Here is a 57,671-nt window from a genome sequence, read left to right as displayed (position 1 = left end):
GCGTGGCCATCATTTTCGCCTGCCTTACGACCAGCATCGGACTGGTGGTGGCCTGCGCCAGCTTTTTCCATAAGCTGCGCCCCTCTATTGCCTACAAACACTACGTACTCGGCCTGACGCTCGTGAGCGCCCTGATTTCCAACGTGGGCCTGACGCAGATCATCTCGTTCTCCATACCTGTGCTGGTGGCCATTTACCCGATGGTGATCATGTTGATCGTGCTGACGCTATTCGGTTCCCTGCTTCGCAACAGAAACGCCGTCTATACCTGGTCGGTGCTGCTGACGGGCATTGTGAGCGTGGTGGAAGGCCTGAGCGCTGCCGGGTTTGAACTGAGCATCAGCGACGTGTTCGCCCGCTACCTGCCGCTCTATAGCCTTGGTATGGGTTGGGTGCTTCCTGCCCTGGTGGGCTGCGTGATCGGCTTTGTGGTTTCGATGCGACAGGCTCCTTACGCCCTCGAAAAAGAATAACCTTCCCGCAGCTGCAGGGCTTGGGTTAATTCAGTTGATTTAAAGAAGTAGGTAAAGCTATATTTTCCCGTAATTTTGCTTCTTCTTACAGGATTGGCGTACATAAGCGTGACCAATATCCGGTGACGCAAACGCCCTGAACAACATGGAACCAAAAAGACTGAATAAATTCATCAGCGACTCGGGCTTTTGCTCCCGCCGCGATGCAGACGAGCTGATAGAACAGGGCCGCGTAACGGTGAACGGCAAAATACCGACCGACCCCGGCATCAAAGTGACACCGAAGGATAAGGTGCGCATCGACGATGAGATGCTGCGCGTGAAACAGGAGCAGCCCGTATACCTGATTTTCAACAAACCCGCCAACATGTCGGCCACCTCCGATATGGCGGTACGCGACAATGTGGTGCGAGCCATCAATTTCCCGGCTACCCTGGAGCCAACTGCAATGCTCGAGCGTGAGGCAGAAGGCATCATCTTCCTGAGCAACGACGGAGACTTTGTGCGCGGCGTGAAACGTGCCGACAATAAATTTGAAAAGGAGTACATCGTGACCGTGGACAAACTGATCACGGCCGATTTCCTGCAGAAGATAAGCGGTGGCAGCGCTCCTATACCTGGCGAAGAGCGGGTGAACAACGCTGTATCGAAAGAAACACAGACGCGCTTCCGCATCACACTGAAACCAGGCACCGACCATTACCTGAAGCGCATGTGCGAGAGCTTGGGCTACAAAGTAGTCCACCTGCAGCGGGTGCGTTTCGGAGACTTCTCCTTAGCCAAACTGCCATCCGGACACTGGCGCGTGCTCACACCGCAGGAAGTTAAAAGTCTGACCAGTCTGGTGCCCGGTGGAAAAGGTACCAGTAGCCGAAAAACTTCCGATAGCAACTACGACAGACCGGCACGTGGCGAGCGCCCCGGCGCAAAAGGTGGGGCTGGTACCTCCAGAGCTGGTGCTGGCAGACCCGGCACTGCTGCAGGGAAAGGAAGAGGCACTGGTAACCGTAGTGCCGCTCCTAAGTCAGAGGCAGGCAGTTCAGCTAGAAATTCCAGACCAGCTTCATCGAAACCTGCACCAAAATCGGCAACAAGTAGAGGCGCCGCTCCAAAAAACAACAACCGAAGAGGCGACACCCCAAAAGGTGGACCAAAGCGGGGAAGATAGTCTATACCTTCCCGAAATCTATACCTGTAAAAGAAAAGTGGAGCTTAAGACGGCTCCACTTTTCTTTTGTACTTGCTATACCTGCGGCCTTGCTCTTTCCTGAAACAACTTAAGGATTCTGCCTTCAAGAAAGGTTTTTGATTCTGATATAAACGCTTGCAGCAACTTCAAGCGCTTTCAAGATTTTCAAATCTGAGATAAATGGCTGGATAAGTTCCTACTATAGTTTGGTGAACGATTCGGCAGGTCGCGACCTGTCCCTACGAGCTTGCCTTTGTGCTGCGTTGTCCCACGACGTTAGGGTATAACATCGGTTCACACTTCCAAACTTTTTAACTTTCTACCTTTCTTAACCTTCCCAGGTTCCCATCTTACCCAACTGGTAATCGCGGAAGGCTTCTCTTATCTCCTGCTCGGTGTTCATCACAAACGGTCCGTGCGATACCACAGGCTCGTTGAAGGGCTGGGCGTGTCCGAAAAGGATGTAGGCATCTTCCGTTGCTTCAACCTTTACTTCCTTGCCTTCATTTTCGAACTCCACCAGGGTAAGTTTCTCCGCTGATTGTCCGTTCACCTGAACTGCGCCGCGCACCACGTAAAAAAAGATGTTGCGCTCCGAAGGAACGTTGTAAATGAACTCCCCGCCTTTCTGCAGCTCGATGCTCACCATGTGAATGTCGCTCAGGTTCTGGATAGGCGCCTGCACTTCGCCCCAGCTACCGGAGATCACGTTGACCCGCACCTTGCCGTTGTCCAGTTCCACCACCGGGATTTGGTCTTTCTGCAGACCAATATACTTTGGGACAGTCATCTTATACCGGGCGGGCAGGTTAAACCAAAGCTGCAGTATTTCCAGCGGCCCTCCCTCCTGCTTGAATTTTTCAGACGACACCTCGGCATGGATCAGCCCACTGCCGGCCGTCATCCACTGCACGCCACCCGCCTCGATGATATCCTCTCCGCCGCCCGTATCCTGGTGCATGATATCGCCGTCCAGAATGAAAGTCAGCGTTTCGAAGCCCCGGTGCGGGTGCGGACCAAAAGGAAGCCCCAGGTTGCCGGGCTTGTATACCTGCGGCCCGTGGTGGTTCAGGAAAAGGAAAGGGTCAATGTACTCAACCGAGTGAGTAGGTATAGCGCGGTAGGTCACCAGATCACCCATGGGCGCGTGCACCGCTTTATGTAGGTTCTTTATCTTTCGCATAGGGATAATTTCTTTTCCATCGCAAATTACTGTATATACATCAATAACCCTACCATGCGGTTGTTTGTTTCACCCAGGCTTGCGCTATACCTTCTGGAGGGTACAAGTAATCTGAGGATAACGTATGTGATTCCATTTTTACTTAACATAAAAATCCCACCGTTTCCAAATTCGGATTGGGTGGGATTTTCACGCTACACTGATAGTCAGGTATACGCTGTACAGAAAAATTAAGCCGCTTTCTCCTTTTTAAGCATTTTGAGCAGGGCTTCTGCCGCTGGTTCGGAAGAGGCTGGGTTCTGACCCGTGATCAGCAAGCCGTCTGTGACCACATAAGGTTGCCAGTCGTCAGCTTTGGAGTAGATACCGCCTAGCTCCTGCAGCCGGTCCTCTACCAGAAAGGGCACTACCTTAGTCAGTTGCACGGCCTCTTCCTCGGTATTGGTAAAGCCAGCCACCTTCTTTCCTTTCACCAGTGCCTCCCCGTTCGGGCCTTTGGCCTCCATCAGGGCAGCCGGCCCGTGGCAAACGGCGGCCACGGGTTTCTGTTGCTTGGCAAAATCCTCAATCAAGCGGATTGAGTCCCTATCGGTAGAGAGGTCCCAGAGCGGCCCGTGACCGCCCGGGAAGAAGATAGCGTCATAGTCATCGGCGCGTACCTCTTGCAATTTTTTGGTGCGGGAAAGCCTGTGCTGCAGGTCATCGTCTTCATAAAAACGCCTGGTGGCCTCCGTCTGAGCATCCTTCTCCGTGCTTTTCGGGTCGATCGGTGGCTGACCGCCCTTGGGAGAAGCCAGGTCCACTTTTACGCCGGCATCGGCCAAGGTATAGTATGGCGCAGCAAACTCCTCTACCCAGAAGCCGGTCTTCTTGCCGGTATCGCCCAATTGGTCGTGCGAAGTCAAAACAAATAGTACTTTCATAGCTTTTGATGGTTGAAGGTTAAATTGTTTAATTGTTGATGGTTAAATTGTTGATGGCTGTTTATGGGTAAACGATTGGAGTTCGTTGATTGTTGGTTGGCAGATTCGGTCAGATAGCCCCTTGCATGATTCTGATTGGATTGCCGGTGAACGATTGCCGATGAACGATTACCGATGCACGATTCGGACAGATCGAGACCTGTCCCTACAAAGCTGTCGCTTGCCAACTCTCAAACTCCTCAACTCCTAAACTTTCTACCTCCCAAACTTTTTTACTTTCTACCTTTGCACCATGCCTACCCGCAAGATCATTCACATCGATATGGACGCTTTTTTTGCGTCTGTGGAGCAGCGCGACAACCCGGAGCTGCGCGGAAAGCCTGTGGCGGTGGGTGGGTCTCGGGCCCGGGGTGTGGTGGCGGCAGCTAGCTACGAGGCGCGCAGGTATGGCGTGCACTCAGCGCTTGCTTCTAAGATTGCAGCACAGCGCTGTCCGCAGCTGATTTTCGTGAAACCCCGCTTTGAGGTATACAGTGCCGTTTCCCGGCAGATACGCGAGATTTTCTATTCCTATACCGACCTGGTAGAGCCACTTTCGCTGGACGAGGCGTACCTGGACGTGACCGAAAACAAGATCGGCATGCCTTCCGCCACTATCATTGCCAACGAGATCCGGGCTAAAATTCAGGCGGAAACCGGGCTCACCGCTTCGGCGGGCGTGTCTTTCAATAAATTTCTGGCCAAGATCGCTTCGGACATGAACAAGCCCAACGGTTTTACCTTGATCCCTCCCGACAAGGCAGAAGAGATTGTGGCGGCCCTGGCCATTGAGAAATTCTACGGCATCGGGAAAGTGACGGCGGCCAAAATGCAGAGCATGGGCATCCTGACCGGTGCTGACCTGCGCGCGAGATCGGAAGAGGAACTGGTGCGAAACTTCGGAAAAACGGGCCGCTACTACTTCCGCATCGCCCGCGCCCAGGATGACCGCGAGGTACAGCCGCACCGCATCCGCAAGTCCATCGGCTCGGAGCGCACTTTTGAAGTAGACCTCACAGAAGAGGAAGTGATGCTGCTCGAGCTGGAAAAATTGGCCAAAGAAGTGGCGCACGACATGGAGCGACTGCATGCCACCGCCAAAACCATCACGGTCAAGATCAAGTACTTCGACTTCAACCAAACCACCCGCAGCAAAACCTTTTTAGGCGAGATCAAATCAGCCGACGCCATCTTCACCATAGCCCGTGACCTGCTGCGCACACCGCAGTTGCCCGCCTACCCGGTGCGGCTCCTGGGTATAACGGCCTCCTCCCTCCTCTACCAACACGATAAGATGGAGGGCTACCAGCTGACCCTCGAGTTTTAGTCTGCCCTACTTCCTGCTTGCGAACTTTTTGGCCTGTGCCCAACTTTCCCGATCCCCATCGGCTTCCGGAGCGGTTTTCAGCAGCTCCATGTAATAAGCCCTGGCCTTTTCCTTGTCTTTTGCCTTTTCCGCGGCGAGGGCTGCCCCGTAGAGACTGTTATACCGTTTGGGCGATACCTTCAGGCTTGCTTCGTAAGCCAACAGCGCTTCTGCCGGTTTTTTACTCAGCAACAGCATATCGCCCAGCAATTCCCGGGCGGGCAGTACCGCTCCCGGCGTAACGGGGTGTTTGTCCAGCGCGTCTTCCTTATCTGCCGCCTCCCGCATCATGGCCAAGGCCTTGTTCTTGTCTCCGCGATGATACTCCAGCCAGGCCTGCACCGACAGTTGCTGCGCTTCTGCCTGCGCGGCCCAGTAGGTGTCGCCGGAGCTGCTCAGTTGCGTCTGTAGTTTGTGCAGCGCGGCAATCGCATCTTCCGCCACGGTCGTGTTGCCGGACCGGGCACCACCTATACCTTTGGCGAAATGTGTGATGGCCTCGGCTCCCGGATATTTGTACCAGGTAAAGTTTTCGGGATAACGGACAGGCAGGTTGGCGGCTTCGGCCCACTTGCCTCTTTCCAGGGCCTGACGGGCAGGTATAGCAGCCAGTGCGTAGGCCGTCGCGAAAGTGGGGGTATAGCCGGGCACGTTCTTCATTTTGTCCACTACCTCCTTCGCTTTTTTGTCGCGCCCCTGCTGCAGGTAGCCGTAGGCCATGTAATCGAGGGCGTGCGGGTAGTGCATGGACACCATGTCCTTTGACGACATCCGGAGGGCAGCGTCGGCTGAGCGAATGTTCCAGTCCACGGCATCCGTCCACTGTCCCAAACGCACGAAAATATGACTGGGCATGTGCAGGGCGTGCGGCACATCGGGGGCAATGCGCTCATATTCCCGCGACACCTTCACGGCTTTGGTAGCCAGCAAAGGATTATCGTAGGCATGGATGATGTAGTGAAACAAGCCCGGATGGTCGGGGTTCTTGGCGTGCAGCTGCTCGAGTAACGCGCCGGCCTCTTTTTGTGTGGCAAATGTTTTGTCTGTCTTCGGAGCCGTGCCGAGCTGGCCTAGCGCGTAAAATGCAGCCGCCTCCACTTCATCCGGATACGCTTCGTGCACCTTTTTATATCCTTCCTCAAAAGCCTTCAGTTGGTCGGCATAGCTGGTATTTTCCCAGTCTTCGTAAAAGCGGGCCACAGCCTCGATGTAAGCTTTCTCTTTTTCAGTCAGGTTACTGAGCTGCAGCGCATTTTCAACGGCTGCCTGTCCCTTTGCCAGGTTCTCGTCGGTAGGGCGCTCGCCCCACAGGGGGTGTATGTAGCTCATGGCAATGCCCCATTGCGCCATGCTGCAGTCAGGTGCAGCCTCGGCTACTGCGGTGAACTCTTGAGCGGCTTCCTCATACATCATGTGGTGCATGAGCGCCAGGCCTTCGTCAAAACGTTTCTGCGCCTGCTCGCCGCAGGATGTTTTCAGGTTTACGGTGCCGTGTTTGGTGCTATGTCCCTGTGCGGTCACCTCATGCCCAGGTATAGCAATAGCCATGCACCACACAATGGCCATAACAAGTAATATTCGCATGTTGTCAGTTCGTTTCGTTGGATAGAGTGAGCGTCAGAAGCAGGGACGGTGCACGTCAGGATTTAAGCGGCGAAGCACTTAATGGGAAGGGGTCAGACAGGTATAGCCCATCTTCATTTTTACTCATTTTGCTGTGATATGTTTAGCAATTATAGCACTGTTCTGACTTAATGTCTCAAAATCAGGATATACCTGCCTGCGCGATTAAACCATTCAAGGTTAGTGTAGTCTTGTATCTTATACCTGAAACAGGTATGTTGTGAGTAACTAACCTTAACCTAATCTTTCACCCTATTATGAGCAAAAATGTACGCTACGCCCGGCTGGCTACACTGCTTCTGGCTGGTGCGCTTGTAGCACCACCTGCCTTTGCCCAAAGCAAGGAAAAAAAGAAGAAGAAAAAAGCCAAGCAGGAGGCCACCACAACGCAGGCTGCCCCGGCCGTGAAAAAAGATGACAACGGTGTAAAACCCTACGCCAGCGTCATCACCCCGAACGCCGTAACCGACGAAGGTCTCTTTAAGGTGCACCGCATCGACGACAAATACTTCTACGAGATTCCGGACACGCTCCTGAACCGCGACATGCTCATGGTGAGCCGCATTGCCAAAACGGCCACGAACCTGGGCTACGGCGGCGAGGAGCTCAACCGCCAGATGCTTCGCTGGGAAAAGAAGGGGAACCGCATTTTGCTGCGCCTGATCTCTTACCAGAACGTAGCCAGCGACACGCTCGAGATTTTCCATTCCGTACAGAACTCCAACCTGGCCCCCGTTATTCAGGCTTTCGACATCAAAGCCCTGAACAACGGCGCTTCGGTGGTGGAAGTAACCGACTTCTTCTCCAAAGACGTGCAGGCCCTTGGTCTGAACAAGCGCCAGCGTGAGTCTTACAAAGTGAAGCGCCTGGATGACAAGCGCTCTTTTGTAGAAAGCATCAAGAGCTTCCCGATCAACATCGAGGCCCGCTCGCTGATGACCTATGAAGCCACTGATCCGCCTGCCAACTCCAATGCCGGCACGATCACGGTAGAACTTAACCACTCCATGCTCCTCCTGCCAAAAGTACCGATGCCTGCCCGTCGCTTCGACGAGCGCGTGGGTTACTTCACGCTTTCGCAGACCGACTACGGCACGGACGAGCAGCGTGCAGCCAAGCGCCGCTACATTGTGCGCTGGAGACTTGAGCCAAAAGATAAAGAAGCCTACGCCCGTGGCGAGCTGGTGGAACCGATCAAACCAATCGTGTACTACATCGACCCGGCTACGCCAATGAAGTGGCGCCCATACCTGAAGCAAGGTGTGGAGGACTGGAACAAAGCCTTTGAGGCAGCCGGTTTCAAGAACGCCATCATTGCCAAAGACCCACCTACCCCGGAGGAAGATCCGGAGTTCAGCACAGAAGATGCGCGTTACTCCGTAATCCGCTACTTCTCTTCTGAGACACAGAACGCCTACGGACCGAACGTACACGACCCACGCTCCGGCGAGATTCTGGAGAGCCACATTGGCTGGTACCACAACGTGATGAACCTGCTCCGCAACTGGTACTTTGTGCAGACGGCCGCCGTGAACCCGGATGCCCGCAGCATCAAGTTCAAGGATGAAGTAATGGGTGAGCTGATCCGTTTTGTGTCGGCGCACGAAGTAGGCCATACCCTGGGTCTGCCGCACAACATGGGCTCCAGCGCCGCCTTCCCGGTAGAAAAGCTGCGTGATGCCAAGTTCACGAAAGAGATGGGTACCGCCCCTTCTATCATGGACTACGCCCGTTTCAACTACGTGGCACAGCCGGAGGACAAAGGCGTGGCCCTGATGCCAGGTATAGGCGTGTATGACAAGTATTCTGTGAAGTGGGGCTATACCTATTTCCCGGAGATGAACGGATACGACAACGTGGCCAAGCTGTCGCAGTGGATCGTCGAAAAAGGAAACGACCCGATGTACCGCTTCGGCCGTCAGCAGGGCAACCCGATCGACCCGTCTTCGCAGACCGAGGACCTGGGTGATGACGCCATGCTGGCCAGCCACTACGGCATCCTCAACCTGAAGCGCATCATGCCAAACCTGATGGAGTGGACGAAGGAGGAAAACAAGAACTACGACGACCTTCAGGAGATGTACGGCCAGGTGCTGGGGCAGTGGAATCGCTACATGGGCCACGTAACAGCGAACATCGGCGGGGTGTACGAGAACTATAAGACCTACGACCAGAAGGGCGACGTGTACGCTGCCGTGCCGAAAGAGAAGCAGCAGCGCGCCATGAAGTTCCTTAACGAGCAGGGACTGGCCACTCCTACCTGGATGCTGGACCAGAACATCCTGCGCAAAATCGAGTCAGTGGGTGCACTGGAGCGTATTCGCACGGCACAGGTGAACATCCTGAACAACGTACTGGAGCCGGGCCGTATGCAGCGCCTGCTGGAGGCACAGGCTTCGCTTGGTACCAAGACTTATACCTTGCCGGAGATGATGGCCGACCTGCGCAATGGCGTATGGTCCGAAGTAGCGACAGGCAAGACGGTAGACATGTACCGCCGCAACCTGCAGCGTGGCTACCTGGACCGCATGGAGTTCCTGATGAAAGAAGAGCAGCCTTCTGTACCGGCCAGCGCCCGTGCTTTCGCAGGCGTTACCACCGTGAAGGTTTCCCAGTCGGATATCCGTCCGATCGTGCGCGGCGAACTGACTGCCCTGCGCGGTCAGATCAGGTCCTCGATCGCCAAGACGTCGGATTCGATGACCAAGTACCACCTGCAGGACGCACTGGTGCGCATCGACAACATCCTAAATCCGAAAAGTTAAATTTCCTGTTTTTATTATAGTGAAAGCCCCGGCTAGCTTAGCCGGGGCTTTTTATTTGATTTGCCTCTTGAATATTAACTAAGATATCCTATGCAAAAAGTAGAACAATGCCTGTGCGTACGGTTAAATTAAATAATTCCCGTAACTTTACAGCCCATAATGTTTAACCTAACTTATGGCTGCTAAATATATTTTTGTTACAGGAGGCGTTACCTCCTCACTTGGTAAAGGTATCATCTCCGCTTCTCTTGCTAAGTTGCTGCAGGCAAGAGGATTCTCTGTAACAATCCAGAAATTCGACCCTTATATCAACATAGACCCAGGCACGCTCAACCCCTATGAGCATGGCGAGTGTTTCGTGACCGAAGATGGCGCGGAGACTGACCTGGACCTGGGCCACTACGAGCGTTTCCTGAACGTGCCTACCTCGCAGGCTAATAACGTGACCACCGGACGCATTTATCACCATGTGATCACGCAGGAGCGTGAAGGCGCCTACCTGGGCAAAACCGTGCAGGTTGTCCCCCACATCACAGATGAGATCAAGCGCCGCATGCTCCTTTTGGGTCAAACAGGCGAATTTGACATCGTGATCACGGAGATTGGTGGTTGCGTGGGCGACATTGAGTCGCTGCCGTTTATTGAAGCAGTACGTCAGCTGCGCTGGGAGCTGGGTGTGAACGAGACCTGTGTGATCCACCTGACGCTCGTACCTTACCTGAAAGCGGCCGGCGAACTGAAGACAAAACCAACACAACATTCTGTACGCGACCTGTCAGAGGCTGGTGTGCAGCCCGACATCCTGGTTTGCCGCTCGGAGCACCATATACCAACGGACCTGCGCAAGAAAATTGCGCTGTTCTGTAACGTGAAGCAAAACTCCGTAATCGAGTCGATCGATGCGGAAACGATATACGACGTGCCGCTGCTAATGCGCAAGGAAAAGCTCGACGAGCGCGTGATCGCCAAGCTGAAACTGCCGCACAGAAACGAACCGGAACTGGAAACCTGGAAAGAATTCCTGGGCCGCCTCAAGAACCCTACCGCCGAGGTAAACATCGGTCTGGTGGGCAAGTATGTGGAGCTGCCGGACGCTTACAAATCCATTGTGGAGTCGTTTGTGCATGCCGGGGCAGCCAACGAGTGCAAAGTGAACATTAAGTGGTTCCAGTCCGAGAACATCAGCGACGAGAACGTAGCCAGCCTGCTGAGAGGTATGGACGGCGTGCTGGTAGCACCTGGCTTTGGGGAGCGCGGCTTTAAGGGCAAACTGGAGGCCATCCGCTTTGTGCGGGAGTCTGGTATACCATTCCTGGGCATCTGCCTGGGTATGCAGTGCGCTGCCGTGGAATTCGCCCGCAATGTGCTGGGCCTCGAAGGAGCCGCTTCTACCGAAATGGACCCGAATACGCCGTTCCCGGTGATCGACATGATGGAGGACCAGAAAAACATCACCCAGATGGGTGGCACCATGCGACTGGGCGCCTATACCTGTGAACTAAAGAAGGGCTCAAAAGCATTCTCCATATACGGCAAAGCCAAAATCTCGGAACGCCACCGTCACCGCTACGAGTTCAACAACAAGTACTTAGCCGATTACGAACGAGCAGGCATGATGGCAACCGGCATTAACCCGGACACGGGACTGGTAGAGGTGATCGAGCTGCAGAACCATCCGTGGTTTGTGGCAGCCCAGTACCATCCGGAGCTGAAAAGCACCGTGCTGAATCCGCACCCACTCTTCGTGAAATTTGTGAAGGCGGCTATGAGTTTCTCTAAATCTAAATAAGCATTAACCAACCTACAATTCAATCTTTATTAAATGGATAGAAATCAAGCTATTGGCTTTGGATTGATTGCCGTGCTCCTGCTGGCTTATTCCTTCTTCTTCTCGGGCACGAGCGAAGAGACCAACAGAGCGGCATTTGACCAGACAGCCAAGGTAGAACAAGTGCAGTCAGGACCTGCAGCTGTGGCCGAGGACGACTCGCTGGCACAGGTGCGCCGCGCAGCGGCTCTGGGTTCTTTCAGCGCAGTGGCAACCGGCCAGGCCAGCACCACTACCCTCGAAAACCAGAACATAACCGTTTCCTTCAACAGTAAGGGCGGCCAGGTAGAGGAAGTGATCCTGAAAAACTACAAAGACTACAAGGGCAACACGCTGGTGCTTTTCGACAAGCAAAGCAGCCGCACCGATGTGGAGTTTACCACGAACGATGGCAAAAACATCCGTTTGTCTGACCTGTTCTTCACCCCTTCGGAAGTGCAGACGGTGAACGTGGGCGATGTGCCGGCGCAAACCATCACCTACCGGGCCGACCTGGGCAATGGCCAGACCATCGACCAGATCTATACCTTGTTCGACAACAGCTTTGAGGTAGGCTACAAACTGGATTTCAAAGGATTGAACAACCAGATCAGCGGCAACACCGTGACCATGGTCTGGAACGACAAGCTGAAGCAGTTGGAAAAGGACATGCCGCAAAACCGCGCCAAGTCGACCATCAACTACTACACAGCGGACGAAAGCTTCGATCACCTGTCTATTTCGGAAGGCACAGAAACAGAGACGATCTCTGAGCCGATGAAGTGGGTGGCCAACAAGCAGAACTTCTTTACGGCGGGCATTATTGCCACCAACACTTTTGCCGGAGCCAAACTGGAATCTGTGACCAATCCGGCTGATACGGCAGTGGTAAAGACCTTGAACTCCCAGATCCTGATCCCGACGGCTGACCTGCTGAGTGGCAAAGGCGAGTTTACCTACTACTTCGGACCGAACGACTACAAGATCCTGAAGCACATGGGCAACGAGTTCAACAAGAACCTGGACCTAGGCTGGGGCATTTTTTCGTGGGTGAACAAACTGATCATCATCCCGGCTTTCGACTTCCTGGAGAACTACATTGCCAGCTACGGCATCATCATCATCCTGCTGGTGCTTTACATCAAAGTGATTCTCCTGCCGCTGACCTACAAGTCGCACATGTCGATGGCGAAGATGAAGGTGCTGAAACCGGAGATTGACGCCATCAAAGAGCGCAACGACGGCGACATGCAGAAGACGCAGATGGAAACCATGAAGCTGTACGGCGAAATGGGCGTGAACCCGCTGAGCGGCTGTATTCCGATGGTGCTGCAGATCCCGATCCTGTTTGCGATGTTCAACTTCTTCCCGAACTCGATCGAACTACGCCAGGAGGCTTTCCTGTGGGCGGATGACCTGTCGACCTACGACGTGTTTGTGAACCTGCCGTTTACCATTCCGTTCTATGGCAGCCACGTGAGTATGTTCACACTGTTGATGACGGCTTCCACAATTCTCTATACCTGGTCCAACAACCAGATGAACGTGTCGATGCAGGGCCCGATGAAGTTCTACATGTACCTGATGCCGGTGATTTTCATGTTCGTGCTGAACTCCTTCCCTGCCGGTCTGTCTTTCTACTACTTTGTGTCGAACATGGTAACGTTTGGCCAGATGGCGATCATGCGCAAGTTTGTAGACGAAGGCAAGATCAGAACCAAACTGGAAGAGAACCGCGACAAGCGCAAGGAGAAGAAGAAAACAGGTGGTCCTTCGTTTACCGAGCGTATGCAGGAGGCCATGCGTGCCGCCGCTGAAAAAGAGCAGGAGCGCCGCAATAACCCGAAAGTGAAGAAAAAATAGTACTTACTATACCTGACAAAAAGCCCTGAAGCAGTTCGGGGCTTTTTTGTTTGACCCGGTTCGCTGTTTTGCGTATAGTCCTATACCTATATCGATACCATGCGAAAGAACACCCTAGCCCATTTCCTGACAACCCTGGCCTTCATGGCGCTTTCAGGAACCGCCTGTCAGCAGCAGACGGACGAAGAGAAGACCCTTGCCAGTACCCACCCAAAGCTGGAAGAAAGCTTGCAGCGCGACTCCCTGCAGGCACCCGACAAAGTAGAACAGAACCCGGAATTGTACGAACGCTACCGCTTGCGGATGGACGCTTACCAGAGCGACGAGGCTTTCCGGGTGCAGGAAACCTACAGCGGGCGCCTGGCCCCTTTGGATGAAGCTAGTCATGCCGATGCCCGCCAGTTCCGGACAGCACTGCAGGAAGGCCTGAAACAAGGCGTCAACTTTGCCGGCAGGTATACGGTTGTAACAGTTGGATGTGGCACCACCTGCCAGGAGCATTACGTGGTCGACCGCCAGAGCGGCAAGGTGCTCGACAAGCTGCAGAGCAGCACGGGCGCGCAGTTTAGCCCGGATAGCCGCATCTTCATCGTCAATCCGCCGGACTCGTCCCACAACTATGTGGAATGCCCCTACTGCGAGCCGGCTGCTTACGTGCTGGAAGATGGCGAATTCCGTAAACTGCCCGAGGGGCAGTAACAAACACCGCGATGGACACACTGCTATACCTACTGAAGATCGGACTTGGCTTGGGCTTGGTGATGTCAACTAGTTGCAGTACCGCCCAAAACCATCGGGCCCAGGCAGCGGTCGCTCCCCTGCTGCATTTCCAGAAAACGCCTTGCCTGGGCACGTGCCCTTCTTACGAGGCGACTGTTCTGGAAAACGGCACAATCCGCTTTTTCGGGTATAGCGATGTTCCGGTGGTAGACTCGGTGACTTTTACACTCACACCCCGGCAACTGGAAGCTCTTCGCCAGGACATCTCACAACTAGACTATACCGCGCTGCGGGACACTTACCTGACCAACTGGAGCGATATGCCCTCCACGATCACCACATTTTACAAAGATGGTAAAGAAGTGAAGCGCGTGAAACAGGAAGAAGGAGGCCCGAAGGCTCTGCTGGACTTTCAGGAGAAAGTGCATACCCTGCTGATGGACCTGGCCGATGCAGAGGCTAAAAGAAGATTACCCATCAGGTAAAGCTGCGGAGACAAGGGTACCTTCCGTTACTCCCAATTATTTTTTCATTTCGCTGTCCTTGACATTGCTCGTGCTCAGGTATAGCCTTACGCCTCCTCAGTCCCATTTTTAGGCGCTGTATCTCAATAACACTAGTTTAAAATATAGGATAAACGCGTGTTGCCATTTCAAGAAATCAATAACCAATCATTATTCAGCCCGTAAAAAAACTGGAGTTGAAAAAGAGGCTTATTATTTAAAAAGTAATATTTATATATCTTAAATTTTTATCAATTCGAATTAATAACTAAAAAATATTTTAATTCAATATATTCTATATATCAGAAAAACGATTAACGATTTCACTTCATGAAATCAAACGAGTTCCAGAAAGAAAGTTACAGGTATAGCGTTTGTTTTTTCAAGCAATGGCTAGGCCTTGTCAACGCAACAGGAACGAAGTGATGTAATCTTCTTCTGAGCAAAAAACCTGGGTGGTGGAGTCTCCAGGACATTTAGTCCAAAGTACTCCTCAGTACAATCTAACACATAAAGCTATGGAACGACAAACCGTAATAGGCATTTTTAAAGAGGGTATAGACGCACAGGCCGCAGTGCAAAAGCTGGAAAGCACGCACCACATTGGCCGTGATAAAGTTGATATAGCTAACCCTGCATCTGTTTCGGCGAGGCAAGTGGGCAGCACAACCAATAAGGACAACGACGGCGTGAGTGGTTTCTTCGGATCGCTGTTCGGCCAGAACGACGAGGCCACTAAACATACCCAGGCAGCCCGCAAAGGTTGGGTGGTAACCGTACACGCTGTTTCGCGCCAGGAAGCTGAACGAGCAGCTGAAGTACTGGACTCATGCGGTGCCGTGGACGTGGACGAACACGCGACACAAACCAATGTGCAGGCTGGTATGGACAGACCGCCACAAGGCACCACCCAAACACGAACCGGCGTTACCGGCGACACCAACCAGTCAATTCCGATCATGGAAGAGCGCCTGAACGTTGGAAAGCGTGAGGTAGAGCGAGGCGGTGTTCGTATGAGGAGCCGCATTGTAGAGCGTCCGGTTGAAGAGCACCTGCGTCTGCGGGAAGAGCACGTAGACGTGGAACGCCACAAAGTGAACCGACCTGCCACCGAACGCGACTTCCAGAATTTCAAGGAAGGTGAGATTAACATTACAGAGCGCGCAGAGGTGCCAATCGTGAACAAAGAGGCCCGCGTGGTGGAAGAGGTCAACATCAGAAAACACACCGAACAGCGTGACGAAACCATCCGCGACACGGTGCGCAAAACCGATGTGGACATCGACAAACTGGATACTGATAGAGACCGCGATCTACGCGACCCTGGTAACAAACCCGGTGGACCGCGAAACATGTAGGGAGAGGATGTGAAGTTGAGACAGGAGGCAGCCATGGCATGGCTGCCTCACTTTTTTATAGCATGTAGGAAAGCCTCATAACAAGCAGAAGGCCAGGAACTATACCTTACCCTACCCGTAAAAACGTAGAACACAGAGGCAACAGGTATGAATCAGCCTCTACTTATACAGCCCCAAACTATGAACAAGAAAACAGACAAACTTAAATCGGAATTCGACGAGAAACTACGCGAAGGCCAGTCCAGCAGCCCTTTGGAAGAACGTGACATACGGGATGAATACGGCCAGGACGAGCGCGAGAAGCTGGATGTCGATGTTGAGTACAATAAGACCATACCGGTGATTGAGGAGCAAGTGCGGGTAGACACGGAAGTACGGGAAACTGGTCAGGTGCATATCGCCAAAGAAGTGCATCGGGAAAACGTAGACCTGGATCTGCCCATCATACACGAAGAGGCGGAAATAGAACGCATCGAGATCAACCAATATGTGGACACGCCTCCCCCACCCGTTCGCTACGAAGGCGACAAAATGATTATCCCGGTGCTGAAAGAAGTGCTGGTGGTGGAGAAGCGTTTGCTGGTGGTAGAGGAAATTCACGTAACCAAACGGCGCACGGAAGAGCACAACACAACGCATGTAGAGCTGCGCCGGGAGGAAATACGTGTTGAGCGGAAGCGGAACAACCCGGACAGGCCCGAGCGGTAAGCGCAGGAAAACAGGGCGGGTTGAAATATAACCGTTCCACGGAGCGTTCTATACCTTACGAACCATCCAGGCACACGGGTCTGGCAGCTTTACAGGCAGCCGGACCTTTGTGCTTTCAGGCCGCTCAAAATGCGCCTATACCTTAAGCAAGCCCTTATCCAGCAACTTCACCCGGAATGTGGATAACCCCCGAAATCGTGGATAAAAATATACATTTCCGGGCGTGGAACATCACGCGTTCTGTACAAAAAACATTATCTTTGTAAAAGTTCTATACCCGGAATGGGCCAACAGATTATAAACTGCAAACTATGGAAATAACGTATTACGGACAGTCCTGCTTTCTTTTCAAAATCGGTGAGCACCGCATTTTATTCGATCCGTTCATTTCGCCAAACGAACTGGCCAAAGACATTGACGTCGATAGCATCAAGGCAGACTATATCCTGCTTTCGCACGGTCACCAGGACCATGTGCACGATGCCGAGCGCATTGCTAAGAACAACGATGCGACCATTGTAGCCAATTTTGAAATTGTGAGCTGGTATGAAGGAAAAGGTATAGAAAAAACTCACCCGATGAACACCGGCGGCAAGGTGACCCTGCCGTTTGGTACCGTAAAAATGGTGAATGCCGTGCATTCAAGCTCTTTGCCGGACGGCACTTATGCAGGTATAGCCGGTGGCTTTGTGGTGGAAACAGAAGATCAGACATTTTATTTTGCCGGCGATACGGCCCTTACCTACGACATGAAGCTGATTCCGGAGCAGTTTGACCTGGATTTTGCCCTGTTACCGATCGGCGACAACTTCACCATGGACATCCACGATGCCCTGGTGGCGGCAGATTTTGTGCAGGTAGACAAGGTGATCGGCATGCATTTCGACACCTTCCCTTACATCAAAATAGACCATGAGGAGGTGAAGGAAGTGGCGCAGATGGCCGGCAAGGAACTAATATTGATGGAGATAGGTCAGACTATAAACCTATAATTTGTAGATGGGAAAAATAATAGCGGTTGCAAACCAAAAAGGTGGCGTAGGCAAGACCACCACAGCCATAAACCTGGCTGCGAGCCTAGCAGCCCTCGAATATAAGACATTGCTCGTTGACGCCGACCCGCAGGCAAACGCCACATCGGGCCTCGGCTTCGACCCGGCCAGCATCACCACCAGCATTTACGAGTGCATGGTGGAAGACGTGACCATACAGGACATCGTGCTGAACTCACCCAACATTGAGTTTCTGGACCTGATCCCCTCGCACATTGACCTGGTGGGCGCTGAGGTGGAGATGATCAACGTGCCGAACCGGGAGGAGAAGATGCGCGAGGCGCTGGCTCCGCTCAAGGAGGTATACGATTTCATCATCATCGACTGCTCCCCTTCGCTGGGCCTGATCACGGTGAACTCCCTCACTGCGGCTGACTCGGTGATCATACCGGTGCAGTGCGAGTACTTTGCCTTGGAAGGCTTGGGTAAACTCCTGAATACCATCAAGATCATTCAGTCGCGCCTGAACACGGAGCTGTCCATTGAGGGCATTTTGCTGACGATGTACGACGTGCGACTGCGCCTGAGCAACCAGGTGGTGGAAGAAGTGCAGACACATTTCCAGCAGATGGTTTTTGATACGATCATCCCGAGAAACGTGAAGTTGAGCGAGTCGCCGAGCTTTGGTATACCTGCCCTGTTGCACGATGCTGAGAGCAAGGGCGCGATGAGCTACCTGAACCTCGCCCGCGAGATAGCAGAGAAGAACAGCGTTGCGCTGGCGAAATAACCTTACGATTACATGTCCGACAACAAAAAACAAGCAGCAGTACGCAAAGGAGGTCTCGGCCGGGGCCTTGGCTCTCTTCTGGAGGGTAACAAATACACCGGCAAAACTGCCGAATCTACCACCATTAACGAAGTCAATACCATCGCAGATATAGCCATTGACCAGATACAGACGAACCCCTTCCAGCCCCGCACGCACTTTGACCAGACGGCGCTGGAAGAATTGGCGGAGTCTATCAAAATCCAGGGCATCATTCAGCCCATCACGGTTCGTCAGCTCGACCAGAATACTTACCAGCTGATTTCGGGTGAGCGCCGCTACCAGGCCGCCAAAATGGCCGGTTTGAGCACGATTCCAGCCTACATCCGCAAGGCCGACGACCAGCAGATGCTGGAGATGGCCCTGATCGAGAACATTCAGCGCGAGAACCTTAACGCGATCGAGATTGCCCTCTCCTACCAGCGCCTCCTAACCGAGTGCAGCCTGAAGCAGGAGGAATTGGGTGACCGCGTGGGCAAGAAGCGCACAACCGTGACGAACTACCTGCGCCTGCTCAAGCTGCCGCCGGACATCCAGATCGCCCTCCGCGACAACGTGATCAGCATGGGCCACGCCCGTGCCTTGATTAACATCGACACCATCGACAAGCAACTCGAGATTTTCCGCAAAGTGGTGGCCGAGGAACTGTCGGTGCGCAAGGTGGAGGAGCTGGTACGCAACGTGCAGAATGCGAGTAAAAAGCCCGATCCGCAACAAAAACTGGTCTTCAACAAGTATGAAGATGAGTTGAAGGGCGTTGAGAAAAAGCTTTCTTCGCAATTTGGCACCAAGATTATGGTGAAGGCCAACAACGACGGCAAAGGTGAGATCAAAATCCCGTTTGTGTCGGTGGACGAGCTGAACCGTATTCTGGAGATTCTGAACTACTAAGAGAACAGCATGAGGTTAGCGCCCGGTATAGCTTTGTTGGTTGCCTTGTTTGTGTCGCAGCTGCTGCCTACGCAGGCGCGTGCGCAAGTGGTCACATCCGGCCCGGACTCCGTGTTGGTCATTACCTCAGAAGCGGATACCGCACAGCAAAAGCAGTTTTTCCTGAGCGGATTTAAAAACCTGGGACGACCGGGTCGCGCGGCGCTTTTCTCGGCTGTTATACCTGGTGCAGGCCAGGTGTACAACGGCGCCTGGTGGAAAGTGCCCATCATTTATGCCACCGGCGGTGTGCTGGGCTACTTCATCATCGACAACAACAACAAATACCAGGACTTCCGTACGGCGCTGAACATTCGGACAGGGCGTAGCGACCAGTTTGCTCAGGTATACGATGCCTATTATGATGACAGGATTTATGGTGCCGATGTGCAAGTCGGAACCAAGAACCTGCGCTCAAGCCGTGATTTTTACCGCCGCAACCGCGACCTGACCATTATCCTTTCGGTGCTGGCCTACGGCATGCAGATAGCAGAAGCCTACGTGCACGGCCACCTGCGCGAGTTTGACGTGAGCGATAATCTGAGTCTGCGTGTGCAGCCCGGTGTGTTCCAAACGCCAGCCGCCAACAGCGTCACACCCGGACTTACCCTTACTTTATACACCCGAACCAAATGAGAATCCTGCTGATAGGCTATGGCAAGATGGGGAAAACCATCGAGCAGATGGCCCTTGCCAAAGGCCACCAGATAGCCGGCACCATCGACCACACCAACGCCGAGACACTGCAGAACTACAGTCCGGCTAACACGGACGTTGCCATAGAATTCACCCACCCGGAGGCCGCTTTCGCTAACATCTCTTACTGCCTGACACAAGGTATACCTGTTGTTTCGGGCTCCACGGGCTGGCTTGACAGGTATAGCGAAGCTGTGGACTTGTGCCAAGAAAACAAGGGCGCTTTCTTCTACGCTTCCAATTATAGCGTGGGCGTTAATTTGTTTTTCCATTTTAACGAATATATTGCCAGTAAAATGCAGGCCTACCGGGATTACAGTGTCTCCATCCGCGAGATCCACCACCTCCAGAAGGTCGACAAGCCAAGCGGCACAGGCATCACCACCGCCGAAGGTATACTGGCCAGCTACCCTACCCTGCAGGGCTGGGCGGCCGATGATAATTCGAATAAATCGAAGCTGAACATTATTTCGGAGCGTGAGCCGGACGTGGTAGGCACACACATCGTAACGTACGAGTCGGAAGTAGACAAAATAGAACTGGGCCATATTGCCCACAGCCGTTCCGGTTTTGCCGAAGGCGCCCTGATGGCGGCCGAGTGGCTCAAAGACCGCCAGGGCGTGTACGGCATGAAAGACATGCTCAACCTGTAGAAACAAAACGCTTTATACATGAAAGTAAAGTTTTGGGAGAAGAAACCCGTTAGCAAGGAGCCTAAAAAGAAAAAGAGCTTTGCGCGTGAGTGGGGTGACGCCATCCTGTTTGCCGTCATCGCGGCCAGTTTGATCCGCTGGGCTACCTTTGAGGCCTATACCATTCCGACGCCCTCTATGGAGAAGTCGCTGCTGGTAGGTGACTTCCTGTTCGTGAGCAAGCTGCACTACGGTCCGCGCACCCCGATTACGCCGCTGCAGGTACCGCTCACGCACCAGACCATCTGGGGCACCAACATCCCCTCCTACTCCGACGCCATCCAGCTGAAGTCGTACCGCTTGCCTGGTTTCTCTGAAGTGAAACGCAACGACGTGGTGGTGTTCAACTACCCCCCGGAAGAGCACCATCCGGCCGACCTGCGCACCAACTACATCAAGCGCTGCATCGGTATTGCGGGCGACTCTATCGAAATTCGCGACATGCAGGTATACATCAACGGGCAGGCGGCAAATAACCCGGAGAAGATACAGTACAAGTACTTTCTGTCTACAGAGCAGCGCCTGGCCGAGAAGTTCTTCCTCGAGCGGGACATCACCGACGTGATCCAGTGGCAGGGCGGTTACATTGTAGATACTTCCCCTGAAAAGGCCCAGGCGCTCGCCCAGCTTGACTTCATTAAAGAGGCTACTCTGCTGATAGACCAGGCTGGAAAAGGCGATGCTGAGGTGTTCCCGCATGTGCCGAGCAAGTACGAGTGGAACAAAGACAACTTCGGTCCGCTTTACATCCCGAAAGAAGGTGCCACCGTGGCCATTACACCCGAGACGCTTCCATTTTACGAAAAGGTGATCCTGGGCTATGAGCACAACGAAAACGCCGAGGTGCGCGACGGCAAGCTATACCTGGACGGTGCCGAAGCCACAAGCTATACCTTTAAGCAGGACTACTACTTTATGATGGGCGACAACCGCCACAACTCCCTCGACTCCCGCTACTGGGGCTTCGTACCGGCCGACCACATCGTAGGCAAGGCCGTGATGATCTGGATGTCCACCGACCCATACGGCAGCTTCCTCGACAAGATCAGATGGAGCCGATTGTTTAAAACGATCGAGTAAGGTATAGCACAGGTATAGAAATAAAACCGCCAGTTCTGAGAAGAGCTGGCGGTTTTTTGTTTCTAGGGTAATGATATTTGATAATTGAAATATTGTATATTTGGTATGGGGACTATTACTGTCATAGAAGCTATACCTCCACACATAGTGCAGATAGTAGGAGTAGGTACTCCTGCTATACATTAGTTAGGCGCTATATAAAGAATCAGATTTCATAATGCAGAATAAGAATAAACGCACCTTTTTTGACCTTTTTGATTCTATACAACCAGGCTTACAAATGAAGTTTAATATAAACTCTGACGAGAAGCCAACAGTAGTTAAAATAGAAAATAAGCTTGTACCAAAATCGGACTCTAATGCCAAGGTATTCCTCAGCACAATTAGCAACAAAGTGAACGTACAGGAATTTTTGGATTTCTACGAATTATATGACGGTTTTGAATTAGGTACACCAATTGCTCCACAGAATTGTATTAAGAAGGTCTCACTCAGACAATTATCAGCTGCAAGCATCGAAGAATTTACGAAACAGTATTTACCAGGTGGTAAATTGGCATGGACAATAGATTTCAATAAAAGCAAGGCAATTTACAGGGGTGAAGAATCATGGGTAGCTTTTGCGGAGATTGGGGAAGGACCAGCATGTTTGACTATGTTCATAGAAGGGGAAAATGCAGGAAGCATCTTTTTGTTAACACCCCAACCACATTTCAATATCCTCAAACCAGTAGCTAAAAGTTATACCTCCCTATTGGATAGAATAGCAAAAGATCCCGCAGCATTTTTCAGACTGGTCCGTGCATACGTAACAATGGAAGGTAAGGACGGCCTGAATTATGGACATTTACCTATATCATATTTAGATGATGTGGGCTCACTGGAACAAGAAGAAATAAGAACGCCTAACATTTTGTAAATAACATGCTACGGCCGTTGGCCTTACACGCTATTTACAAGAGTCCGTTCACCTTCGACCATCCAAAACATTACACCACAATAAATGAAATCAACACCCGAGCACGACGCCCGCATCGCCAACATGACCTTCGCCTCGGTATACCCGCACTACCTGACCAAAGTACAAAAGAAAGGCAGAACGAAAGAAGAGTTGCACCAGGTCATCACCTGGCTGACGGGTTTTGACGATGCGCAACTGCAGAAACAGATAGACGAGAAAGCAACCTTCGCTGACTTTTTTGAGCGGTCGAAGCTGAACCCAAATGCGCACCACATAACCGGCGTGATCTGTGGCTATCGGGTAGAAGACATTGAAAACCCTTTGACCAAACAGGTGCGGTATTTAGACAAGCTGGTAGACGAATTGGCAAAAGGGAAAAAGATGGAGAAGATACTGAGAGGCTCCTGAAAAAAAAGCAAACCTATACATACAGATAAAACCGTGAAAAAAACCCTATTACCCCGCATCCTATACCTGCTTCTCCCCTTCCTTACCCTAGCCTGCACCCAAAAGATGACAACAACTGCAAGCAAGCCGCAAACCGGTCAGCAAGTGATCGAGGCCATGTACCGCCATTGGGAAAATAAGTGGTACCCGAACTTTGCCTTCGACCAGCGGGCCATTTTCTACAAAGACGATCAGGTGAGCCGTGAGGAAATTTGGCAGGAAATCTACAGCTACCCGGCGAACCTGCACATCCGCTTCGATGGCTTTAAGACCGGCAACGGCGTGATCTACAACCAAGACACGGTCTATACCTTTAAAGAAGGGCAATTGGTGAACAAACAGTACTCCATTCACCCGCTCGTGTTGCTGAGCTTTGATGTGTACTTCTACGACCCTGCCACCACCATCCGCAAGGCGCAGGAACTGAACTTCGACCTGAGTCAGTTTACAGAAGCGACCTGGCAGGGCCGCGAAGCCTATGTAGTCGGCACCACTGATCCGAACGACCAAAGCCGCAGTCAGTTTTGGGTGGACAAAGAGAACCTCTATGTGGTGCGCATTTTAACGAACAACAAAGGCGTGGCGCGCGATGTAGAGATGAATAACTACCAGGAGATTGAAGGGAATATGGTCGCAACGGAGATCGTCTTCAAAAACAACGGACAGCTGTTCCTGCGCGAGGAATATTTCAACATCTCCTTCCCTGAAAAAGTAGATCAAAGCTGGTTTGATCCAAAGCAGTTTTCGACTACCAACTGGAAATAAGGTATAGGGCGCGAGCGTCTTTGCATTAAACCAGGTATAGATGGGCTTCGGCCCCTTTTTTATTGAAGCTACTTTATTGTCATTTCGACTGGGGGTAGGGGCCCTCTATTATGGAGAAATCTGAATAAGGAGATAAATCTGAATCGAATAAATTCACTGTTCCATTCAGATCTCCCCTATCGTCGAGATGATAACGGTTGTTTAATGACAAGGTATGGTCTACCAATCAATCGGCTCTTTGCCCTGCTGCTTCAAATATTCGTTGGCTTTGCTGAAGTGGTGCGTGCCAAAGAAGCCGCGGTCGGCAGCGAAGGGAGACGGATGGGCGGCTTTGAGCACCAAATGTTTGCGCTCGTCAATGAAAGCGCCCTTTTTCTGGGCATAGGCTCCCCAAAGCATAAACACCACGCCCTCCTTCAGGTCATTCACTTTGCGCACCACGGCATCGGTAAACTCCTCCCAGCCCTTTTTCTGGTGAGAACCCGCATCGCCGGCACGCACGGTAAGGGTGGCGTTGAGTAACAGAACGCCCTGGTCGGCCCAGCGCTCCAGGTTGCCGGTGGCGGGCAGGTCTTTGCCGAGATCGTTTTTGATCTCCTTGAAAATATTGATCAGCGAGGGAGGTATACGCACGCCATCCTTCACCGAAAAAGCCAATCCGTTAGCCTGATTAGGACCATGGTAAGGGTCTTGACCCAGAATAACTACTTTTACCTTGTCGAAGGGGCAGTGCTCGAAAGCGTTGAAAATCTGGTTTCCGGGTGGGTAAACTTTTTGGGAGGTGTACTCGTCTTTAACAAAAGACACGAGGTTTTTGAAATAGGGCTTTTCAAACTCTTCTTGCAGGATTTTTTGCCAGCTTTCTTCTATCTTTACATTCATGAGCGTCTGTAGGGGTATGGGTTTGCCTGGACACAGGTAACAGGCCTGGAATGGCTATACCTGAAACAGATGCTAATTATACAAAAAACTCTGTAACATGGATACAAAAACTACAGAAGGAGTAAAAGTAACGGTCACGACCAATTACCTGCCCGATTACTCCAGTCCGGTACAGCAGCACTTCGTTTTTGCCTATAAGATCAGTATCGAGAATAACAGCGAGTTCACGGTGAAGCTATTGCGCCGCCATTGGTACATACACGACGCCACCGGCACCATGCGCGAGGTAGAAGGCGAAGGCGTAGTGGGCCAGCAGCCCGTGCTGGAGCCTGGCGAGTCGCATGAGTACGTGTCGGGCTGCAACTTAAAGACAGGTATGGGCAAGATGCGCGGCACCTACCTGATGGAGCGCCTGGTCGACGGCAAGCAGTTCCATGTCACCATACCGGAGTTCTCGCTCATCGTGCCGTATAAGCTTAACTAAATTGTTATTTTCGCTATACCTGTAAAATTGCTGATTGTTAATTGCTGATTGTTTGATTCAGCAATACCTTCATCTATTATTGATTGCTAAATTGTTGAAAGGGTTATACCTTTAATTTTTGAAAAATGATGGTTTAAGCTGTTTTATGCTCTCTTTGGTGAGGAGAAAAACAATTTAACCATCAACAATTTAACAATTAAAAAATGCTCCACCTTGCGGCCAATTACCTGCTCTACCGCCTCAGGGCATTTAAGCTGCACGGCGTCCACTCCCCTTTTGTATTTGAGCTGTACCAAAACGTGATCCTGCATGAGGGCGACTACTATGCCTACAGTCTTATAGAGGATTTGCGGTCTTCGCTTCTGACGGAAGATCGTGCTATACCTGTCACGGATTTTGGCGCAGGGCCTAAAGCCGGCCTAAAGAATAACCGGAAGATTAGCTACATTGCCCGGACCTCGGCCAAACCCGCCAAGTATGCACAACTGCTTTTCCGGCTGGTAGCCCATTTCCAACCCGCCACCATCTTCGACCTGGGCACTTCGCTCGGCATCACTACCTCATACCTAGCCAAAGCGAACAAGCAGGCCAAGGTCTATACCTTCGAGGGTTGCCCGTCCATCGCCGCAGAGGCGAAATCGAATTTTGAGAAATTAGGTTTGCCAAATGTGCAGCAAGTGATCGGAAACCTCGATGATACGCTGCCGCAGCAACTGCAGTTGGTGGAGCAGCTCGATTTCGTGTTCTTCGACGGCAACCACCGCTACGAGCCGACCATGCGTTATTTTGAGGCCTGCCTCGGTAAGCATCACGAGCACAGCGTGTTTGTGGTGGATGATCTGTATTGGTCAGCGGAAATGAAACGTGCCTGGCAGGAAATCAAGCGGCACCCGCAGGTATGCCAGACGGTCGATTTGTTTTATATCGGCCTGGTGTTCTTCCGTAAAACACAGCCGAAAGAGCATTTTACGTTGCTCTACTAATCATTCTCCCGCACAACCTGCGCCTGCCAGCCGCCATACGCGCCTTCAAACTCTTCCGCCATTTGCCAAAGCTCCAGGGTCACATTATGAATATCCTCTTCCGTTACAGCCTGCACCTTCGAAAGCACGATGCTATAAGGAACGTCTGATTCATTTTGGTTCTTGCCCTCCTGAACCAAGGTATAGCCGGCTGCTTCTGCTGCGCGCTTAAAGTCTGCGCGTTTGTCCTCCGTTGCGAAGCTGATGAAGTGCGATACCGACCGTGGAATGTGGTGTTCGTCTCCCTGCTCCTCCATCATGCGCAGGATGCGGCTGTTCTTGATGCTCTGCATATCCACAGGCTCGGGAAAAAGAAAATCCAGGTATAGGCCCCAGTCGGGATCGTGGAGGGTATTGGTGGAGTAGGTATAGGCCGGGAATTGCTGCATGATGTTGGCGGCGATCACCTCCGGCAAAGCCTCCTGTGCACTGTAGAAGTAGAAGCTGCGCTTGCCGTCGTGCAGCAGCTTGCCCACAAATGCTGCCTGCAGCGAATTCTGAAACTCATCCACCAGTGCTTCTTCTATAGCCTCCAACTGTTCCCACTCAGCTTCATCGGCCGGGAAACCATCAGCATCAGCTTGCTGCAAGGCTACCACCAGTTCAAAGGCACGGTCTTTTTCAGGTATAGGAGCCTCGTGCTCGTAGGCCAGATCGACGCTCACGCAGGCCGGGCGCTCGTTGATGTCGCAGAAATAAACTTCCCACTCGGGGGTATGGGCAGGTATGGTCATAGGTATAATCTGAAAGAAATAAGAGAGCATCAACCGCAGTCAATGCTCTCCTTTCATACGTGAATGAATCGCTTAGCGAACAGCCTGGCGGATACGGATCAGTTTGGTAAGCAGGCCTTCGAGCTGGTCGAGCGGCAGCATGTTGGCACCGTCTGACTTAGCAACAGATGGCTGCGGGTGTGTCTCGATGAACAGACCGTCGGCTCCTACCGCAATGGCCGCTTTGGCGATCGTCTCAATCAGGGCCGGCTTGCCGCCGGTAACACCGGAGCTTTGGTTCGGCTGCTGAAGCGAGTGCGTTACGTCCATCACCACTGGCGCACCAGTCGTCTGCATTTCGGGCAGGTTACGGAAGTCCACCACCAGGTCAGAGTAACCAAAGCTGTTGCCACGGTCGGTCAGAATCACTTTGTCGTTGCCCGACTCGCGTACTTTGTCCACCGCAAAGCGCATGGCCTCGCCGGAGAGAAACTGGCCTTTTTTAATGTTTACCACCTTGCCTGTTTGGGCAGCAGCTACCAGCAGATCGGTCTGGCGGCACAGGAAAGCCGGGATTTGCAGCACGTCCACATACGCTGCTGCCATAGCCGCTTCGGCGCTTTCGTGGATGTCGGTAACGGTCGGTATGTCAAATGTCTGGCTCACCTTCTGCAGGATGCGCAGCGCTTTCTCGTCGCCTATACCTGTAAAAGAGTCTAGGCGCGAGCGGTTGGCCTTGCGGTAAGAGCCTTTAAAGATCAGCGGAATCTCGAGTTTATCGGTGATAGAAACGAGTCGCTCAGCGATCTGCAGGGCCATTTCCTCGCCTTCAATAGCGCAGGGACCAGCCATCAGAAAAAAGTTGCCGGAACCAGTGTGTTTCAGTTTTGGTATTTCGAACATGTTCAGTATCTAAGTTTAAGCCTTTCGGCCTGCAAAGTTACGGGAAAAATTGAGTGATATTGTGATTTAGTGAATGAGTGGTTGAGTGAATTAGTGATTGCTAAATGGCTAAATTGTTTTTTTGATGTCTGGAGGGCCGATGCTTAACTTCACCATCCCAAGCTTCTATTTATCATTTCGACCTTAGGGAGAAATCTGAAGTATTGTGCAGACATAGAATGGATTCAGATCTCTCCTATCGCAGAGATGACAGGCTGGGGTAATACATGAGATGCACGATTCGGACAGGTCGCGACCCGTCCCTACAATCACCATCATTTCGTGCAGCGCCACGACGATAAGGCATAAAATCGCTGCTTTCTAACTTTTTAACTTCCTAACTTTCTAACTTCCCAACTTCCTCAACTCCATAAACAGCTCCCTACCCTGCCGCGGCGGAATGGAATTGTAGGCGGTTTCAAAATGCAAGAACTTGAAGTAGGGTTCGAAATAGGTGCGGTATTCTTCGCTACTGCCGCCAAAAGGAGGACCGGCCTGCTCAAAAGTGGTGTCGAAGAGGAGGCCGACGAGTTTTCCCCCTGTTGTGAGTAGCTCTGCACATTTGCGGGCGTAATTGGGCCGGAGGCTAGGGTCGATGGCGCAGAAGAAGGTCTGCTCCACGATCAGGTCGAACTTGCTGTCCAGCTGAAAGAAATTCTGCAGCAGCAATTGGTCCTTGGGGAAGTCCGGCACACGCTCGGAGAAACGCTGCAAGGGCGCCTCGGCAACATCGGCTACATAGGTATGCACAAAGCCTTTACGGTAAAGGTACTCCGCCTCGTAGGCGTTTCCACAGCCCGGAACCAGTATGCGCTGGCCAATGTTAGGCATCTGATCAAAATATTCCCGGAGCGGCGGCGTTATAGCCCCAACATCCCAACCCGTTTGGCCCAGATGGTAGCGGTTTTGCCAGTAGTCGGCATTAAATTCTTGTTTCATCTTGTATGATAATACGGCAAAAGTCTTAAATTTGAAACTTGCGTACGCACCACTCCAGACAATAAATTCTTACTTATGAGTACGCTGGAACAAAAAGACACCCAAAACGAACATCAGCCCATGAACCCTTCTGAAAAAAGAAGCAACCGCAAACTCCTGATCAGCGGTCTCCTTGTCATCCTGATCAGCATTAACGGCATCCTGCTTTACATGAATTATCAGAAAAAAGAGAAAAATGAGGAGCAGGCCGAGGTGATCCGTGTGAAAGATAAGGAACTGGAGAACCAAATTAAAGTGTACGAAGCCCTGAAAGCCGATTTCGAGCGTCAGAGCCAGGAACTGCAGGCCATGGGCCTTGAAAACGACTCGCTGGAAGCCCAGATTGCCTCGATCTCGTCTGACTTGAACGAACTGCGCGGTTTCCGCAAGAGCAGCTACAGCCTGGCCGACCAGCGTCGTTTCCGTGACCGCGCCCAGGCATTTGAGCAGCAACTGAAGCAGAAGGACCAGGAAATTGCCACCCTGAAGCAGGACAACGAAGTGCTCTTCACGGAGAACACCTCGCTCAAAACTACCCAGAACCGCCTGAGCGACAGCCTTACTACCATGAAGTCGACGAACGAGAACCTGGCCGAAAAGGTAAAGGTGGCTTCCAGACTTGAAGCGCAACGCATGAACGTGCAGGTGGTAAACAAGCGTGGCAAAGAACTGGATGACAAGAACAACGAGTTCAGAGTGAAGAATGTGGAGAAGATCCGCGTGGCCTTTAACCTGGGCAAAAACGATGTGGCACCGCGTGAGCCGAAGACGATCTACATGCGTCTGATCGAGCCGGATGGCGCAGCGCTGTACAACTTGTCTACCGGTTCTGGCTCTTTCCAGATCGACGGTGAGGACATGTACTACACTGCCAAACGCGATATCGTATTCGACAACACGCAGCAGCAAGTAAGCTTTGTATACGACAAGAACGCCGAATACAAAAAAGGCCAGCATACCATCGAGCTATATGCCGATGGCTTCCTGATCGGAACAACCAGCTTTGTGCTGAAATAATATTGTAAACCCTAAAGTCTGAAAGCCCCGGTCTGTTAGATCGGGGCTTTTTTTATAGAGTTAAAAGTGTCGTTTTGAGAAGAATTGCTGGTGCGCGATTCGGACAGGTCGCGACCCAATACCGTCAATTTAAGCGTTTATTGTCATTTCGACCTTTGGGAGAAAACTGAAATATTGCGAAAATGCTCAAATAGCCCAGATCTCTCACTAAAAGAGAGCCCCTAACCCAGTTCGAGATGACAGGTTGGGCACTGTTTTTCTTAAATTGACAGCATTGGGTCACGATCTGTCCCTAGGAACCCATCCACTAACTTAACCATTCAACTTTAGAGCAGGTATAGCAACCATAGCTCTAAGGTATAACCAACAATTTAACCCATAAAAAAAACCCTATCCTGAGGAAAGGGTTTTAGTCCATCGTTCACATGAAATTCTCTAACGCAGGCGTTAGAATTTAATCAACAAGAAATCTTTATTCCACCAGCATACTGCTGCGGTGTTGTATAACTTTAAAGCTCTCCACCATCTTCACCGACTCGTGCACGTCTTCCGTGAAGATGGCCACGAATGAATCCGGCTCGGCATTCTCCAGCGCATAAGCGATGGCACGCATTTCTTCCGGTATCACTTTTACCTGCTTGTGCGGTGCCACGTCCTCTATACCTTGCAGCATCGGCAGTGTAATCTCTTCGGGCGTCTTTCCGCGCAGGTCGTTGTCGAGGCGGATGATGATCTCGTCGAAGATCTCGCCTGCCACGCGACCCATCTCGTAGAAATCCTGCGTTCTCCGGTCGCCGACGCCGGCAATGATGCCAACCTTGCGCGACACGTCCAGGTCCTCCATAAAACCGCCAATGGCCTTCAGACCACCCACATTGTGCGCGTAGTCCACCAGCACCTCAAAGTTCGGGAACTGGAACAGGTTCATGCGGCCCGGTGTTTTGTCCGGCGAAGGTATAAAGGTGCGCAGGGCACGCTTGATGTCTTCAATGTCAAAGTGCGACACGTAGCCGGCCAGCGCGGCGGCCAGTATGTTCTCAATGTTAAATTTTGCTCTTCCTCCAAAGGTCAGCGGCACGTCCCCTACCCGGTCGATGCGGATCTTGTAGCTGTTCTTGAAGATCGAGATATACCCGTTCTCGAAAACTGCTGCCAGCCCGCCTTTGGCAATGTGCTTCAGAATGCGCGGGTTGTTCTCGTCCATGCTGAAAAAAGCCACTTTGCACTTCAGGTCCTCGGCCATGGCATACACCAGGTCATCATCGGCGTTCAGGATGGCGTATCCATCTTTGCTCACGCTTTTCGGGATCACCGACTTCACATTGGCCAGGTCCTCCAAAGTATGGATGTCACGAAGACCGAGGTGGTCGGAACTCACGTTGGTCACAATGCCGATGTCGCACTGATCGAAGCCCAGCCCCGAGCGCAGCAGGCCACCACGGGCACACTCCAACACGGCAAAGTCCACGGTTGGGTCCTTGAGCACGAACTGCGCACTGTAAGCTCCTGTGGTATCGCCCTTCTCGAGCAGCTTGTCCTGTATGTAAATGCCTTCGGTGGTCGTATACCCTACCCGGTAGCCCTTGCTCTTGACCATGTGCGCGATCAGGCGCGTGGTGGTGGTCTTGCCGTTCGTACCCGACACCGCCACAATCGGGATACGGGCCGGCTTTGCGTGCGGGAACAGCATGTCGATCACCGGCTCTGCCACGTTGCGCGGCAGGCCGTAGGTCGGCGAAATGTGCATCCGGAAACCAGGCGCCGCATTCACCTCCAGCACGGCCCCGCCCGCTTCGTTCAGCGGAATGGCAATGTCGGTCGTCATCACGTCAATGCCGCAGATATCCAACCCCACCAGGCCGGCAATTCGCTCGGCCATCAGGATGTTGTAAGGATCTACTAAGTCAGTAACGTCGGTTGCCGTGCCTCCAGTACTTATGTTCGCGGTACTTTTTAGGTATAGCACCTCCCCTTCGGGCAGAACCGATTGAGTAGTAAGCTCTTTGGCCTTTAAAATATTTTTGGTGTGCTGATCTATTTTTATTCGCGTCAGAGCTTTCTCGTGGCCCACCCCTCTTCGCGGGTCTTTATTGGCCTGGTCAACCAGTTGCTTGATCGTGGAAATGCCATCGCCGGTTACCATGGCCGGTGTGCGCTTGGCGGCTGCCACAAACTTTTTGTTGATGACCAGCAGGCGGAAGTCAAAACCCTCGATGTAGCGCTCTACCATGACCGCTTCCGAGTAATGTTGCGCGGCAGCCAATCCTTTGAGGGCATCTTTCCAGTTGGTGATGTTGATAGAGGCACCCTTGCCGTGGTTGCCGTCAAGCGGCTTGAGCACGAGCGGGTAGCCCAGCCGGTCTACCGCGCGCTTCAGTTCTTCCTGATCGTACACAGTGGTGCCTTTGGGAACAGGTATACCTGCTTCGTCGAGCAGTTCTTTGGTGGCGTTCTTGTCACCGGCAATTTCCACGGCAAAGCAGGCGGTGCCGCAGGTCATGGTCGCCTGAATGCGCTTCTGGTTGACGCCGTAGCCCAACTGTATGAGCGAGTGGCGGTTGAGGCGGATGTAAGGTATACCGCGGCTCTGCGCCTCGGATACAATGGAGTAAGTGCTTGGCCCAAAGTATTCGTCTTCCCGGATCTGGTGCAAGCGGTCGATGTCTTCGTCGAGTTTGTACTTCTCTCCTTTGATGAGGGCCTGCGTGATGCGCAAGGCAGCGTGGGCAGCGTATTCACCGGCGCGCTCCTCCTGGTAAGAGAAAATGACGAAGTGCGTGCCCTGTTCGTGGGCCATGTAGCAGCGTCCGTAGCCGGACTCCATACCTGCCAGCGTCTGCAATTCCAGGGCGATGTGCTGCAGCACGTGCGCAAAGGTAGTGCCTTCCTCCACCGACTTAAAAAAACCTCCTGCCACGCCTTCTGTTGCGCGGTGCTCGTACATTCCGGGGAACATACGCTGCAGTCGGGCGGCAAAGCCGGGTACTTCGTGGGTAAGGGTATCCGCCAGCTCTTCCAGATCCAGCTTCAGTACGATAATCTTGGGGTGTTCAACAGACCAGTAGTTTGGTCCGCGCATGATGCGCAAGTCTGTAATCTTCATGGGAGTGGGTAAGCAGCTTGTGTTGCCTGTCAGAAAAGTTGTAGGTGTTGAAGAAAGGGCAACCTAAAAATTGCCTGCTTGCAATACGTTTTAAGCCGACAAAGGATATAGGGCCACTGCAAAAAATAGGGCGGGCGAATAGAAGTAATTAGTGGTTAGTTGGTTAGGGCTGGATAGTGGTTTTGGTGAGCGATTGTCATTTCCCTGCCCCCTTCTTTGTCGAGGGCCCCTACCCCCTTCGAAGGTGGTCTCTTGTGAAGTTGCTATACCCAAGGTATAAGCGCTGTAGTTTATGTTTTGCTGTACCGGGTCCAACCACCCTTAACTCCTCCTGGGGGAAGGGGCCCACTAAAAAGTCTAAGGCGGTGAACATGGATCGGCCATTTGTGAGATATGGCGCTGTAGGTTCTGTATACCTGCGCAGGATTGTACCCACCCCTACCCCTCCCGAGAGGGGAACTTCTGCTATTCCCACTGCCAAGTATAAGCGCTGTAGCACGAACCACTGGCACGCATTGAAATACTAACTCGCACGCCTGCTATAAAAGAAGTAACGGTGCCCGGTGCACTTTTCGACGCTCCACTGTTCGAGCGGTCAGCGAGTTTGGAGCGTCTTGATTTTTTTGCTTACTTTTTTCATCAAGGAAAAAAGTGAGTGCCCGCCGCACAGGCGAAGCAATGAAACAAGCAAGTTGCTATACCTGCAACGAGAGCAACTCCAGGCATAAGCATTGCCAGAAGGTGCTCTACTTGGGGCACAGGGACCAGAGGCCCCACGATAGCAGACACGAGCGAGGACGCTCGCGCCATAGGCTGCCCCTATACCTGATAAGGAACTTTGATTGGAGAGAGCAAAAAAATCGCCCGGTCAGGAGTACCGACCGGGCGATGAAGAAGAGGTAACGAGCGGATTCGAACCGCTGTAGCAGCTTTTGCAGAGCTGAGCCTAGCCACTCGGCCACGTTACCCTGATTGGAGTGCAAATATAAGCAGAGATGTATGCTTATCAAACAATCAGGCCATATTTTTTAAGCGCTAACAGGTATAGCGCTAAGAATAAGCCCCTTATTTTTTAAAATGGATAGTGCCTGCTTATTTAGGAAGCGGTGCTCCTACTGGCACAGCGCAATCGTGACCTGGCTGACCGTGCGGAGGGTTGGTGCCGGCTGCTACCGAACCTGAAACTTGTGGCTGGAAAACAGGCTGTGGTGCCGTCAGCTTTGGCTGGGCTGGCGAATTGAGTGGTGCGCCCACTTCGATGTCGCAGCGGTGACCTGGCTGGCCGTGAGCCGGATTCAGGGCTACTTCGCCTGCTGGGGCCGCAGTGGCTGCAGCGCTGTTGCTGGTTGCTGGCGCAGTGGTAGACTGGCTAGCAGCTGTGCTGGTTGTCTTATTGTCTTCTGAGCAAGCGCTGAAACCAATCAGGGCAGCGGCCAGCAGTACGTTAACGGTAGTTTTCATGCAATGATTTAGAATGTGTGCAGCCATCTGCGCCTGCCATTCTTTTGGCAGTGCCCGGGCGCTCTTGTTAGAACCGACAAGCTACCAAAAAGGTGCCGCAAAACCAAAATCCTTCCGACAGACAGTTACTCCAGCTTGCTTAAAAACTCTTATAGCCTGTCATAACTTTATCGCTCCTTTCAGGGTATATTCAGAAAACTGCTGCGCGCATGCGGCGTTGTCCGAAACTGTCACGGCCAGGTTGACGTACCCACGTGTGCCGAACCGTTACCCTTTACAATAACACATTATACATCCTGGCCCTATGGGTTGGTGAACGGTGCAGAGGAGGGGGCCACGGCCTTCTACCTTCAGAGCCCGTAACGTTTACCTTTATGAACAGACTTCTATTCCTTGATGCATTAAGGGGCATTGCCGCACTCTCCGTGGCCCTCTTCCACTATACCTCCGTGTACCGCAGCCTGTACGGCCACCGCTTCTCCCCTGCCTTCGACTTCGATTACGGCTTGTTCGGGGTGGAGCTTTTCTTCATGATCTCCGGCTTTGTGATCTTCTTCAGCTTCGACCGGATCAAGAGCGGGAGCGAATTCCTCTTTAACAGGGGCATCCGACTATACCCCACGTATTGGTTTAGCATGATCACGACCTTCCTGGTGGTGCAGACCTTCGGACTGCCCGGCTTTGAGACTACCTTTACCGACATGCTGGTGAACCTGACCATGTTCCAGAAACTGGCCCGCGTGCCGGATGTCGATGGGGTGTACTGGTCGCTGTTCTCAGAATGGATGTTTTACCTGATGATGCTCGGCCTGTTTATGACCAACAACCTGAAGCGCATTTTGTGGGTGGGTCCGGTTTGGGTGCTGCTCAGCCTGGTACACAAATATGCGTTTAGTTTCGGCCCGGTGGGTGCGATCCTGAACCTCTACCACGGCGTGTTCTTTTATGCGGGCATTCTCTTCTACCTGCTCATGAAGCAGCCTGAAAAGCAAAACGTCTTCTTCGCGCACCTGCTGTTCTGCATCGCCTGCATCGTAGCCTTGTACCTGCCCGAAGGCTTGCCACATACCTTGGTAGTCATCTCTTTCTTCGGCATCATTTACCTCGGGCTGAAGGACAAAATGGAGTTCCTGGTGAACAAGGCGCTGCTTTTTCTGGGGGGTATCTCCTATGCGCTCTATCTGATCCACCAGTTCGTCGGCTACGTGATCATCAGGGAAACTCAACACCTCTTCGGTGACAGTTTGCTGGTGATTGTGCCGCCGCTGGTTATTTCGCTCACGGCCGCCTGGCTGATCACGACCTATATCGAGAAGCCTGCCGTGAATCGGCTGAAGACCTGGTACAAGCAGCGTTCAGGCCATGCCCTGCCACAGGAGAAAAAAGTGCCTGTCAGCGGATTCGCCAAGCCGGAAACTGTACCTACTGAATCGGTATAGCTGCTCCTAAAATTTATACCCGGGTGTAAGCAACGGCCAGTTCTGCTCCCAACCGGGCGTTGTGTTTGATCAAGGCTATGTTGGCTTCGAGGCTTTCGCCATGGCTGTGCTCGGCAATGTACTTCAGTAGAAAAGGCGTAACGGCTTTGCCTTTGATGTGCTGCTGCGAGGCGGCGTGCAGAGCCTGCGTGATGTACCACTCCATCTGCGGTGCAGGCACTTCGAACTTTTCCGGTATAGGATTGGCTACCAGTACGGCCCCGTTCAGGCCCAACTCCCACTTGGCACGCAGGAGCCTGGTGATTTCCTTCGGACTATCCAGTCGCAAGGGCGAGGCAAAACCACTTTGGCGGGAGTAAAAGCTCGGGAAGGCGTCCTGCCCGAACGTAACGACTGGTATACCTTTAGTTTCGAGATACTCCAGCGTCAGCCCAATGTCCAGAATCGACTTCACCCCTGCCGACACCACCGCCACCGAGGTCTGCCCCATTTCGGTCAGGTCCGCCGAGATGTCCATGGTGGTCTCCGCGCCCCGGTGCACCCCGCCGATTCCGCCCGTCACAAACACTCGTATACCTGCCAGAGCGGCAATCCGCATGGTAGCTGCCACAGTCGTCGCCCCGTCCAGTTGCTGACTGATCACATAGGGCATATCGACCAGACTCACCTTCCAGACGTTCTTTGCCTGGCCCAGGTGCTCAATCTGCTGCTGTGAAAGCCCAACACAGCATTTGCCATTCAGGATCGCAATAGTGGCAGGTATAGCACCGGCGCCCCGCACCACGGCTTCCACCTCCAAGGCCGTCTGCACGTTTTGCGGGTACGGCATGCCGTGCGCAATGATGGTCGACTCCAGCGCCACGACCGGCTTGCCGTCGGCGAGGGCTTGCTGTACTTCCGGGTGGATTTCCAGGTATGGGTTCATTTGCTCTTTAGCTTGCTTTTGGGGTCGGCTGATTTGTCCAGCTAAATTACCTAAACTTATCTCAAGTCAGCGAACAAAGTGATGGCAGTTCCTTTAGGTATACCTATTTTACGCGACCCTGGCTTAGACCTTCCGCTCGTAAATTAGCTGGACCACGCCAGACTTAAATCGGTTCACTTCTGTCAAATGAAGGTTTATTCGCTCCTTCAGGTCCTGAAACAGCGGTTTTCCCGCTCCTAAGACAGTTGGATGCACCGATATCCGGTACACATCGATTAACCCATTCTGTATAAAAGTTGTAATCAGTTTTGCCCCGCCGTATAGCCAAATGTCCTTGCCATCCTGCTGTTTCAGTTGGGTAATCTTTTCAGGTATAGCTGAGGAAATAAAAGTGGCTTTGCTATCCTGCCACTCCTGACTGGAGAAGACCATCTTCTTTTTTGTGTGAACAGCTGCCCAGATCGCTTTCTCAGTTTCACCTGCGCTGGCATCGGGTTGAAAATTGCCCCACATCTCGTAGCTCACGCGGCCATAGAGTATGGTGTCTATACCTGCCAGAAAACCTGGGAAGTCCATGTCGTCGTCCGGGATGCACCAGTCCACTTCGCCATTGGATCCTTCTATGTAGCCGTCCAGGGTTACGGCCAGATCCAGGATTACTTTTCGCATGTTTATAGACAGGTTCTCGATTTGGAGATCAGTAATAAGAAAATCTTATCTGCCGTTTTAACCTTCCTTGTTCAAAAGATAGTAGAAATGCACGACTTGTTCTTCTGCTGATGGTTTCGTTAAACGATAGAAATCGATCGCATAATCATCTACTTTATCGGCCTGCACAAACACCTCTTCGAAACCCTTATCGGTATAGAAACGGATGGTTGCCTCTATCAATTTCTTCCCTATACCTTGCCGTTGGTGCTCTGTGGCAACGGCAAGGTCCATGATGTAGGCAAGCGGTTTTTCGGAGAAATACTGCTCAAGCACATAGGTCGTTAAACCGCCTACTACACGATCGCCCAACAAAGCTACAAAAACATAAAAATCGTGTTTGTGCAGCAGCTTTTGCAGGTAATCGGGTTGAGGAAGTGAAAAGTTCTTCATCTCAAACACATCCTCAAATAGCCGGATGAGCTCGATAAATTTGTTCAGGTCCTCTTTTCCGATCCGGTAGATTTCTACTGCACTGGTATCAACGGACTTGTTCTGCATCACCAATAGATTTTGAAATAGGACAACAAAAAAATTAAAATGATCAATTCTGAAACGAGAAAACAGGACACTTGGGTATTCCCTGACCATTACCACATAGCGTTGCATTAAGTGGCATTTGGCTTAAGACCTTGATTGGAACCGGAAAAACCTGTGCAGATGGTATAGCACAACAAAAAAAGGCCCCGGATTGCTCCGGGGCCTTTCATTATAGGACAAGCTTAGTACTAAGCGTTGTTCTCTTCTTCAGCAGACGCTTCGTCAGAATCTTTTGCCTTTTTAGCGGCAGCAGCTTCCAATTTCTTCACGCCAGCTTCTTTCTCGTTCTCCAGCATCTGCTCTTTCAGGGCAGAAAGGGCGTCCAGGTCACCTAGGGTAGACTTGTTCTCAGCTTCTTTCTGAACTTTTGGAGCTTTCTCTTTCTTCTCACCAGCAGCTGGGGCAGCTTTCTTCGTCGCTTTCGCGATACGAGCGTTGTCAGCCTCAGAGTAAGTAGCCGTGTGCGAAAGGATGATCTTACGATCGTCTTTAGAGAACTCAGTTACACGGAAGTCAAGGCTTTCACCCGCTTCAACCTGAGAACCGTCTTCTTTGGCAAGACCTTTCGGGAATGAGAAACCTTCGATGCCGTATGGCAGCTCCAGTGTAGCGCCTCTGTCTGACTTCTCAAGTACTGTAGCTTTGTGCACAGAACCGATGTTGAATACAGACTCGAATGTATCCCAAGGGTTCTCCTCCAGTTGCTTGTGGCCCAGGGCAAGTCTTCTGTTAGCTACGTCCAGCTCCAGAACAACTACGTCAAGGTTTTCACCAACTTTCACGAACTCAGATGGGTGCTTGATCTTCTTAGTCCAAGACAGGTCAGATACGTGTACCAGACCGTCAACACCTTCTTCCAGCTCCAGGAACAGACCGAAGTTTGTCAGGTTACGAACTACGCCAGTGTGCTTAGTGCCAACTGCATATTTCGTGATAACGTCTTCTTTCGTCCATGGATCTTCAGTAAGCTGCTTAATGCCCAGAGACATTTTGCGCTCTTCGCGGTCCAGTGTCAGAACTACTGCCTCAACCTCGTCGCCTTGCTTGATGAAGTCTTGTGGGTTGCGCAGGTGCTGTGACCATGACATTTCAGAAACGTGGATCAGACCTTCAACGCCTGGCATCAGCTCAAGGAATGCGCCGTAGTCAGCCACGTTAACGATCTTACCCTTAACTCTTGAACCAACTTCGATTTCAGCTGGAAGAGCATCCCATGGGTGCGGAGTAAGCTGCTTCATGCCAAGAGAGATACGCTTCTTGTCATCGTCGAAGTCAAGCACTACCACGTTCACCTTCTGGTCAAGCTGCAATACTTCCTCTGGGTGGTTGATACGTCCCCAAGAGATATCTGTGATGTGAAGCAGACCGTCTACGCCACCAAGGTCGATGAACACACCGAAGTTTGTCATGTTCTTGATAACGCCTTCCAGTACCTGACCCTTCTCGAGGTTGTTCAGGATGGCGGCACGCTGCTGCTCCAGGTCTTTCTCGATCAATACTTTGTGAGAAACTACCACGTTGTCGAAAGCGGCGTTGATTTTCACAACTTTCACTTCCATCTTCTTGCCTACAAACACGTCAAAGTCACGGATCGGCTTCACGTCGATCTGAGAACCTGGCAAGAAGGCCTCAACACCGTAGAGGTCCATGATCAGACCACCTTTGGTTCTTCTCTTCACTACACCTTCCAGCACGTTGTCGTTCTCCAGTGCGTCGTAGATACGAGCCCATGCAGAAACGATTTTCGCTTTCTTGCGGGAAAGGATCAGCTGGCCGTTCGGGTCTTCCTGGTCTTCGATGAACACCTCTACCTCGTCGCCAACTTTCAGCTCAGGCAGGTCTCTGAATTCAGAAACCGGCACCAGGCCGTCAGACTTGAAACCGATGTTCAGGATCACGTCACGATCAGTGATGCCTACCACGATTCCTTTAACAACCTCCTGCTCCTGTACGGTAGTCAGGGTGTCGTCATACATTTTTTCCATTTCAGCGCGCTCGTCTTTGCTGTAGCCGCCACCGAAACCTTGGGTCTCAAACTTGTCCCAATCGAAATTGTCTGGAGAATTACTCATAATGTTTTACTGCTCTGGAGAAGCCACCGGCTTAGAGCAATGGGCCGGTTTGGTTTGGTTTTACATTTCCCGTGGCGCTATGCCAAGGGCCATTCACTCGAATGAAGGGGCAAAAGTAAGAAATACTTAGAAAACAAGCTAATATTTATAAGATAAGTTCCAAGAGGATTGGCTGTTATCAAGTTGCTGTGTTAGAGAGGATTAACATTGCGCTGTATTGCCTTTTCTGTGAAAACGCCTTAAAAGCGCTCATCACTAAATATATTCTATAGGATGTGCCTTGCAGCTGCAGCTCTTGCAGGTATAGCTCTAATGGCGCGAGCGTCCTCGCTCGTGTCTACTATAGTGCGGTCTCTGGCCCAGGTATAGGTATAAGCATACTGATTAGCTGTATAAGTTAGATTGTTCGACTGGTAACTACTTCTTTCCTAAAAAGAAAGAGCACCCACAAATTAGCGAGATCTTGATACACGATTAACATCCCCCTGCCCCCTTCAAAGGGGGACTTTTCTGCCAATTCACAGGTATAAGCCCTGTCGTTATCGGTATTGTCACACAAACCCCTGACAGGTATAGCAAGACTAACTTGCACAGAAACTATGAAACAAATAGCAGGGCCAGGTGCACCAAATGACACTCCACTGTTCGAGCGGTCAGCGAGTTTGGAGGGTCTTGACTTTTTTGCCTTCTTTTTGTGTCAATACAAAAAGAAGGTGCCCGCCGCACAGGCGAAGCTATGAAACAGTTTAGCTAATGTATAGCAAGACCGGGGCGCCGCCAGGTACAGGTATAGACCCAAAGTAAACTCTAAACTAGAGGTATCCTGAACCGCCTACCATCCCACTAAACACCCAAAGTCATCAGCAGCGTCAAGTCAATAACTGCTATACAACCTTTACTGCATCTTACTCACCACCGAAACCTGATTACCAAACTATTACATAACACATGCTAAATATAATAGCAACTATATATTCCTACTTTTTAGCTACTTTCAGGTAGATCTGCCAGTCCTCGTTGGCGTCATTCAGGTGCTGTTGCAGGAAGGTATAGAGGGAGGGCCGGGAAGGACTTCGGTGCAGCTTCAGACCGGCTTCTTCGGGGGTGCGGTCGCCTTTGCGGGTGTTACACCTGGAGCAGGCCGTCACGATGTTATACCAGCTGGTCTCCCCTCCCCTGGAACGGGGCAGCAGGTGGTCGAGCGTGAGGTTGCGGTTCGTGCCACAATATTGGCAAAGGAAGTTGTCGCGGCGCAGCACGTTGTGCCGGCTAAGCGCTATACCGTAGTAGGGCACCTTGACGTAGCGCTGCAAGCGGATGACGGAGGGAACCGGGTAAGTAGTGCTGACGGTACGCAGCACAGAGCCATTAGCCTTGGAGATGAGCTCTGCTTTCTCGAGGTATACGAGCAAAAAGGCCTTGGTCACCGTGCAAACGGCGATCGCGCTGAAGTCCTGGTTCAATATCAGCACTTTGTCTCTCATGGCCTTGCTTTGAACGAATGCTATAGCTTCTACGAGAATTAACCGACTCGTTATAGCCTATGTTCAAAGAAAAACGCTGAGAATCAGGAAAAAATGCGCTTGATGATGCGGAGATTGTGGGAATAACGCTTGCGTTCGGCATTATAGATGCCATTGTGGTCCAAAGTGTCGATGCGGACCTCGCCGTGGGCATGCATGATCTGCTGCCCCTCCAGCATAATGCCTACGTGCGTAATACGCCCTTCGTCGTTGGCGAAATAGGCCAGGTCGCCGGGCTGGGTCTGGGTGGCAAAGTGCACCTCCTCTCCCACCGCCACCTGCTGACTCGCATCGCGGGTCAATTGAAAGCCGCAAAGGCCGTATACCTGCTGCGTAAAACCCGAACAGTCGATTCCAAACATGGACTTGCCACCCCACAGGTATGGCGCTTTCAGGAAGCCCAGGGCCAGTTTAATAAGCTGAGCAGACGTCACCGGCACGGCAGGGTTCGTAGCACGGCCGCTATATTGATATGTTTGGCCATCGATGCGCAGGCTCATACCGTCGAAAAAGGGCAAATAAGCGCCTATACCTACCGGAATGCGCATATCGGCATTGCTGACCACCTGCACAATATCCAGCGCCCGTGGGTGCTTCGCTACTTTCCACTCCTGGTAATACCCCGCCGACACAGGCACATACTGCTTATAGTCGATCCAGCCGGTATACTCGTCAGAGGCTAGCTGTACCTTCACCCAGTTGCCCTGCTTGCTGAGCACTTCCAGGCACTCGCCAAACAGCACCTGCGTGACCATTTCCGCCTTGTCCGAAGGCTCAGCGCGCATCGGCACCAGACTTAGCATGCATATTCCGTAGTCCATTTTTTAATTTTTGATTGAGCGATGGAGTGAATGAGTGATTTATTGAGTTAGTAGTTGAATGAGTTAGTGATTTGATAATTTGGAGATTTAGGGATGCACCAAGTTTTTAGGTAGGCATATATCCGAATCGTGTATGACCTATACCTGTTCACGTTCAGCAAGCTATACCTGATTGAATCGTTCCTGAACAACCATCAACAATTTAACCAATCACTCATCCACTCAATCACTTACTCACTCAATACATTAAAACCCGCTTCTGTCCAGTTCGCGTTTTATGTCCTTTGCTTTGATGTCTTCCCGCTTGTCATGCAGCTTCTTACCACGCGCCAGTGCAATCTCTACTTTAGCAAAGCCGCGCTCGCTGATGAACATACGGGTAGGTATAATTGTCACGCCCTGCTCCTGCACGCCTTTCTCGAGTTTTCTCAGTTCGCTTTTGTTTACGAGCAGTTTGCGGGTGCGCATGGGCTCGTGGTTGTAGTGCGTCCCCTCAGTATAGGTAGAGATATGCACGTTGTGCAGGTATAGCTCGCCGTTGTGCAGCACACAGTAACCGTCCTGCAGGTTCACCTTCCCCTCCCGGATCGATTTGATCTCCGTGCCCATGAGCATAATGCCGGCCGTGTACTTGTCCAGGAACTGGTACTCGAAGGAAGCCCTGCGGTTCTGGATGTTGACGTGCTTCTTGATTCTGTCTTTATCTTTTGCTTTCGTCATGCTATTTTGTTGGAGCCAGCACCCTGGCCAGTTTGTCTTTCTTTAAAATCTTCTGCCCGGTCTCACCATCTGCCACCAACCTGTCTCCCACCCGGGCATCAAAGCTACAAATAACATTATTCCCTTCCAGTGATCTCAGAGAAGCGGTTATCTCGATCACGTCCCCCTCAAATGCAGGCCCCTTATGATTGATAGTCAGAAAAGTACCTATCCCCTCTTCATCTTTTTCTTTCATCTCCAGCACAAACAATCGGCCCGCCCATTCAGCCGCCTGCGCCAACGAAAAGGTAGAGCAAACCGCATGCACCAACCCATCATCAAAACGGGCAAAGTCCGCGGCTGTTACTGCTTTGCGGTATAGCTTGGTGTCGCCGATCTGGAAGGGGTATTTCATTTTTGATTGAGTGAGTTAGTGATTGAGTGAATTGTTAGATGGCTAAATTGTTAAATGGTTGAATTGTTGATTGCTGATGGTCTGAATCAGGATTTACAGGATTTTAGGATTTTCAGGATTGATATAAAAGAATAATCGATATTGAGAATCTTGTTAATCCATTAATCCTGTAAATCCTGATTCAGACAAAATACACCTGTGCACGATTCGGACAGGTCGCAACCTGTCCCTACAAAAAAGAACTCTCTACCAAATCACTCAACCACACATTCACTAAATCACTCTATCAAAATTTCATCCTCGGTTCCGGACTCACATATTGGTCAGCGAAGTCACCTTTAAGGTATTGGTAATGAGCCGTTATAGCGATCATACCTGCATTATCGGTGCAATACTGAAAGGCAGGTATGTAGACGTTCCAATCGTACTTTTTGGCATAGTCCTGCAGTGCCTGCCGGAGGCCGGAGTTGGCTGATACGCCGCCGGCGATGGCCACTTCCTTAATACCTAGATCCTTAGCCGCCTGCACCACTTTTTTGAGCAAGGTCTTGATGAGGGTATGCTGCACACTGGCGCAAATATCGGCCAGGTTTTCCTGTACGAAGTTCGGGTTCTCTTTCGTTTTATCTTTCAGGAAATAGAGCACCGAGGTCTTGATGCCACTGAACGAAAAGTCGTAGTTAGGCATGTTGCCAACCGGAAACGGAAAAGCTTTCGGGTTGCCCTGTGCCGCCGTCTTGTCGAGCATCGGTCCGCCCGGGTAGGGGAGGCCCAGCATTTTGGCCGTCTTGTCGAAGGCCTCTCCTACGGCATCGTCCGTGGTCTGCCCAATGATCTCCATGTCCAGATGGTCTTTCACGAGCACGATCTGGGTATGGCCACCGCTTACGGTCAGGCACAAGAATGGAAAGTTTGGCTTCGGGTCGTCGATGAAGTGGGCCAGGATGTGCGCCTGCATGTGGTTGACGTCGATGAGCGGGATGTTGAGGCCCAGCGCAAAGGACTTGGCAAAAGAGCTGCCAACCAGCAAGGCGCCCAGCAAGCCGGGGCCGCGGGTAAAAGCCACTGCATTTAAGTCAGTTTTGTTTACATTTGCTACACTCAAGGCCTGTGCCACCACCGGAATGATGTTCTGTTGGTGTGCTCTCGAAGCAAGTTCGGGCACAACGCCGCCATATTTTTCATGAACGGCCTGAGTAGCAATGATATTCGACAAGACTTTGCCGCCGCGAATAACGGCAGCCGAGGTCTCGTCGCAGGAGGATTCTATCGCTAAAATTGTAGGTTCGGTCATCTATTGGAAAAAGAACAGTCCATAAATTACTTCAAAGTTATAGGAAAAGCCATTCTAAAAATAGTTTTGGCGCTAATCCTGTTGCTTTTGGTGGCATTTGCGGTTGTTTTTGTAGCCATTCGCTACCCGGGCGTACAGACCAGGGTTGCCCAGAAAGCCGCCGACTACATCTCCCGCACCATCGACCACGAAGTGACGATCGGCCGGGTGGACATTGAGTTCTTCAGCAACGTGATCCTGGAAAAGGTGCGGGTACTCGATTACAAGGGCGAAGAGCTCTTTTACGTAGGCCGGGCCGAAGCCGATATCAGCCTGTTTTCCATTTTCCAGCCGAACACGCTAGGTATAGCCACCCTGGAACTGCAGGAGCCGAAGGCGCACCTGATCCAATACGAAGGCAGCGACACCCTCAACCTGACCACCTTCATTACTTCCCTTGGTGAGCTGATCACCAAAGATACCACCAAGGCGAGCCAGCCTTTTGAGTTTTCGATTGATGAGTTGGTGATCAAAAACGGCCACTTCAGCTACGACAACTTCAACCGCCCTCCCACCGACTACGGCATCGACTACTTCCATTTGGCCATCGACAGCATCTCGGGCCGCTTCACCGAGTTCGAGCCAGGCGACACGCTGAAGGTGCGGGTGACAGACCTGACCGCACACGAGCGCCCCTCAGGTATACGCCTGCACAACCTCGACGTACTGATGACCTATGCCTCCACTTTCTGGGAATGGGATGAGCTCGACCTGCGCGTGAACGACAGCAACGTGCAGGACTTTGTGCGTTTCGACTACAAACGTTTCGGCAACTTCTCCGACTTCATCGACAGCGTAACAGTCACAGGCCGGATCAAAGACTCCAAGGTATACTCCCGCGACATCGCCCTGTTTGCCCCTCCTTTAAAGGACTATGACGAAAATGCCTACATCGCTTCTGCCGAAGTGGAGGGCCGGGTGGCCGAGTTTATGGCGAGCAACCTGGATGTCAGGTATGGGAAGAACACGCATATAGTAGGCACCATGAACGTGGACGGCCTGCCGAACTGGGGCGAGACCTTTGCCAATATCCGCCTGCAGCCCTCGACGCTGAATGCAGAGGACATCAAGCAGTTTCTGCCTGCCGAGGCCTATACCATCGCCTCCCGGCTGGGTACCGTGAAGATTGACGGGCGCTTTCTTGGTTTCTACAACGACTTCGTGGCCAACGGCAGCTTTGCCACCGCGCTGGGCAATGTGCAGTCGGACATCAACATGAAGATCGACCGCAACACCAAATCGTCTTCATACCGCGGCCGCCTCAAAACCCAGAACTTCCATATCGGCCACCTGATCGGTCAAGCCGACGTCATTAAAACGATCACCATGGATGGGCGCGTTGTCGGCTCTGGCTTTACGCTCGAGGATGCCCGCTTGCAAATTAACGCCGACATTGCCCAGCTCCACCTGCTCGACTACAACTACCGCAACATCCGCACCGATGGTACCTTCCGCGGTCAGCGCTTCGAAGGTCGCTTTTCTATTGCTGACCCAAATCTGGCCTTTACGGCCAACGGGGAGGTAAACCTGGCCAACAACAACCAGGCCTTTAACCTGAAGGCTGATCTGGGCAAAGCCGACCTGAAAGCCCTGCGCATCTCCGACAAGGCTGTTGTTGTGCGGGCTAAAGCCGACCTCAACTTCCGGGGCCTGCGCCTGGACGACTTTGAGGGCACCGCCTTTTTTGACAGCGCCTCTGTCTCCTACGAAGGCCAGCGCATCGCACTGGACACCATCCGGGTGCAGTCCTTTATCGGTAGCGGCATCCGCAGCCTGACACTTCGCTCTACACCGCTGGCTTTGCGTGTGAGCGGCGACTTCCAGTACTCCGAGCTGATCGCCGACCTGAAGCAGCTGGTGGATGAGTACAAGCTCAACTTTGAAAGCAATGAGACCGCCACAGCTGCCTATTACAGGAAGAAGCGCCCGTCTACCCGTCCCGAGTACAGCCTGGACTATGACGTATACCTGCGGCGGGTCAACCCGCTGATTCAGCTGTTTGTCCCGGAGCTCACCATTTCAGACTTCTCCAGGTTGGAAGGCACCTTCCGGCATGGCAACACCGTTATCCTGACATCCTACGCGGAGGTGGATACCATATTGTATGACGGCGCCACCCTTTACCACAACGACATTGAACTGAGCACATCCAAACTGCAGAACAGCCCGGACGTGCTGGCCAGTGCCCAGTTTACCTCGGAGAAGCAGCTGCTCCCATCTGTGGGCGAGACAGAACGCCTGCTGCTGGAGGCGATCTGGAGCGAGCGCACCATCGGGTTTTACACCAACCTGCTGCAGCCTGCCTATAATAACCAGGCAACCGTGGTAGGAGATGTGAACTTCCTGCAGGACCGGCTCCAGGTCATCTTCGGCCGATCCAATATCACCCTGCGCGAAACCCCCTGGGCCTTCCAACCCGGAAGCATGATCTACATCAGCGAGGGCGGCAAGCGGCTGGATTTCGAAGAAATGATCCTTTCCAACCAGAATCAGATCATCCGGGTGGATGGTGCCATTGGCCAGGATCCAGGTAGCACACTGGTGGCCAGCATCAAAAACTTCGACCTACGCAACCTCAACCCGCTTATGCCCGAGCAAATCCGGGGCACCCTTAATGCCGAGCTCACAGCGCAGGACATTTATAATAATGCCATCCTGAACGCCGGCATGCGGGTCGACTCATTTTACCTGGACAATGTACTGATCGGCAACATCCAGGGTAAGGGGGACTGGATCAACGCCCAGCAGCAGATGGTGGTGGATGTCGACATCGACCGGAATAATAAGAAAGTACTCACCCTAGCCGGCAACTACTACCCGCGTGCAGAAGAAGAGCAGCTGGACATGCTGGCCGTGCTGGATGAGACCCAGCTCAAAATCGTGGAGCCGATCCTCAAACCGATTATGTCGGAAATGGAAGGCACCATGGAAGGCCGCATCCGGGTGCTGGGCAGGCTGTCGGCGCCGGTACTGACCGGATCGGTGATGGTGACCGGCGGGCAGTTCCGCTTCGATTACCTTGGCACTACCTACCGCTTCTCCGACCGCGTATACTTTGGGGCCAATAGCATCAGCTTCCGCAACGCCCAACTGCGCGATCTCTATGGCAACGTGGGCTACGTGACCGGTGGCATCGCCCACGACGGCTTCCAGGACATGGTACTCGACCTGAGCGCCCGCTTCCGGAACCTGATGATCCTGAACACCACCTACGAGCAGAACGAGCTATACTACGGTACCGCCTTCGCCACAGGTACCGCCACGGTGCTAGGCCCGGTCGACAACCTGAAGATAGACGTGAATGCCCGGAGCAACGCCAACACCCGCATCGTAGTGCCGCTCGACAACCAGACGGACCTGGCCCGCAAGGACTTCATCCGTTTCGTGAACCGTAATATAAGCGACTCAACAGGTGTAGCCGTAGCCGTAGAAGAACAAAAACTGGATCTGTCGGGAATCAACATGAATTTTGACCTTGATGTGACGGATGATGCCTATTTCGAGATCATCATCGACCGGCAAACAGGTGACGTGATCCGGGGCTCGGGCAGCGGACAAATTCAGATGACCATCGACACCCGGGGTGAGTTTAATATGTTTGGCAATTTTGTGATCGCCAATGGTGCCTATAACCTCAATTTGCTGGAGGGTGTGGTATCGCGGGAGTTCCGGGTGACGCCTGGCGGCACGCTCTCCTGGAACGGTGACCCACTCGACGGGGTCATGGACATCAGGGCCACCTACGTGCAGAACACCCGGTTGGACAATCTTCAGAACTCTCAAGGGAACAGTACTTCGCAGGGAACCAGTCAACTTAGCAACATACAGGGCACCTACCCGGTAACAGCCATCGTTGACCTGAAGGGACCTATTCTGACACCGGACATCCGGCTGGACCTGGATTTTGAGAACCTGCCGGCCAGCGTGCGGCTGCTCCTGGAGCCGATCCTGCTAGGTATAAGAAACGATGAGAACGAGCTCAACCGACAGGTATTCAGCCTGCTGGTGCTTCGCAGGCTGGCTCCGCCCGGCACCTTCTTCGGCGAGAACTCAGGAGCTGCCGCAGTCGGCGGCAGTTTGGGCAGCCTGCTTACCGGGCAACTCAGCGGTTTCCTAAACTCCATTGACAGTAACTTGGATATAGACATCGGCTTGGGCGACATCAGCCAGGATGATCTCTCTGCCCTGCAACTGCGACTGAGCTATTCGTTCTTTCAGGGGCGCTTACGGGTCAGCAGTCAGACTGGTTTGGGGTCGAATACGACCACACAGGCCGGACAGGCAGGCGGTACCAACCGCAATACCTATCAGGGCAGCTGGTCGGTGGAATACTACATCACGAAAAGCGGCGAGTTGCGCGCACGTCTCGAGTACAACACCCTGCCGACCACGTATGGGCGAATCACCAACACCCAGCGCCTTAGCTTGCTGCACACCAAGCACTTCGACAACCTGCGGGAGCTTTTTGGCCGGGACCGGGAAGGCCGTCGCGAGCGGCGCCGGGAGGAGCAGCGAACGCCCATTATCCTCGACTCTGACCCACGCATGAACCTCTAAAGCCCGGAGCACCAGCCGGGCTTTTTGCATTAGCTGGCCGGAAGCTCCTCATATTTAAATAATATTTCTATTTTTGCACGGAAGCGTATCGTATGGCAACAACTACACCCAGGACTGTTAAGAAGAAGAAGCTCGGCAATTACCCGCATGCAATGGTGGTGTTCTCCATCTCCCTGGCTTTGTTTGTGATCGGCCTGTTTGGCACGCTGCTCATCCATGCCGGCAAATTGTCGGACATCGTGAAGGAAAGCATTGAGATGCAGGTATACCTGGACCGCAACCTGACACAGGTGCAGCTGGACCGCCTGCAAAAAACACTCTCCGCCAAAGAATACGTAGCCTACAAAGGCGATACAGCCCAGGTGCGTTTCCTGTCGAAAGAAGAAGGCGCCAAGGCATTCTTAGAAGAAACTGGCGAGGATTTTATGGCCTTCCTGGGAGACAACCCGCTTCGCGACACCTATGTGGTTCGCATCAACGCTGAAAACTCCAGCTCAGCCCAGCTCAAAGGTATAAAAAACGACATCGAGGGAATTGAAGGCGTGTATGAGGTGCAATATGTCGAAAGCCTGATCGAATCCATCAACAGCAACATCCAGAAAATCAGCATTTTGCTACTTGGTTTTGCAGGTATACTGGTGCTGGTGGTTATTATTCTGATCAACAACACGATCAAGCTGGCGTTATACTCGCAGCGTTTTCTCATCCGGAGTATGCAGCTGGTGGGCGCCACCTCGTTCTTCATTCAGCGTCCATTCCTCAATCGGGCGGCTTTTCAGGGCATCATCAGTGGCATTATTGCCTCTGTGCTGCTGTTTGCACTGATGCAGTACGCCTACCGCGAAATAACGGAGCTGAGCCTGCTCAAAGACGAAGAGCAGCTCTACATGCTCATGATCGCGCTGATCGTGCTAGGTGCTGTGATTGGCTTTCTGAGCTCATACCGCGCCGTACGCAAGTACCTGCGTCTTTCACTTGACGAACTATATTAATATGGAAAATAAGAGCAAGCTTGCCTTTGGCAGAAAAAACTACATCCTGATGCTGGTCGGCATTGTTGTGCTGATCGTTGGTTTTATCATCATGACGCTTGATAACAAACAGTATGGCCTGGGCTTTATGGGCATTACGCTAGGCCCGATTGTGGTCATGGCCGGCTTTGTGATCGAGCTGTTTGCGATCATGGTAAAAGACAGAACACACGAAAACACACAGGAGTAATTAGATGAGTGAATGGCAGGCTATTATCTTAGCCATAGTTGAAGGACTTACCGAATTTTTGCCTGTATCTTCTACAGGCCACATGATCATCGCTTCGGCCCTGATGGGCATCAACGAGCTCCCGATCACCAAAATATTTGCCGTGAACATACAGTTTGGCGCCATCCTGTCGGTGGTAGTGCTGTATTGGAAGCGCTTTATCAACAGTTTTGCGTTCTACCAAAAACTGATTTTCGCCTTTATCCCGGCGGCAGTCATTGGTTTTCTGCTCAACGACATAGTGGACGCCATGTTGGAGAGCGTGCTCATTACAGCGCTAATGCTGGTAGCAGGAGGTGTTGTGCTTTTGTTTGTGGACAAGTGGTTTGCCCATGCCCAGGAAAGCAAGATTACCTACAAGAATGCGCTGGTGATCGGCTTTTTCCAGTGCATCGCCATGATTCCGGGCGTGTCGCGCTCAGCTGCCTCTATTATTGGGGGACTGACGCAAGGTATAAACCGGAAGGCGGCAGCGGAGTTCTCCTTTTTCCTGGCAGTGCCCACTATGTTGGCTGCTGCTTCGTACAAACTGGTGAAAGACCTGCTCAAACTGGATATCTCAGACATCATCACCTTCGACCTCGTAAAAATCAGGAACAGCTTTGACGTGATCACAGGCGATGACCTCAGGCTGCTGTTAATCGGCAACATCGTGGCCTTTATCGTGGCCATGATCGCCATTAGGTTCTTCATCAACTTCCTGACCAAGTATGGCTTCAAGATGTTCGGATACTATCGCATTGCGTTAGGTATAGTACTGCTGGCGCTGCTGGCTATGGGTGTTGACTTAAGGGTATAACATGGACTACAACTTTGAAGCAGGCGAGATCCTGTTGCTCGACAAACCGCTTACCTGGACCTCGTTTGACGTGGTGAAGAAGGTGCGCAACACCCTCCGCGTCAAAAAAATCGGCCATGCCGGCACGCTCGATCCACTGGCTTCGGGTCTGCTGATTCTGTGCACCGGCAAATTCACCAAGCGTATTGACGAGATACAGGCTCAGGAAAAGGAATATACCGGCACCATTACGCTCGGCCAGACTACTCCCTCCTACGACCTGGAAACGCCTGTGAGCGAAAGCAAAGATATCAGCCATCTCAGCCCAGCCGACATTCAGGCAGCTGCGGATAGCTTTGTAGGCACCATTGAGCAAATCCCTCCCATCTACTCTGCTGTGATGATCGACGGCAAAAGAGCATATGACCTGGCCCGCAAAGGCAAAGAGGCTGAGCTTAAACCGCGTACCATCACCATCAAGGCATTTGAGATTACCAACATTGAAGGTGCAATCATCTCCTTTAAAGTGATCTGCAGCAAAGGTACCTACATCCGCAGCCTGGCGCATGACTTAGGACAGAAGCTAGGTGTTGGAGCCCACTTGTCTGCGCTCGTGCGCACCCGCATTGGGGAGTATAAACTGGAGGACGCCCTCACTATAGAAGACATACAGCAGATCAGAAGAGCTCAACTCGAAGCGAATGGAAGTAATTCGTGATATAGCTGATTTTCCCAAACTGAGTTTCCCGGTGGTGACCAGCGGCACGTTTGATGGCGTGCATGTAGGCCACCAGAAGATCCTGCAGCGCGTGAAAGAACGCGCCCGCCTGTCCAATGGACAAAGCGTGGTCATCACCTACTGGCCACACCCACGGCTGGTGCTCTTCCCGGAAGACAATGACCTGAGGCTGCTCTCTACCATTGAGGAGCGCATTGAGCAGTTGCGCAGTTTCGGCATCGATTACTTGCTGATCATCCCCTTCACCAAAGAATTTTCGCGTTTGAGTTCCCGTACCTTTATTGAAGAAGTGCTGGTGAAGGCAATTCATACCAAGGTACTTGTTATTGGCTACGACCACCGTTTCGGTAAAAACCGCGAAGGCAGCTTCGAGCACCTGAAAGCCCGCTCCGCGCAGTACGGCTTTGAGGTGGAAGAGATTCCGCGCCAGGATGTGGACGACGTCGGCGTGAGCTCCACCAAAATACGCAAGGCCATCGAGTCTGGTGATATACCGACCGCCAACCGCTACTTGGGCCATACCTACAGCCTAACCTCTACGGTGGTGGAAGGCAACAAACTGGGTCGCACCATCGGTTACCCGACCGCCAACCTGGCGCTGCCGTCGCCCCACAAGCTTATACCTGCCTATGGCGTGTACGCCGTCTGGGTAAGGCATGCTGGTCAGCGCCAGCCCGGTATGATGAACATCGGCATCCGTCCAACGGTAGACGGTACTCACCTTACCCTGGAAGCACACCTGATCAACTTCGAGGGCGACCTCTATGGGCAAACCCTGACCGTGGAATTTGTGAAAATGCTCCGCCAGGAGCAGAAGTTCGCCGGACTGGATGCCTTGAAGGCACAACTGGCGAAAGACAAGGAAGCGTCCATACGTGCCTTGGACGTTTAAGGTATTTCACCTCTTCTAAAACCGATTTCACCCCGAATCGAAAAGCCATACGTTGTATATGGCTTTTTTTCTATCTATATTACCTTTTCTATAGAATCTATCGTTTAACCGTTGCAACTGCAGGTATAGCTATACCTGTCGGAACGTAAACACATCATAAACTATGATCAATAAAACTGTAAAGAACGCGCAGGAGGCCCTGCAGGGTGTACAGGACGGCATGACCTTCATGCTGGGCGGCTTTGGTCTGTGCGGTATACCTGAGAATACCATACAAGAGCTGCTTCGCCTGGGGGTAAAAGACGTGACCTGTATTTCGAACAATGCCGGCGTTGACGATTTTGGCATTGGTCTGTTGTTGCAGAAGCGCCAGGTAAAGAAGATGATTGCCAGCTACGTGGGCGAGAATGCGGAATTCGAGCGGCAGTTGCTGAGCGGCGAACTGGAGGTGGAGCTTATACCTCAGGGTACACTGGCAGAGCGCATTCGTGCGGGCGGTGCCGGTATACCTGCTTTCTTCACCCCTGCCGGTTACGGCACTGAGGTGGGCGAAGGCAAAGAGAGCCGGGAGTTCAACGGCAAGATGTACCTGATGGAAACCTGGCTGAAGGCGGACTTCGCGTTTGTAAAAGCCTGGAAGGGCGACACGGCCGGCAACCTGATCTACAAAGGCACAGCCCGTAACTTCAACCCGATGATGGCCGCTGCTGGCAAGATAACCGTGGCAGAAGTAGAAGAGCTGGTACCTGCCGGCGAACTGGACCCGAACATGATCCACACCCCCGGCATCTACGTGCAGCGCATTTTCCAAGGCGAGAAGTATGAGAAACGCATTGAACAGCGTACAGTTAGAACTGTTTAATGTGCTAATTGGCTGATGTGGTAATTGATTAATTCTTAAATAATCCTGCAATGACTGAGATCTCGATAAGTAATAATCCTATTGTAAATAAGTCTTTCTTGTTTGCACTTGATATTATCAAATACACGGATACACTTGAGAGCAGCAGAAAATTTGTAATTGCCAATCAGTTACTGAAGAGCGGCACCTCCATCGGAGCTAATGTGTGGGAGTCTCAGCATGCCGAAAGTAAGGCGGATTTTATTCATAAGCTCAAAATATCTGCCAAGGAGGCGAAGGAAACAGAATATTGGCTTCTTCTCTGCAAATACAGTAAAGGCCTGCCGGATACTTCGGATAAGCTTGATAAACTCCTCGAGATTCAAAAGCTCTTATCAAGGATTATCTCGACCTCCAAGAAGAATTAATGTTTGCCATAAAACTTGTTAGATCAAAATTAGCACATTTTCACATTAACTAATCAGCACATTAACATGGCTTTAGATAAAAATCAGATAGCGAAGCGAATCGCAAAAGAAGTAAAGAATGGGATGTATGTGAACTTGGGCATTGGTATACCTACGCTGGTGGCCAACTACATTCCGGAGGGTGTGGAAGTGGTGCTGCAGTCGGAAAACGGACTGCTGGGCATGGGCCCCTTCCCTACCGAGGACAAAGTGGACGCCGACCTGATCAATGCGGGTAAGCAGACAATCACGACGCTGCCTGGCTCCTCTATTTTCAGCTCTGCCGAGAGCTTTGGCATGATCCGGGGCGAGCACGTAGACCTGACCATCCTGGGCGCCATGGAGGTATCGGAACAGGGCGACATCGCCAACTGGAAGATACCAGGCAAGATGGTGAAAGGGATGGGCGGTGCCATGGACCTGGTGGCCTCTGCCAAAAACATCATTGTGGCCATGCAGCACACGGCACGCGACGGTTCCTCCAAACTGCTGAAGGAGTGTACCCTGCCCATCACAGGCCTTAAGTGCATCAAGAAAATCGTAACGGACCTGGCCGTGATCGAAGTAACGGGAGATGGATTTAAGCTGCTGGAACGCGCACCCGGCGTAACAGTGGAAGAAATTCAGAAGGCTACCGAAGGACGCCTGATCGTGGAAGGAGAGATTCCGGAAGTGCAGCTCTAGAATAGCTATACCTATGCTAACAAAAGCGCAGTGTCAAAGCTGCGCTTTTTCTTTTTAAATTTGCCTGAAAGCGGGAATAACCGCTTTATATTAAAATATCATATCAAAACGATACTTGCTTCACGTATACCCGTAGCAAGCAACCCCATACCTGACATATGAGTGAAAAAATAGAAGCGAACTCTGAGCACAGGCTGTTATTGCGCCAGCTGGAGCTCAAAGATTACAAAGAAGTAAAGGAGATCATGGACATGGTCTATTCTAACATAGACGGTGCCTGGACCCGCAAAGAGTTTTCGAATCTCCTCAAAAAATTCCCCGAAGGGCAGATCTGTATCGAAGACAAAGGCAAGGTAGTGGCCGTGGCACTCAGCCTGATTGTGGACTACAGCGTGTATGGCGACAAGCATACCTATGACCAGATCATCGACAAGGGCACATTTAAGTCCCACGACCCGGAGGGCGAAACCCTGTACGGCATCGACGTGTTTGTGCACCCGGACTACCGCAACCTGCGCCTGGGCCGCCGCCTTTACGATGCCCGCAAAGAAATATGCGAAAACCTGAACCTGCGCGGCATCATCGCTGGTGGCCGTATACCTGGCTACAAGGACTATGCTGATAAACTAACACCGGCCAAGTACATCGAGATGGTCCGTAACAAGGAGCTGTCTGACCCGGTGCTGTCCTTTCAGCTCAGCAACGATTTTCACGTCCGTAAGATCCTGAAAGGCTACCTGCCGGACGATACCGAGTCACGCGCCTATGCCACCTTGCTGGAGTGGATCAACGTGTACTACGAGGAGAAGGAGGAAGTGCTGGGCGGCAAGAAGAAGGTTGTCCGGATCGGTATTGTGCAGTGGCAGATGCGTGCGGTGAAAGACATCGACGATTTCATGCAGCAGGTGGAGTTCTTTGTCGACACCGTAAGCTCCTACAAGTCCGACATGGTGGTGTTCCCGGAGTTTTTCAACGCCCCGCTGATGGCCCTTACCAACGAGGAGTCGCCTTCAGAAGCGATCCGAAGTATGGCCGAGTACACGGATGAGATTCGGGAGCGCATGATCCACATGGCCCTCTCCTACAACATCAATATCATTGCAGGCAGCATGCCGGAGTATTACGACAACAAGCTCTACAACGTGAGCTACCTCTGTCGCCGCGACGGCACCTACGACAAGCAGTACAAACTGCACGTCACACCGGATGAGTCGCACTACTGGGGTATGCGCGGCGGCCACAAACTGAAGATTTTCGACACGGACATTGGCAAGATTGGCATCTTGATCTGCTACGACGTGGAGTTCCCGGAGCTAGCCCGTATGCTCTCCGACATGGACATGAAGATACTCTTCGTGCCTTTCTGGACGGACACCAAAAATGCCTACCTGCGGGTGCGCCTCTGTGCCCAGGCCCGCGCCATCGAGAACGAGTGCTATGTGGCAATTACGGGCAGCGTGGGCAACCTGCCGAAGGTAGAGAACATGGACATCCAGTATTCCCAGTCAGCCGTCTTCTCCCCTTCCGACTTCGCTTTCCCACACGACGCGGTAGTAGCAGAAGCCACTCCAAACACCGAGATGACCCTGATCGCCGACCTGGACCTGGACCTGCTTAAGGACCTGAATACAGCCGGAAGTGTTAGAAACCTGAAAGACCGTAGAAAGGATTTGTATAATCTGAGCTGGGTTGTGAGGCAGGAGGAGTAAGTACATCCCGCTGTTAACGCAAAATCCCCGCCTCTTAAATAGAGGCGGGGATTTTGCATTTATTAATATGAAAGTTTTAAACAGTTGCCTGCTTATTGGATTCACGGTTTACTGCTACGATGCAGCCAATCAACAATGACACAAGGGCACCGATAGCGATGTGATTCAGCACCTTTGGTCCTGTTGGTCGCAGGCGAGGAACAAATCCTGTTACAATTTCCACGTTGTCAAGCTTCTCCAGATCAGCCTCCAGCTTCACCTGCTCCTTGTACATGGTGATACTTTCTCGGTATAAATTGGTCGGGTCAATCGGCTGTCCATATACAAATCCGTTTACCGGGCCTCTGGGTTCTCCTACATTTGTTTTCATGCTGTCAATAGAGGAGATTTCGCCCTTCAGCTTGGAAACCATGCTCTCTACCTGGCGCTGCTTTATTCGTTTCTGTCTGGCAAAATACCGGTTGTTTTCCAGGTAGCTGGTCAGGGCAGGCTCCATTGTTTCAAAAAGGGATCTATCGTATAAAGACAGCTCGATCCGGAAAGGTGAACCGGTCAGAACGCTATCCTTTTCGATTCTATCCTGGTCCAGATTAGAGAAGCTCATCTTTTTAATCTGTCGGGCAGCCTCGGTGTCGATGTCCAGCCTCTCTGCCACAGCTTCGTAGTTCTCTTCAGCCACCATTAACGATAGCTTATTCAATTGGTCTTCAATGAATTCATTTCGGATGTTAGCCAGCATCAGGGTCATGGAAGAG

52 protein-coding genes and 1 tRNA gene (2 of these 53 only partly in view) are annotated in these 57,671 nt (G+C 52.0%); 33 read left to right on the top strand and 20 right to left on the bottom strand.

All coding sequences use genetic code 11. The features are described from left to right. Both brnQ and B0B12_RS01985 read left to right on the top strand, forming a co-directional pair. Nucleotides 1-473: the 3' portion of a branched-chain amino acid transport system II carrier protein gene (brnQ, locus tag B0B12_RS01990; RefSeq protein WP_076665827.1), read on the top strand. It extends 868 nt beyond the left edge of the window; 473 of the gene's 1,341 nt are visible here — the last part of the coding sequence; its start codon lies off the left edge, out of view; the stop codon is at nt 471-473. Nucleotides 474-618: 145 nt separating this feature from the next. Next, nucleotides 619-1,641 (top strand): S4 domain-containing protein, encoded by a 1,023-nt coding sequence (locus tag B0B12_RS01985; RefSeq protein WP_076665826.1) that lies wholly within the window; start codon nt 619-621, stop codon nt 1,639-1,641. A gap of 349 nt (nt 1,642-1,990) precedes the next feature. Here the strand turns inward: B0B12_RS01985 and B0B12_RS01980 are convergent, their stop codons facing one another. Further along, complete coding sequence (locus B0B12_RS01980) at nt 1,991-2,845, bottom strand: pirin family protein (RefSeq protein ID WP_076665825.1); 855 nt, start codon at nt 2,843-2,845, stop codon at nt 1,991-1,993. Between the two features lie 230 nt (nt 2,846-3,075). After that, entirely contained in the window at nt 3,076-3,768 is a 693-nt protein-coding gene (locus B0B12_RS01975) for a type 1 glutamine amidotransferase domain-containing protein (protein WP_076665824.1), read from the bottom strand. A gap of 292 nt (nt 3,769-4,060) precedes the next feature. Between B0B12_RS01975 and dinB the strand changes: the two genes are divergently transcribed. Further along, entirely contained in the window at nt 4,061-5,134 is a 1,074-nt protein-coding gene (gene dinB / locus B0B12_RS01970) for a DNA polymerase IV (protein WP_076665823.1), read from the top strand. Between the two features lie 6 nt (nt 5,135-5,140). Here dinB and B0B12_RS01965 read toward each other — a convergent pair whose 3' ends face one another. Further along, a complete protein-coding gene (locus B0B12_RS01965) occupies nt 5,141-6,757 on the bottom strand; it encodes a tetratricopeptide repeat protein (protein ID WP_076665822.1) in 1,617 nt (538 codons plus the stop codon). Between the two features lie 296 nt (nt 6,758-7,053). Here B0B12_RS01965 and B0B12_RS01960 point away from each other — a divergent pair, with 296 nt between their 5' ends. From B0B12_RS01960 to B0B12_RS01885, 16 genes are all read left to right on the top strand, one after another. Continuing rightward, on the top strand, nt 7,054-9,561 hold the full coding sequence (locus B0B12_RS01960) for a zinc-dependent metalloprotease (RefSeq protein WP_076665821.1): 2,508 nt from the start codon (nt 7,054-7,056) through the stop codon (nt 9,559-9,561). Nucleotides 9,562-9,736: 175 nt separating this feature from the next. After that, complete coding sequence (locus B0B12_RS01955) at nt 9,737-11,350, top strand: CTP synthase (RefSeq protein ID WP_076665820.1); 1,614 nt, start codon at nt 9,737-9,739, stop codon at nt 11,348-11,350. A 33-nt stretch (nt 11,351-11,383) separates the two neighbouring features. Then, complete coding sequence (yidC, locus tag B0B12_RS01950; protein ID WP_076665819.1) at nt 11,384-13,231, top strand: membrane protein insertase YidC; 1,848 nt, start codon at nt 11,384-11,386, stop codon at nt 13,229-13,231. A gap of 99 nt (nt 13,232-13,330) precedes the next feature. Beyond that, entirely contained in the window at nt 13,331-13,930 is a 600-nt protein-coding gene (locus B0B12_RS01945) for a hypothetical protein (RefSeq protein WP_076665818.1), read from the top strand. 11 nt (nt 13,931-13,941) lie between these two features. Then, a complete protein-coding gene (locus B0B12_RS01940) occupies nt 13,942-14,436 on the top strand; it encodes a DUF6438 domain-containing protein (RefSeq protein WP_076665817.1) in 495 nt (164 codons plus the stop codon). 536 nt (nt 14,437-14,972) lie between these two features. Next, the gene (locus B0B12_RS01935) at nt 14,973-15,812 is read left to right on the top strand and encodes a YsnF/AvaK domain-containing protein (RefSeq protein ID WP_076665816.1); all 840 of its coding nucleotides are present in this window, start codon (nt 14,973-14,975) and stop codon (nt 15,810-15,812) included. Between the two features lie 180 nt (nt 15,813-15,992). After that, the gene (locus tag B0B12_RS01930) at nt 15,993-16,520 is read left to right on the top strand and encodes a YsnF/AvaK domain-containing protein (RefSeq protein ID WP_083704053.1); all 528 of its coding nucleotides are present in this window, start codon (nt 15,993-15,995) and stop codon (nt 16,518-16,520) included. 311 nt (nt 16,521-16,831) lie between these two features. Next, nucleotides 16,832-17,512, top strand: coding sequence for a metal-dependent hydrolase (locus tag B0B12_RS01925; RefSeq protein WP_076665815.1), 681 nt, complete (start codon nt 16,832-16,834; stop codon nt 17,510-17,512). Nucleotides 17,513-17,519: 7 nt separating this feature from the next. Beyond that, complete coding sequence (locus B0B12_RS01920; protein ID WP_076665814.1) at nt 17,520-18,302, top strand: ParA family protein; 783 nt, start codon at nt 17,520-17,522, stop codon at nt 18,300-18,302. A gap of 12 nt (nt 18,303-18,314) precedes the next feature. Beyond that, nucleotides 18,315-19,232: a ParB/RepB/Spo0J family partition protein gene (locus B0B12_RS01915; protein WP_076665813.1), complete on the top strand. Its 918-nt coding sequence runs from the start codon at nt 18,315-18,317 to the stop codon at nt 19,230-19,232. Nucleotides 19,233-19,241: 9 nt separating this feature from the next. Next, complete coding sequence (locus tag B0B12_RS01910; RefSeq protein ID WP_076665812.1) at nt 19,242-19,907, top strand: DUF5683 domain-containing protein; 666 nt, start codon at nt 19,242-19,244, stop codon at nt 19,905-19,907. Continuing rightward, nucleotides 19,904-20,620, top strand: a complete 717-nt coding sequence (dapB, locus tag B0B12_RS01905) for a 4-hydroxy-tetrahydrodipicolinate reductase (RefSeq protein WP_076665811.1) — start codon at nt 19,904-19,906, stop codon at nt 20,618-20,620. Before B0B12_RS01910 ends, dapB begins: the two co-directional genes overlap by 4 nt. Nucleotides 20,621-20,638: 18 nt before the next feature. Further along, complete coding sequence (gene lepB / locus B0B12_RS01900; protein ID WP_076665810.1) at nt 20,639-21,739, top strand: signal peptidase I; 1,101 nt, start codon at nt 20,639-20,641, stop codon at nt 21,737-21,739. A 280-nt stretch (nt 21,740-22,019) separates the two neighbouring features. Further along, nucleotides 22,020-22,658 carry a hypothetical protein gene (locus tag B0B12_RS01895; protein ID WP_139337749.1) on the top strand — a complete coding sequence of 213 codons (639 nt, stop codon included), beginning with the start codon at nt 22,020-22,022 and terminating at the stop codon, nt 22,656-22,658. Nucleotides 22,659-22,742: 84 nt separating this feature from the next. Continuing rightward, nucleotides 22,743-23,108, top strand: a complete 366-nt coding sequence (locus tag B0B12_RS01890) for a DUF2200 domain-containing protein (RefSeq protein ID WP_076665808.1) — start codon at nt 22,743-22,745, stop codon at nt 23,106-23,108. A 105-nt stretch (nt 23,109-23,213) separates the two neighbouring features. Then, nucleotides 23,214-23,912, top strand: coding sequence for a LolA-like protein (locus B0B12_RS01885; protein ID WP_244554563.1), 699 nt, complete (start codon nt 23,214-23,216; stop codon nt 23,910-23,912). A gap of 219 nt (nt 23,913-24,131) precedes the next feature. On the opposite strand, the gene ung is transcribed toward B0B12_RS01885, so the two are convergent. Further along, the gene (ung, locus tag B0B12_RS01880) at nt 24,132-24,794 is read right to left on the bottom strand and encodes a uracil-DNA glycosylase (protein ID WP_076665806.1); all 663 of its coding nucleotides are present in this window, start codon (nt 24,792-24,794) and stop codon (nt 24,132-24,134) included. Nucleotides 24,795-24,891: 97 nt separating this feature from the next. On the opposite strand from ung, the gene apaG reads away from it, so the two are divergent. Further along, nucleotides 24,892-25,278, top strand: a complete 387-nt coding sequence (gene apaG / locus B0B12_RS01875) for a Co2+/Mg2+ efflux protein ApaG (protein WP_076665805.1) — start codon at nt 24,892-24,894, stop codon at nt 25,276-25,278. 203 nt (nt 25,279-25,481) lie between these two features. Next, nucleotides 25,482-26,261: an O-methyltransferase gene (locus B0B12_RS01870; RefSeq protein ID WP_076665804.1), complete on the top strand. Its 780-nt coding sequence runs from the start codon at nt 25,482-25,484 to the stop codon at nt 26,259-26,261. On the opposite strand, the gene B0B12_RS01865 is transcribed toward B0B12_RS01870, so the two are convergent. The 3 genes from B0B12_RS01865 to B0B12_RS01855 form a co-directional block, all read right to left on the bottom strand. Further along, entirely contained in the window at nt 26,258-27,034 is a 777-nt protein-coding gene (locus tag B0B12_RS01865) for a DUF695 domain-containing protein (protein WP_076665803.1), read from the bottom strand. The two genes, B0B12_RS01870 and B0B12_RS01865, sit on opposite strands and share 4 nt — an antisense overlap. A gap of 72 nt (nt 27,035-27,106) precedes the next feature. Continuing rightward, the gene (kdsA, locus tag B0B12_RS01860; protein ID WP_076665802.1) at nt 27,107-27,916 is read right to left on the bottom strand and encodes a 3-deoxy-8-phosphooctulonate synthase; all 810 of its coding nucleotides are present in this window, start codon (nt 27,914-27,916) and stop codon (nt 27,107-27,109) included. A gap of 384 nt (nt 27,917-28,300) precedes the next feature. Then, on the bottom strand, nt 28,301-28,894 hold the full coding sequence (locus tag B0B12_RS01855; RefSeq protein WP_076665801.1) for a methyltransferase domain-containing protein: 594 nt from the start codon (nt 28,892-28,894) through the stop codon (nt 28,301-28,303). 75 nt (nt 28,895-28,969) lie between these two features. Here B0B12_RS01855 and B0B12_RS01850 point away from each other — a divergent pair, with 75 nt between their 5' ends. Further along, a complete protein-coding gene (locus B0B12_RS01850) occupies nt 28,970-29,950 on the top strand; it encodes a hypothetical protein (RefSeq protein WP_076665800.1) in 981 nt (326 codons plus the stop codon). 472 nt (nt 29,951-30,422) lie between these two features. Here the strand turns inward: B0B12_RS01850 and cphA are convergent, their stop codons facing one another. The 3 genes from cphA to B0B12_RS01835 form a co-directional block, all read right to left on the bottom strand. Then, nucleotides 30,423-33,053, bottom strand: a complete 2,631-nt coding sequence (cphA, locus tag B0B12_RS01845; protein WP_076665799.1) for a cyanophycin synthetase — start codon at nt 33,051-33,053, stop codon at nt 30,423-30,425. A gap of 897 nt (nt 33,054-33,950) precedes the next feature. Next, nucleotides 33,951-34,021 (bottom strand) — tRNA-Cys (locus B0B12_RS01840). A 124-nt stretch (nt 34,022-34,145) separates the two neighbouring features. Further along, nucleotides 34,146-34,514, bottom strand: a complete 369-nt coding sequence (locus tag B0B12_RS01835; RefSeq protein ID WP_076665798.1) for a hypothetical protein — start codon at nt 34,512-34,514, stop codon at nt 34,146-34,148. A gap of 374 nt (nt 34,515-34,888) precedes the next feature. On the opposite strand from B0B12_RS01835, the gene B0B12_RS01830 reads away from it, so the two are divergent. Next, nucleotides 34,889-35,953: an acyltransferase family protein gene (locus tag B0B12_RS01830; RefSeq protein WP_076665797.1), complete on the top strand. Its 1,065-nt coding sequence runs from the start codon at nt 34,889-34,891 to the stop codon at nt 35,951-35,953. Between the two features lie 13 nt (nt 35,954-35,966). Here the strand turns inward: B0B12_RS01830 and B0B12_RS01825 are convergent, their stop codons facing one another. From B0B12_RS01825 to tsaD, 9 genes are all read right to left on the bottom strand, one after another. Beyond that, nucleotides 35,967-36,878, bottom strand: coding sequence for a pseudouridine-5'-phosphate glycosidase (locus B0B12_RS01825; protein ID WP_076665796.1), 912 nt, complete (start codon nt 36,876-36,878; stop codon nt 35,967-35,969). Between the two features lie 123 nt (nt 36,879-37,001). Then, complete coding sequence (locus tag B0B12_RS01820) at nt 37,002-37,547, bottom strand: dihydrofolate reductase family protein (RefSeq protein ID WP_170871801.1); 546 nt, start codon at nt 37,545-37,547, stop codon at nt 37,002-37,004. A 57-nt stretch (nt 37,548-37,604) separates the two neighbouring features. Next, entirely contained in the window at nt 37,605-38,087 is a 483-nt protein-coding gene (locus B0B12_RS01815; protein ID WP_076665794.1) for a GNAT family N-acetyltransferase, read from the bottom strand. Nucleotides 38,088-38,314: 227 nt separating this feature from the next. Further along, nucleotides 38,315-40,198, bottom strand: a complete 1,884-nt coding sequence (gene rpsA / locus B0B12_RS01810) for a 30S ribosomal protein S1 (RefSeq protein WP_076665793.1) — start codon at nt 40,196-40,198, stop codon at nt 38,315-38,317. Between the two features lie 977 nt (nt 40,199-41,175). Then, nucleotides 41,176-41,682, bottom strand: coding sequence for an HNH endonuclease (locus B0B12_RS01805; RefSeq protein ID WP_076665792.1), 507 nt, complete (start codon nt 41,680-41,682; stop codon nt 41,176-41,178). Between the two features lie 83 nt (nt 41,683-41,765). Continuing rightward, complete coding sequence (locus tag B0B12_RS01800; protein ID WP_076665791.1) at nt 41,766-42,542, bottom strand: NlpC/P60 family protein; 777 nt, start codon at nt 42,540-42,542, stop codon at nt 41,766-41,768. A 246-nt stretch (nt 42,543-42,788) separates the two neighbouring features. Continuing rightward, nucleotides 42,789-43,262 carry an SsrA-binding protein SmpB gene (smpB, locus tag B0B12_RS01795; protein WP_076665790.1) on the bottom strand — a complete coding sequence of 158 codons (474 nt, stop codon included), beginning with the start codon at nt 43,260-43,262 and terminating at the stop codon, nt 42,789-42,791. Between the two features lies 1 nt (nt 43,263). After that, entirely contained in the window at nt 43,264-43,656 is a 393-nt protein-coding gene (locus B0B12_RS01790) for a thioesterase family protein (protein ID WP_076665789.1), read from the bottom strand. Between the two features lie 286 nt (nt 43,657-43,942). Then, nucleotides 43,943-44,950 (bottom strand): tRNA (adenosine(37)-N6)-threonylcarbamoyltransferase complex transferase subunit TsaD, encoded by a 1,008-nt coding sequence (gene tsaD, locus B0B12_RS01785; protein ID WP_076665788.1) that lies wholly within the window; start codon nt 44,948-44,950, stop codon nt 43,943-43,945. Nucleotides 44,951-45,016: 66 nt separating this feature from the next. Here tsaD and B0B12_RS01780 point away from each other — a divergent pair, with 66 nt between their 5' ends. The 10 genes from B0B12_RS01780 to B0B12_RS01735 all read left to right on the top strand — a co-directional run bounded on the left by B0B12_RS01780 (nt 45,017) and on the right by B0B12_RS01735 (nt 56,916). Beyond that, nucleotides 45,017-49,546: a translocation/assembly module TamB domain-containing protein gene (locus B0B12_RS01780; protein WP_139337748.1), complete on the top strand. Its 4,530-nt coding sequence runs from the start codon at nt 45,017-45,019 to the stop codon at nt 49,544-49,546. 92 nt (nt 49,547-49,638) lie between these two features. After that, nucleotides 49,639-50,538 (top strand): cell division protein FtsX, encoded by a 900-nt coding sequence (locus B0B12_RS01775; protein WP_076665786.1) that lies wholly within the window; start codon nt 49,639-49,641, stop codon nt 50,536-50,538. A 1-nt stretch (nt 50,539) separates the two neighbouring features. Continuing rightward, a complete protein-coding gene (locus B0B12_RS01770; RefSeq protein WP_076665785.1) occupies nt 50,540-50,767 on the top strand; it encodes a DUF3098 domain-containing protein in 228 nt (75 codons plus the stop codon). Between the two features lie 4 nt (nt 50,768-50,771). Beyond that, nucleotides 50,772-51,605 (top strand): undecaprenyl-diphosphate phosphatase, encoded by an 834-nt coding sequence (locus B0B12_RS01765; protein WP_076665784.1) that lies wholly within the window; start codon nt 50,772-50,774, stop codon nt 51,603-51,605. A 1-nt stretch (nt 51,606) separates the two neighbouring features. Continuing rightward, a complete protein-coding gene (truB, locus tag B0B12_RS01760; RefSeq protein WP_076665783.1) occupies nt 51,607-52,302 on the top strand; it encodes a tRNA pseudouridine(55) synthase TruB in 696 nt (231 codons plus the stop codon). After that, nucleotides 52,286-53,215 carry a bifunctional riboflavin kinase/FAD synthetase gene (locus B0B12_RS01755; RefSeq protein ID WP_076665782.1) on the top strand — a complete coding sequence of 310 codons (930 nt, stop codon included), beginning with the start codon at nt 52,286-52,288 and terminating at the stop codon, nt 53,213-53,215. The genes truB and B0B12_RS01755 overlap by 17 nt, the downstream gene beginning before the upstream one ends. 163 nt (nt 53,216-53,378) lie before the next feature. Beyond that, entirely contained in the window at nt 53,379-54,077 is a 699-nt protein-coding gene (locus tag B0B12_RS01750; protein ID WP_076665781.1) for a CoA transferase subunit A, read from the top strand. Between the two features lie 50 nt (nt 54,078-54,127). Continuing rightward, nucleotides 54,128-54,484 (top strand): four helix bundle protein, encoded by a 357-nt coding sequence (locus B0B12_RS01745; protein ID WP_076665780.1) that lies wholly within the window; start codon nt 54,128-54,130, stop codon nt 54,482-54,484. A 66-nt stretch (nt 54,485-54,550) separates the two neighbouring features. Then, nucleotides 54,551-55,207, top strand: coding sequence for a CoA transferase subunit B (locus tag B0B12_RS01740; protein ID WP_076665779.1), 657 nt, complete (start codon nt 54,551-54,553; stop codon nt 55,205-55,207). Nucleotides 55,208-55,365: 158 nt separating this feature from the next. After that, the gene (locus B0B12_RS01735) at nt 55,366-56,916 is read left to right on the top strand and encodes a carbon-nitrogen hydrolase family protein (RefSeq protein ID WP_076665778.1); all 1,551 of its coding nucleotides are present in this window, start codon (nt 55,366-55,368) and stop codon (nt 56,914-56,916) included. A gap of 76 nt (nt 56,917-56,992) precedes the next feature. On the opposite strand, the gene B0B12_RS01730 is transcribed toward B0B12_RS01735, so the two are convergent. After that, a protein-coding gene (locus B0B12_RS01730) for a chain length determinant protein (protein ID WP_244554562.1) crosses the window boundary here: on the bottom strand, nt 56,993-57,671 show its 3' portion. The gene runs 275 nt beyond the window's last position; 679 of the gene's 954 nt are visible here — the last part of the coding sequence; its start codon lies beyond the right edge, outside the window — the gene reads right to left on this strand; it ends in the stop codon at nt 56,993-56,995.

This window comes from Pontibacter indicus (genome assembly GCF_900156345.1).
Lineage (GTDB): Bacteria > Bacteroidota > Bacteroidia > Cytophagales > Hymenobacteraceae > Pontibacter > Pontibacter indicus.
This window is presented reverse-complemented; position numbering and strand designations above follow the sequence as displayed.

Bases quoted from the DNA above. Each gene is read 5' to 3' on its own strand.
- B0B12_RS01935 (WP_076665816.1), top strand. From the start codon at position 14,973: ATGGAACGACAAACCGTAATAGGCATTTTTAAAGAGGGTATAGACGCA.
- kdsA (WP_076665802.1), bottom strand. From the start codon at position 27,916: ATGTTCGAAATACCAAAACTGAAACACACTGGTTCCGGCAACTTTTTT.
- B0B12_RS01775 (WP_076665786.1), top strand. From the start codon at position 49,639: ATGGCAACAACTACACCCAGGACTGTTAAGAAGAAGAAGCTCGGCAAT.
- dinB (WP_076665823.1), top strand. From the start codon at position 4,061: ATGCCTACCCGCAAGATCATTCACATCGATATGGACGCTTTTTTTGCG.
- dapB (WP_076665811.1), top strand. From the start codon at position 19,904: ATGAGAATCCTGCTGATAGGCTATGGCAAGATGGGGAAAACCATCGAG.
- truB (WP_076665783.1), top strand. From the start codon at position 51,607: ATGGACTACAACTTTGAAGCAGGCGAGATCCTGTTGCTCGACAAACCG.
- B0B12_RS01895 (WP_139337749.1), top strand. From the start codon at position 22,020: ATGAAGTTTAATATAAACTCTGACGAGAAGCCAACAGTAGTTAAAATA.
- lepB (WP_076665810.1), top strand. From the start codon at position 20,639: ATGAAAGTAAAGTTTTGGGAGAAGAAACCCGTTAGCAAGGAGCCTAAA.
- B0B12_RS01930 (WP_083704053.1), top strand. From the start codon at position 15,993: ATGAACAAGAAAACAGACAAACTTAAATCGGAATTCGACGAGAAACTA.
- B0B12_RS01830 (WP_076665797.1), top strand. From the start codon at position 34,889: ATGAACAGACTTCTATTCCTTGATGCATTAAGGGGCATTGCCGCACTC.
- B0B12_RS01975 (WP_076665824.1), bottom strand. From the start codon at position 3,768: ATGAAAGTACTATTTGTTTTGACTTCGCACGACCAATTGGGCGATACC.
- B0B12_RS01745 (WP_076665780.1), top strand. From the start codon at position 54,128: ATGACTGAGATCTCGATAAGTAATAATCCTATTGTAAATAAGTCTTTC.
- B0B12_RS01965 (WP_076665822.1), bottom strand. From the start codon at position 6,757: ATGCGAATATTACTTGTTATGGCCATTGTGTGGTGCATGGCTATTGCT.
- B0B12_RS01890 (WP_076665808.1), top strand. From the start codon at position 22,743: ATGAAATCAACACCCGAGCACGACGCCCGCATCGCCAACATGACCTTC.
- B0B12_RS01770 (WP_076665785.1), top strand. From the start codon at position 50,540: ATGGAAAATAAGAGCAAGCTTGCCTTTGGCAGAAAAAACTACATCCTG.
- tsaD (WP_076665788.1), bottom strand. From the start codon at position 44,950: ATGACCGAACCTACAATTTTAGCGATAGAATCCTCCTGCGACGAGACC.
- B0B12_RS01915 (WP_076665813.1), top strand. From the start codon at position 18,315: ATGTCCGACAACAAAAAACAAGCAGCAGTACGCAAAGGAGGTCTCGGC.
- B0B12_RS01960 (WP_076665821.1), top strand. From the start codon at position 7,054: ATGAGCAAAAATGTACGCTACGCCCGGCTGGCTACACTGCTTCTGGCT.
- B0B12_RS01835 (WP_076665798.1), bottom strand. From the start codon at position 34,514: ATGAAAACTACCGTTAACGTACTGCTGGCCGCTGCCCTGATTGGTTTC.
- B0B12_RS01735 (WP_076665778.1), top strand. From the start codon at position 55,366: ATGAGTGAAAAAATAGAAGCGAACTCTGAGCACAGGCTGTTATTGCGC.
- B0B12_RS01820 (WP_170871801.1), bottom strand. From the start codon at position 37,547: ATGCGAAAAGTAATCCTGGATCTGGCCGTAACCCTGGACGGCTACATA.
- B0B12_RS01825 (WP_076665796.1), bottom strand. From the start codon at position 36,878: ATGAACCCATACCTGGAAATCCACCCGGAAGTACAGCAAGCCCTCGCC.
- rpsA (WP_076665793.1), bottom strand. From the start codon at position 40,198: ATGAGTAATTCTCCAGACAATTTCGATTGGGACAAGTTTGAGACCCAA.
- B0B12_RS01885 (WP_244554563.1), top strand. From the start codon at position 23,214: ATGACAACAACTGCAAGCAAGCCGCAAACCGGTCAGCAAGTGATCGAG.
- B0B12_RS01985 (WP_076665826.1), top strand. From the start codon at position 619: ATGGAACCAAAAAGACTGAATAAATTCATCAGCGACTCGGGCTTTTGC.
- yidC (WP_076665819.1), top strand. From the start codon at position 11,384: ATGGATAGAAATCAAGCTATTGGCTTTGGATTGATTGCCGTGCTCCTG.
- B0B12_RS01940 (WP_076665817.1), top strand. From the start codon at position 13,942: ATGGACACACTGCTATACCTACTGAAGATCGGACTTGGCTTGGGCTTG.
- B0B12_RS01955 (WP_076665820.1), top strand. From the start codon at position 9,737: ATGGCTGCTAAATATATTTTTGTTACAGGAGGCGTTACCTCCTCACTT.
- B0B12_RS01740 (WP_076665779.1), top strand. From the start codon at position 54,551: ATGGCTTTAGATAAAAATCAGATAGCGAAGCGAATCGCAAAAGAAGTA.
- B0B12_RS01765 (WP_076665784.1), top strand. From the start codon at position 50,772: ATGAGTGAATGGCAGGCTATTATCTTAGCCATAGTTGAAGGACTTACC.
- B0B12_RS01855 (WP_076665801.1), bottom strand. From the start codon at position 28,894: ATGAAACAAGAATTTAATGCCGACTACTGGCAAAACCGCTACCATCTG.
- B0B12_RS01920 (WP_076665814.1), top strand. From the start codon at position 17,520: ATGGGAAAAATAATAGCGGTTGCAAACCAAAAAGGTGGCGTAGGCAAG.
- B0B12_RS01800 (WP_076665791.1), bottom strand. From the start codon at position 42,542: ATGGACTACGGAATATGCATGCTAAGTCTGGTGCCGATGCGCGCTGAG.
- B0B12_RS01850 (WP_076665800.1), top strand. From the start codon at position 28,970: ATGAGTACGCTGGAACAAAAAGACACCCAAAACGAACATCAGCCCATG.
- B0B12_RS01865 (WP_076665803.1), bottom strand. From the start codon at position 27,034: ATGACCATACCTGCCCATACCCCCGAGTGGGAAGTTTATTTCTGCGAC.
- B0B12_RS01980 (WP_076665825.1), bottom strand. From the start codon at position 2,845: ATGCGAAAGATAAAGAACCTACATAAAGCGGTGCACGCGCCCATGGGT.
- apaG (WP_076665805.1), top strand. From the start codon at position 24,892: ATGGATACAAAAACTACAGAAGGAGTAAAAGTAACGGTCACGACCAAT.
- ung (WP_076665806.1), bottom strand. From the start codon at position 24,794: ATGAATGTAAAGATAGAAGAAAGCTGGCAAAAAATCCTGCAAGAAGAG.
- B0B12_RS01750 (WP_076665781.1), top strand. From the start codon at position 53,379: ATGATCAATAAAACTGTAAAGAACGCGCAGGAGGCCCTGCAGGGTGTA.
- smpB (WP_076665790.1), bottom strand. From the start codon at position 43,262: ATGACGAAAGCAAAAGATAAAGACAGAATCAAGAAGCACGTCAACATC.
- B0B12_RS01790 (WP_076665789.1), bottom strand. From the start codon at position 43,656: ATGAAATACCCCTTCCAGATCGGCGACACCAAGCTATACCGCAAAGCA.
- B0B12_RS01815 (WP_076665794.1), bottom strand. From the start codon at position 38,087: ATGCAGAACAAGTCCGTTGATACCAGTGCAGTAGAAATCTACCGGATC.
- B0B12_RS01870 (WP_076665804.1), top strand. From the start codon at position 25,482: ATGCTCCACCTTGCGGCCAATTACCTGCTCTACCGCCTCAGGGCATTT.
- B0B12_RS01910 (WP_076665812.1), top strand. From the start codon at position 19,242: ATGAGGTTAGCGCCCGGTATAGCTTTGTTGGTTGCCTTGTTTGTGTCG.
- B0B12_RS01805 (WP_076665792.1), bottom strand. From the start codon at position 41,682: ATGAGAGACAAAGTGCTGATATTGAACCAGGACTTCAGCGCGATCGCC.
- B0B12_RS01755 (WP_076665782.1), top strand. From the start codon at position 52,286: ATGGAAGTAATTCGTGATATAGCTGATTTTCCCAAACTGAGTTTCCCG.
- B0B12_RS01945 (WP_076665818.1), top strand. From the start codon at position 13,331: ATGCGAAAGAACACCCTAGCCCATTTCCTGACAACCCTGGCCTTCATG.
- cphA (WP_076665799.1), bottom strand. From the start codon at position 33,053: ATGAAGATTACAGACTTGCGCATCATGCGCGGACCAAACTACTGGTCT.
- B0B12_RS01925 (WP_076665815.1), top strand. From the start codon at position 16,832: ATGGAAATAACGTATTACGGACAGTCCTGCTTTCTTTTCAAAATCGGT.